The following is a 57671-nucleotide window of genomic DNA, read 5'->3' on the forward strand; positions in this document are numbered from 1 at the left end:
GAAACGCCGGCGCAGGCCGACATCCGGCGCGCGGTCGGCGGGGAGAACGATTCGCCCTCCCGTCAGCTGGCGCGGTTCGTGCGCTCGGTCGCGGAGAACGACGCGACCGGCATGACCGTGCGGGTCATCTACCGGCGTGACCGTTACCTCCGGGGCGGCGACCACATCCCGTTCCTGGAGCAGGGATATCCGGCCGCACGGTTCACCGAACCGCACGAGGACTACGCCCATCAGCACCAGGACGTCCGGGTGGAGAACGGCAAGCGGTTCGGCGATCTGCCCGAGTTCTGCGACTTCCCGTTCATCGCCAGGGTCGCGAGGGTGAACGCCGCGACGATGTGGTCGCTGGCGACCGCACCCGGCACCCCCGAAGACGTCCGGATCAGGACGAACCGGCTGACCAACGAGACGGATCTGGTGTGGCGGCGCGGAACAGACCCGGACCTCGCCGGCTACGAGGTCGTCTGGCGGGAGACGACGGCGGCCGATTGGGCGCATGCCGTCAGGGTCGGCGACACGACCGAGGCTAAGGTGGATCTGTCGAAGGACAATGTGTTCTTCGGTGTCCGCGCGGTCGGGAAGAACGGTCACCGCGGTCCGGTCGCGTTTCCGACGCCCTTGAGTTGACGACACCGAGCTGATGCCACGATGACGGTCACCCCCGGCGACCTCGACGCCGCGATCACGAGTGTGGTCGGCGAACTGCGCCAGGCGTCGGGCCGTGACTGGTCGGCGGCACCGGGCACCGGCGAGCTGACCGCCTGGCGCACGGCCGAGCATCTCGGCGACTGCCTCATCTCCTATGCGGGCCTGCTGATCGCACGGCCGTCGACACCGCGTTTCGTCTGCTTCGAATCCGTCGCCGACCAGGCCGCGTCTCCGTCGGAGATGCTGGAGTTCGTCACGGTCGCCAGCGGCATCCTGGGCGCCACGCTCCGCACGGTGGCCCCGGATGTCCGCGCGTATCACCCGAGCGGCCGCGCCGACCTCGAAGGTTTCGCCGGGATGGGCTGTGTCGAAGTCCTGGTCCACGGCGAGGACATGGCCAGGGGACTCCGAGTCACTCTCGATCCGCCGCGCGACGTCTGTTCGCGGGTGCTCGCGCGAATGTTCCCGGAGGTGGACGTCGCCGGTATCGATCCCTGGACGGCGTTGCTGTGGGCGACGGACCGGGCGGAGCTACCGGGACGGCCGTCGCGCGCCGGGTGGCAATGGCGCGGCGCACCTCTGGACGACTGACCGTGCCCCGCCTGGCCGCACCTCACCGGGGCCGAGTCGTACAGCGGGACGTTCAGCGGGCCTTGAAGGCCACCACAGCGGCCTGAGCCCCGTTCCGCCACGCCACGGCAGGCTCGTCGACCGGCCCGCCCTTCAAGGCTCGCAGGTGCCACTCGGCGGGAGGATGCCATTCCGCCGAAGGCGAATCGCCGAACAGCCGGGCCCGTTCCACCACCGCCGGGCCCAGCACCGGATCAGCCCTTGCCCGATCCCACCAGGCGCCCCAGGAGCCGTCGTCGCTCGCGGACGCCACGGCTTCCCCGTCTGGCATGTCGTCCACATTGGCAACGAATCCGCCTGCCCGCACCAGTCCGGCGAGTTCGGCGTACAACGCGGTCAACCGGTCCGGTGGCAGGTAGTGCAATGCCATGATCGCCAGAACGGCGTCATACCCGCTGTACGGCAGCGAGGCGGTCCAGCCCGGATCCCGCAGATCGGCCCGGACCACCTCCACCGAGGACGGCAGCGACGCACCGGCGATCGCCAGCATCACCGGGTCGAGATCGACCAGGGTGACCTCCGCCCCGGGTATCCGCGCGAGCAGGCGAGAACAGAGAGTGCCCGTGCCGCCACCCACGTCCAGCACCCGCGGCGACGGTGCGTCGCGTCGCGTCGCGATCAGGTCGATCATCCGCTCGATCGCCTGCTCACGTCCTGGCTGATATTTCGCCATGAGGCGATCCCAGCTGTCACTCCAGTCCCCAGTGGTCATATCGACAATGATAATCGATATCGTTCAGTGGGCGCTGTGTCACGGACCGTCTCCAGGCAGTGAGCGAGGTACGGCCGATCGGCGCAATTTGACGACTGAAGCGTTTGCCACCACGGAGGCCGGGAACTTTTCCGGTATGTCCAGATGGCGAACCACCAGTAGGAGCGACACCGCCGTGCGCGTCATCACCGGCATCGGCGCGCTGTTCGCTTTCATCGAGCTGCTGTACATGGTGATGGTGCTCGCGGGAGCCAACGCGGGCAACGGTTTCTACATCTTCATCCAGGCGCTGGCCAGGCCGCTGGCATTGTTCTGGCCGGGTCTCTTCCCGGTGAGTGACCCGAATCTCGCGGTCATCCTCGATTACGGCCTGGCCGCGGCGTTCTGGGTGGTCCTGGCGGGTGTGATCGCCCGTTTCGCGGCCCGCTGACCCCCTGCGGCGGCGATCGGCGTCCCGTTCGGCGACACTGGACGGATGAGCGACGGCAGATGGTTCGACCTGAACCCGCTTCCCGAGCTGTTCGGCCTGGCCGCCGCCGGGCGGGCGCTGTTGCCGAACGTGCCCGTGACCCCGGCCGCGATCCTGAAGACCGTGACCGAGCAGCTGGTCGGGCGGAGGCTGACGGCCAAGGTGGACGGGCACGACGTCGGTCTCACCCTGACGGGGCTCGACTACCAGGCCGACAGTCTCAGCCTGGCCGCCACCGGCCGGGTCGGCGATGTCCGGATCGTCGTCGAGGACGTCGACTGGCCGGAAACCCCGCTGGAACGCATCACCGTGCTGGCGTCGAACGTCCGCCTCCGCTCGCTCCCGTCCCCCGCCGCCATCCCCGAACAGGTGAAGATGGCGATCCGCGTATCCCCGGAAGTCCTCCAGGCCCGCGTGGCCGAGGTCCGGCCGGGCATCATCGTGACCCCCGGCGAGGACGGACATTTCCACATCCGCTGGGAAAAGCGGCCACGCTGGGGGCATCTCGCCCTGGAGTCCACTGTGGAGCACGACGCCGTCGTCCTCCGGCCGATGTCCGTCCACATCGGACGACGCCGATTCGGTCCGCCGTCCCGGCTCAAACCGATCGTGCTGCCGCTGCCCGAGCTCCCGCAAGGGATCCGGCTCACGGCGGTCGAAGCGCACGACGGTCACCTGGTCCTGCACGCGCTGGCCGAGGAGTGGCCGGAGAAGCTGTCCACCGTCCCGCTCGGCGACCTGCTGGGCTGGGTGACGACGGCGGTGACCACGTTGACCCTGCCGAGGCTAGTCGGACGGTGACCGGCGATGGCCCTCGCCGCGGCGACGAGGGCCATCATCGGGTCAGCTGTGCAACGCGCCCTGCGCGACGCGCACCGCGGGCGCGGCAGGCTTCGCGACAGCCGCGGCGGTTTCCGCCTCGGTCACGGCGGCCGACCGCACGAGACCGGCCGACTTACCGCACACCTTCTTCTTCTCTTCCGTGGTCATCTTCTTGCCGACGGTCCTGGTCTGGCCGACGACGCCGGGCGCCGGGCCCTCACCGCTGAAGTTCCAGACGTACCACTGGTGGTGGCCCCATCGGCGCTTGTCGTACCACATGTCGTACGAGCCGTAGCCCACCCGCATCACCGGAGAGCGGTCCAGGCCCGCCCAATAGCCCGGATTCACCTCGATCCGGGTCTCGACGCTCTCGCTGGTTTCCCAGCCCCACTCCTGGCCCCACGTGCGCTTGTAGGCGACCGTCCACTGGACGAGGAACTCGAAGCCCGCGCTCACGCTGAGCTCGTTCGACACCGTGTTCTTCCCGCTGCGGGTGTCGCGTTTCCCGATCACCTGGGTGATCTTGTTGGCACTGCAGTTGAAGACCGTGTCCACCCGGCCCCAGTCACCGTAGAAATCCTGGCCGCGCTGGTCGACGTGGGCGTTGCAGGTCTTGGTGGCGCGGCCGCAGTCCTTGAGCAGTTCGGCACGGGACGGCCCGCGCGAGTACACGACGGAGCTGCCGAGGTCGTTCATGTTCGACCCGTAGTTGCCACTGTCGTTGGCGTACCACTCCTGGCTGGCGCCCTGGTATTCGGCGTGCTCGTACATCGTGATGTAGCAGTTGTTGAAGGTTTTGAACGAGGAGATCCGGTCGTTCCAGGCACCGAGGAAGCCGACGGTCTGGTTGGTCCCCTCGACGCACGGCGATCCGGTGACCGCGACACTCGCGCCGCCGAAGTTCGCGTGTTCGTAGAGCACGCTGATCACCGTCGCGGACGCGCCGACCTCGCCTGCCGACGCCGCCGCGAGTGACTTCTCGGCACTGTCGAAACACCGGAACGCTCCGGTGGCCGTGTCGGCGACACAGTGTTCGTCGCGCTGTCCGGCGTTCGCCGGGACACCGCCGGCGAGACACATCACCACAGCGGCCAGGAAGGCCGCCCCGAGTCTGTACTTGTGCACGTCTGAACTCCCTGAGGAAGACGGAAAACCGACCACGACCGGATCGGCGTCACGAGTCCACCATCGGGAAACCGGCTTGCCCATGCAGAACGACCGGCAGACTGTTGTTCGCTTACCACTGACCGGGACGGCTAAACCGATTCGCCGCGCTCGCGCAGATATCGCGTGTGGTCGGCCTGCTGATGGACGTCGCCGGCGTAGAAGCGTTCCGCTATGCGGTGCGCTTCGGTCTCCAGCAGCTCCAGTTGCGCGAGGAGTTCGTCAGCCGGCCGTTTGGCGGCGAACCACCACGGCAGATTCAGGTAGGTCTCCACCGAAAGCGGCAGATCCGTGCGCGCCAACCGGGTGACGGCGTGCTGGACGTCCGGATTCGCCGCCCATCGCTCCGGCCGTGAAAGCAGGTCGTCGAGCACCTCGGCGATCCGCCGCACACCGTCCACAGAGGACCCGGGCATCCGTTGCGCCCGCTCGGTCACCTTGCCCACCAACGATTCGAGGTCCGCACGGAGCTGCCCGGCCTCGGCGACGGCGTCCGCCGAGACCAGCCGGACCCGCTCGGGCGGCGCGAGCAGGGCGAACACCGCGTACAGCCCCGCGACGACCAGCGGCCACAGTCCGCCGACGACGCCGGTCAGGTAGAGAGCCAGCCCGATCAGCCCGCCGACGCAGCCGGCGAGGTTCTTCGTGGAGCCGAGGTACCCGATCACTGGTACCCGCGGATTTCCTGGAACACCTTGGGGAGCACGTCGCCGCGTGCGTCGAACACGTTGCCACCGGTGCGTTTCGCGACCTCGCCGAGTTCGGCGGAGTCGCCTTCGCCGAAGATCACGGTGAACACCGGGATCTGCCGCATCGCTTCCGGCAACGACGGGAACCTCAGCTGGAAGTCCGAGAACTTGGAGCCGTTCGCGTTCTGCCCGTCGGTCATCAGCACGATGGAATTGAAGCGGTCGGGGTCGCGCGCGACCAAGGGGCCCATGATGTCGTACGCGCGCTGAAGGCTGTCGTAGATCGCCGTGCCGCCGTTCGCGTCGAGGCCCTCGGCGAAACGCTTGATCTTGTCCAAAGCGGGTTGTGGATCGCCTTCCGGGACGGTGAACGTCTCCGGACTGCCGGGCACGGTGTCGAACGGCAGCATCGTGACCTCTTCGCGGCTGCGGAACCGGCGGTACCGCCCGGTCAGCGAACCGTCGGCGCCGGTCAGCCCGATCAGCGCGGCGCGCAGCGACTCGATCCGGTCGCCCGACATGGAACCGGAGGTGTCGAGTACGTACAGCGTCCGCGACGGCCGCCGGATCTTGTCGAAGTAGGCGCCCAGCAACGCGTCGACCGCCTGCTGCGTAGCGGGGAACGGAAGCTCCACAAGGTCCTTCTGAGCGAACTGCTGCCCCAGCGGGACCCCGGGCACGACCGGGCGGCGTTGCGTGGTCTCCATGATCTTGCGCTGGGTGTCCGGCGTCCGCAGCCGCTCGGCGAGCTTGCGGTGCGCGTCCCGCGCGTCGGAGTTCGCGCTCTGCACCAACGTCAGCGGGTAGTCCGCGGTGACGACACCGTCGGAGGGATACACCAGCGTCAGCGGTTCGGGGAGTTTCCCGCTCGCGTTCATCGACAGCAGGACGGACTCGTAGTTGATCAGCCCGTCGACCTTCTTGCCGGGGTCCTGCCCGCTCGCCCGTCGCTGGTAGGCCTCGGAAAGCCAGCCGGACGAGCCCGCCGACATCGCCTGCGCGCTGAAGAACTCGGTCAGTTTCGGCGTGACGGAAGCGATCTGCTGCGCGTCGATCGCGTTGCCCGCCCCCGCGAGCGCCGACGCCACCCCGACGAGCGCCGAGAAACCGGAGTTCGACGCGGACGGGTCGGTCATGCCGTAGGTGAAGGCCTTCTTCCCGGCCTGCTCGGCGATCTCGCCCCAGCCCACCGGCCGCCCCGTCCAGCCGAGCCGTTGCGCGGCCGACGCGGACAGCCCGAGCACCACCGGCGAGCTCATGATCTTCACTTGCTCGCCCAGCCGTTTCGCGGCCTCCGGAACCGCCGCCGGATAGCGGTTCGACGAGAACCAGACGGCGTCGTATTGGCCGTCCACCTTGCCGTTCGCCAGCGACTCGGTGCCTTCCAGTGTCCCGGTGAACTGGAACTTGACCTTGACCCCACTGGCCGCCGCCTCCTGTTCCAGCAGCGGTTGCAGATCGGCCAGTTCGCTGCCCGCGAGTACCCGCAAGGTGCCCGCTTCGGCCTCCCCCAGGCCCGTCCCGCCTTCGCTCGAATCGCAGGAAACCAGTGACAGCGCGCAGATCGCCGCCACCGTGAGCATAGCCCAGCGTTTCACGATGCCCCCTCGGCCGCCGCCGTCTCGTGAGACCGGCGCAGATGGTCTTCGGCCCGCCGGATCTCCCCGGACAGCGCCTCCACGGTCGCCGCCATCGTCGAGACGGCCCCCGCCTTGAATTCGTCGATCGCGTCGATGCTCCGGTAGATCCGCTCGAACGACTCGCGGATCGTCGCCACCGCCACCGCCGGATCGCTGCCGGCGCGCTGGATCTCGGCGCTGCGCAGTTCCAGCATCTCCGCGTTGGCCCTGATCAGCCCGTCGGTCGTGGCCCGCACGGCCTGGACCTCGTCGAGGACGTCACGCTGCCCGGCGAGCGCCCCGCTCACCACGAGCGCGACCCGCAGCGCCGCGACCGTCGTCGACACCGCCCGTTCGATCCCGCGGATCAGCTCGTCGTTGTTGCGCCGCACCAGGTCCAGCGCCAGGTAGCCCTGCGCGCTGACGGCGAGCTGGGTCAGCAGGTCCTGATGCCGCTGCCGGATCGGATGCAGCGCGTCGGCCCGCAAGGCCTTGGCTCGCATGGGGTCGGTGAAGTCGAAGATGCCGGCCTGGCGGTCGACGGCCGTGTCGACGGCTTCGGCGAACGCGGCCGCTTCCGACAGCTTGCCGAGCGTCGCCCACAGCCGTTCTCGTTCACCCTTGAGCGCGGCGTTGTCCCGTCGCAGGACGTCTTGCCGCGCACGCAGGTCCAGGACGAGCGCGTTCACCGGCTCGTTGGCCGCGCGATAGCGGTCCAGCGCCTTCTTCGCGCTGCCCGCGACCGGGATCAGGCCCATCAGCTTGCGGCCGGTGATCGGCAGCTTCGCCGGGTCGATCTCCGCCACGGCCCGCCGGAGCCCGGCCAGGCTCACCGTCGCCTGGTGTTGCGGTGACCCGATTTCCGCGAGTGCCCGCGTCGACCGGTCCAGCAGCGCCCCGGCGACGGTCGCCGCCGCGCGCATGTCGGACTCGCCGACCGCGAGCAGTTCGTCCAGGACTCGCGTGAAGTCCGGCGACCGTACGTCGAGCGCTTCGAGCCGCCGGGCGAAATCTTCCGCGCGCTTCGTGACTTCAGCGTGCACCTCGGGCGCGAGGGTGACCAGGCCGGCCGCCCGCTCGGCCGGGATCGCCTCCACCGGTTCGGGTGGAGTGAGCGTGAAATCGTCCATCAGTACTGCTTCTTCACCGCGTCGAGCAACCGCTCCAGCGTTTCGTACGACGGCGGCTCGACGGCATCGACCAGATCCGCGGGCACCGGCGCCTTGGCCGCGGCGACGACGTCGGCGAACAGGCGCGGGTCCCCGGTGCGGAAACCGAAGGTGGCGGCGAGTTTCCCCAGTTCCGGGTCGGTCGCGAGCAGCCTGCCCACCTGGTCGCCGTTCGGTTTCAGCGGTACGAGCGTGTGCTTGGAGTACACCGTCGGCGCGGTGTAGAGCAGGCGCATGTCCGGCCGGATCGAACCGTCGGCGCGCACCAGCCTGTCGACGAACTGCGACTCGTAGATCAGCGCCATCGGCGTCTTGCCCATCCCCGCGGCGAGATAGTCCTCGAACGGGCCCTCGGTGCTGTTCTGCGTGTAACCCTGGTCGATGAACAGCTTCGACACCGCGGGCAGCACCTTCGCCTCGGCCTCCGGCGTGCTGACCACGTTGTTCCCGTTGGCGACGAAGGAAACGATCGACAGGTACATCGCCGCCGAGTTCGATTCGCGCGGGTCCGTGGTCGTGACCAGCACGTTCTTGCGAGCGGGGAACGCGGTGTTGCCGGGAAGCTGGTCCCAGCGCGTGCCCTTCTGCGCGAGTTCGAGGTACTTCGCGATGTCGAGCACCTGGTACTCGCCGGCTCCCTTGCGCACGATCCCGTTGGCGCTCAAGAGGTTCACGATCGGCTCGAAGGTCGCGACCGCCATCGGCGACTGGAACGGCGTGTGCACGCCGGTCACCTGATGGTCGCGCTGGATCCGCTGCGCGGCGGGCGACGAGGACGGGAACGCGAACTCGTACTTCCCGAGGTCCATGCTCGCGATCTGCCGCGAGCCGGCGGTGTCGACCTCGACCTTCAGCCCGTGCTTGGCGAACGCGTCCGCCACCCGCTTGTCGGAGAAGAAGGCGAGCTTCTCCGAACCGATGACCCCGCGCACCGTGGTCAGATCCGTGCCCTGCGCGGTGTTCTCGTCATCGCCCCGGCCCCAGACGATCACCACGGCCACGGCCAGCAGCAGCACCACGGCCAGGCCGATCGACAGACGGCGTTTCACCGGCCCACCCCCTCGTTCACGGGCTCGATCTTTCAGCCCGTTCGACTCTTTTGACGCGCGGGCGGACCATTTCGAAGTGAACGATCGATGAACGGAAGCCGTCGGTAGTTTCTGACGAAACGCTGGGAGATAAGGGAAATCAGATCACGGACTGCTCCGAGACCGGCAGGCATACGGTGAACCGCGTGTCACCCGGCGCCGAATCGACCCGGAGATCGCCCTGATGCCGTTCGACGACGATGCGCCAGGAGATGTCCAGGCCGAGCCCCGTCCCCTGCCCGACCGGTTTCGTGGTGAAGAACGGCTCGAAGATCCGCTGCCGTACCTCCGCGGGGATGCCGGGCCCGGTGTCGCCGATCTCGACGTGCACGTGATCGTCCACCCTGGACGTCCGCAGGGTCAGCGTGCCCTCGCCGCCCATGGCGCCGAGCGCGTTGTCGATGACGTTCGTCCACACCTGGTTCAGCTCGCCCGCGTACGCCGGGATCCTCGGGATCGTGTGGTCGTACTCCTTCACCACGCGGATCCCCGGCGCGATCTTGCCCGCGAGCATCACGAGGGTCGAGTCGAGGCCTTCGTGGACGTCGATCCACTGGTGCGGGGCGCGATCCATCTGGGAGTACTGCTTGGCCTTGCCGACCAGCACCGAGATCCGGGTGGTCGAATCCTCGATCTCGCCCATCAGCATCTCGGTCTCGAGCGCGTACGCGAGCCAGCGCACGGCGCCGTCGAGGAAGGTCTCGCCGACCGAGTCGAGCAGGCGATCCAGATCGGGCACGGTCAGGCCCGCGCGGACGTAGATGTCGGCGAGATCCCAGCCCTGGTCGATGCCGTGGTCGTCGAACCAGTCGCCGATCTCGTCCTCGCGGTCGGCCTGCTGCATCGCGGTCAGCTTCGGCGCCGACGCGACCTGTTTGACCAGCTGCTCCTGGATGTCGAGCAACTGCTCCAGCAGCGTCGGGTCGACGTTCTTCTTCGCCAGCATCGCGAGTTTGTGCCGCATCCCGGCGACCCGCTCCCGCAGCGACGCCGTCGCGCGGACGGCGGCGGCCGCCGGATTGTTGAGTTCGTGGGTCAACCCGGCGGACAGTTCGCCGAGCGCCAGCAGCCGCCGCCGCGAACCGATGACGGTGTCGCTGTTGCGCCAGCCGAGGTACATGCCCTCCAGCAGATGCGTCGCCATCGGGAACCAGCGGCGGAACTCGGTCGCGAACTCGGCCGCGGGCAGGGTCAGGAAGGTGAGGTCGCTGACCGCGTGCACCGAAGCGCCGTACGTGTGCTCGGTCTCCTGGTGCACGAAGAACTGCGTCGCACCGCAGTACGCGCCGCGCTGGTCGGACCGGATCGTCTCGACCTCGGTGCCCCCGACGAGCCGCGTCATCCGCAGCGCGCCCGACAGCAGGAGATAGAAGCAGGTGGCCGGTTCACCCTCGCGCATGACCGTGGTGCCGCCGGTGTACTGCTCCAGCACGGCGTGTTCGTCGATCCAGTCGAGCTGCTCCTCGCTGAGGTGCTCGAAGAGGAAGAGCCCGCGCAGTTCTTCCCTGGGCAGAACGCTCATTGCTCCTCCAAGTACCGGTGGACCAGGGTGACCGCCATGGCGCCTTCGCCGACGGCCGACGCGACGCGCTTCACCGACGCGGCCCGGACGTCGCCAGCCACGAAGACGCCCGGGATGGACGACTCCAGGTAGTGCGGGTCGCGGTCCAGCGGCCAGCCCGGCGGCGGGCCGCCATCGGTGAGCAGATCGGGCCCGGTGCGCACGAAACCGTGGTCGTCCCGCTGGATCTCCGTGCCGAGCCAGTCGGTGCGCGGCGCCGCGCCGATGAAGATGAACAGATGCCCGGTGGGCACGGTCTCGGTCGCGCCGCCGTTCTCGCACAGGGTCAGCCGTTCGAGGTGATCGTCGCCGTGCGCCTCGACCACGGTGGTCCGGGTGCGGACGTGGATGTTCTCGATCCCGGCGATCTGCTCGATCAGGTAATGCGACATCGACGCTTCGAGTGACTGGCCGCGGACGAGGATGGTGACGTCGGCGGCGTGTTTGGAGAAGAACACGGCCGCCTGCCCCGCCGAGTTCGCGCCGCCGACGATGTAGACGTGCTCGCCCTTGCACTCGGGCGCCTCGGTCGCGGCCGAGCCGTAGTACACGCCGCGGCCGGCGAGCTCGGCGACGCCGGGAGCCTCCAGCGCCCGGTAGGTGACGCCGCTGGCCAGCACCACGGAATGCGCGGAGATCTCGGTGCCGTCGCCGAACATGACCACGCGCGCGGAGCCGCGGGCCTCCAGGCCCACGACGTCGCGGGCGGTGAGCACTTCGGCGCCGAACTTGAGCGCCTGCCGCCGCGCGCGGTCGGTGAGCTGCGCGCCGGAAACGCCGTCCGGGAAGCCGAGGTAGTTCTCGATGCGGGAGCTGGTGCCCGCCTGCCCGCCGGTCGCCTTGCGCTCGACGATGACGGTGCGCAGCCCCTCCGACGCGCCGTACACGGCCGCCCCGAGCCCGGCGGGCCCGCCGCCGATCACGATCAGGTCGTAGAACTCCTGGGTGGGCCGGGTGGAGAGGCCGACGGCGTCGGCGAGTTCGGGCCCGGACGGCTGGCGCAGCACCGTGCCGTCCGGGGTGACCAGCACCGGGATGTCGTGCGGCGCCGCGTCCGCCGCCTCGAGGATCCGGCGGCCCTCGTCGTCGTCGACGGAGTACCAGCGGTACGGCACCGCGTTGCGCGCCAGGAAGTCGCGCAGGTGGAACGACGGCGAGGAGTACCGGTGACCGATGAGCTTGATCTCGTCGACCGGCCGCTCCCCCACCGCGCGCCACGTCTCCACCAGCGCGTCGACGACCGGATAGAGCTTCTCCTCCGGCGGGTCCCACGGCTTGAGGAGGTAGTGGTCGACGTCGACGACGTTGATCGCCTGGATCGCGGCGTCGGTGTCGGCGTAGGCGGTCAGCAGCGCGCGGCGCGCGTTCGGGAACAGGTCCATCGCCTTCTCGAGGAAGACGATGCCGTCCATCTGCGGCATCCGGTAGTCGGCGAGGATCGCGGCCACGGCGTCGCCGCGCAGCTTGATCTCGCGCAACGCGTCGAGGGCGTCGGCACCGGAATCGGCCCGGATGATCCGGTAGTCCTTTCCGTACCTTCGGCGCAGGTCACGGGCGACCGAGCGGGATACGGCGGGATCGTCGTCGACGGTCAACAGGATCGGCTGGCTCACCGGATCAGCCTATTACGTTGGGGGCGTGCTGACCGAAGCCGAAGAAGTGATCCACGCCCGTACCGCCGTCGCCTGCGAGGCGGCCACCGCGGCGGGGCTTCCCGGCCGGTTCGAGGCCTGGCGTGAAGACGGCCTGCTGGCGGTCCTTGTCACGGCGCCGGACCTGCGGTTCCTGCGCACGATCTCCGGGATCACCGAGGAGAACCTGCCGCGTGCGGTGCATCTGGCCGGGGCGTCGTGCTGGGACGGCGACCCGCCGACGCTGGTGCTGCCGCCGGGCCTGCTCCCCCGCGACACCGGTCTCGTGCCCGCCGGTGTCCGTCCGATCGCGACGCTTCCGCTCACCGAGCTCGCGGCGTCGGACGCGGGCGTCGACACCTCACCCGACCTGGACGTCTTCCTCCGCGTCCTGCTCGACGGATACGAAAGCGGAGCCGCCGTGACGGCGTTCATGGCCGCCGAGCACGCCGATCCGCGGATCCGGCGGTCGATGCTGGTCGAAGCCGGTGTGCCGATCTCCGCCGCGGCCCTGAGTTCGCACGGGCCCGGCGTCCTCCTCGGCGGCTCGGCCACCCCACGGGCGCACCGCGGCAAGGGAGCGCAGGCCCGGCTGCTCCTCCACGGCCTGGCCGAGGCCGCCCGTGAAGGGCACCGGTTCGCCGTCGCGACCGCGGTGGAAGGCTCGCCGAGCCTGTCGAATCTGCGCCGCGCCGGAGCCCGGGTTCACGCGCGGCAAGCCTTCAGGCTCGGGTGAGTTTCCGCAGCCGGAAGGCCAGGACGAGCAGCATCACGCCGTACAGGAGGGCGTAGATCCCGACCAGGAGGGCGATCCCGTACGCGCCGGCGATCGGGTTGAACACGATCACGATGCCCGCGATCAGGGAGAGCGCGCCCGCCGCGATGAGGAAGGCCTCGCCCTCGATCTGCTTGCGCAGCCGGATCGCCGCGACGATCTCGACGATGCCCGTGAAGATCGCCCAGAAGCCGACCAGGAGGGCCAGCACCAGCACCGTGATCCCCGGCCAGATCAGGACGAGGACACCGGCGATGATCCCGAACGCGCCGAGGACACCGTAGGCGGCGCGATGGGCGGCGTCACCCGGCCGGAAGGCCTGCATGATGCCGCCGATTCCGTCGAAGATGGCGTAGATGCCGTAGAGGATCGCGAGAGCCAGCACGGTCGTTCCCGGCCAGATCAGCGCGAGGATGCCGAACAGGATGGCGAAAACCCCGCGTACGGCGGCGAGCGGCCAGGCCAGGCGGGGTTCGACGACGGTGAGACCGACGAGAGGCATGCGCCGAGTATCGGAGCGTCCACGCGGGAGCGCGCGGCACGCCACCCGTTGGGGTGAGGCCGGTGCGCGCCGCGACCGCCATCACGGCGCGCACCGGGGTCATCAGGGATAGGCGACGAGGTTGGCCACGTTCGATCCCGAGTTGGCCGGCCCGCCGCGGTCGTTGATCACCCGGGCGATGGTCCCGTTCCCGCCGAGGGAGACGGCGACCATGCTGCGGAACCGGACGTTCGGGTTGTTCGGCACCTCGATCGCACGATCCGCCACCACACTCGGATTCACGTTGAAGTAGCAATAACTGCCGAGCCCATAGGCCTCGTGGTTCGTCACCGAGTTCGCCACCTTGTAGGCCGCGTAACCCCGCGTCGATCCGTTCATCCAAGCGGCCTGATTCGGTGGGTCGTAAGGCATTTCGTTCTGGTAGAAGTACGTCCGGCCGCGTTCGCCGTTCCAGATCGTCTGGTACTTCTGGTAATGCTCGACGAAAAGGCCGTACATCGTGACGTCGTCGCCGTTGACGATCAGGCCCGTGTCGGCGGTGTTGGTGGTCCACCCGACCCCGCTGCCGTGGTCGGCGCGCCAGATCCACAGGTGGTCGCCGATGACGTCGTCGCTGTTGACCACCAGGCTGTTCGTGGCCTTGCCGACGCCCGCCCCGCCGACGCGGAAGAACACGTCGTGCAGTGAAGTCGGGTTGGCCGCGTGGTCCTGCGCGGAGTTCGCCGGGCCGACCTCCATGAGTGTGTTCGAGTTCGTGGTGCCCGCGTCGATCAGCACGCCGGCGACTTTGACGCCGTCGACGTCCGCCACCGTCATCGCGGTGATGCCGTTGTCGGGGATCAGCGTCGCCAGGCCGAGGCCGAGCACGACGGTGTCCGGCCGGGTGACGCGCAGCGTCTCGTCGAGGTGGTAGACGCCCGGCGTGATCAGGAGATCCTTGCCCTCGGCGAGGGCGGCGTTGATCTGCGACGCCGTGGTGCCGGGCTTCGCGATGAAGAACCGGCTGATCGGCAGCGAAGCCCCTGGCTGACCGGCACCCCACGTGATCCCGGAGGCGTTGGTGCGCTTGGCAGGCACGAAGACCTGGTAGGCACCCGCGGCGTCGACGTAGAGGAACGGCTTCTCCCGCACGACCGGTGTCGTGTTCACGGTGGTGTACGGCGGATTGGGGAAGCTGGTCGGCGGTGCGCCGCCGACTCCGGCGAACACCATGTTCCAGTTGGAGCCGCTCCAGCTCCCGAACTGCGAGTTGCGCGAAATCCACTGCTGCTGCGAGCCGGACCGCACCTGACCGTCGACCTTCACGTCGGACATCCACCCGCCGCTGGACCAGCCGCCGTCGTCGAGCTGAAGATTGCCGCGGACGTGCATGCGGCGGTACGGCGCGGCCTGCGAAACGGCCCAGCGATCGGTGCCGCCCGCTGGATTGACGGACAGGTTTTCCGCGCCACGCCAGAAGTTCTGCGTCGCGTTGCCCTGGAACCAGTCGGCCTCCGCGTGCACCGCGCCGTTGATCGTCACGTTGTCGGGAGACAGGCCGAGCCCCAGCACCTGCGTGTAGAACCCGACGTTCACGTCGACGTTGTACGAGCCCGGCTTGAACAGCAGCGCCTTCCGGTTCGTGCCGAACTGGCTGGTCTCTTGCTGCGAGAACACACTGTTCACCTGGGACTGGATCGCCGACTGCGACATCCCCGGGTCGAAGACGAGCACGTTCGGCCCGAGATCGGGGTTCGCGGTGCCGGAGACCGGGGTGAGCCGGAAGGACTGGGCGCCAGTGCCGTTGCAGGAGTACTGCTGGAGCTGGGTGCTGTCCTGGGTCGAAAGACCGGGGATGTCCAGGCACTTCCCACTGTTGCGGCTCACGAAGTGATAGGCCCCGCCCGGCTCCTCGACCGGCAGCCACTGCTGGTTGTTCCCGCCGCCGTAGGCCCACAGGTGGATCAGCCCACCGTCGGCCGTCGACACTTCGGCGACGTCCCACACCTGCGCCGGGGCGTTGCGCGTGTTGACCCGGTAGTAGCCGCCCGAGGTGGGCTGGAACTGCCATTGCTGGGAAAAGGTCTGGTTGCAGGCGTACTGCTGGACGACCGTCCCGTTCGCCGTCCCGGCGGCGCGCGCGTCCACGCATTTCCCGCCGGAGGTCGACACGGTGTACCAGGTGTCGGGGACGATGGCCGCCTGCGCCGCCGGAGCCGCCACCAACAGCGCTCCGACCAGGGAAAACAGGGCTATCAGGGCTGCTCTGGCCCTCATCAGGATCTCCTCCGCGTCATTCGGGCAGGGCGAGCTGAGGCGGAGCCCAGTGGAGACGCGGCGTAGCGGGCGGGGACCTCGGCGTCACGATGGTCGAAAACGTAACCGCGGTCACACGCGGAGTCAATACACAGCTAAAAATAAGTCGCAAAGATGCAGGTCACCGGCGTTTGCCTGCCCAACGGCCGCATAGAGTGACCCCGCGTGAACCGCCTTCGCGGGCGGTGTAATGTATGGACACACGAGATGCGGAGAACAAATCCGCTCCGGGGCTATGGCGCAGCTGGTAGCGCACCTCACTGGCAGTGAGGGGGTCAGGGGTTCGAGTCCCCTTAGCTCCACAATACGAAACACCGCCCACCTGGCAGCTTGCCGAGGTAGGGCGGTTTTTTCGTTGCCCTAACTTCGAGAATCGGCGCGGCGAACTTCAGTTACTGTTCAGTAGGAGGAGCAAATCTCGAGCACGAGTCCCCAACCCCGCCAACTGGGTCACATAGTCTGCTCCAGCGATGTAACCCGACCCGGTCGTTCTCCTCAGTAAACCGCATCATGCGGCCCCACCTACGCCGATCCGCTCGCCAAGCTCGGACAGGCTGACCACTATCCGCGTGGCGATATCCGTGGAGTGACACAAGTCGGGAATCACGAAGTCTCGTCAGACCTGCTCGCTTCGCCCGCAGTGGCACCTTTGTGACGTGGTCGGCCTGATGGAAACGCTGATGCGTGACCCGACCGCCGGAGCAGAGAGTCTCGCCGACGCCGTGCGATTATGCGCCAACACTTGCCCGACCACACACTCGAGCGGCTTCTCCGGCTGTTCTCAGGCCGATTGCTCGGCAACGAGCGGATTCTCATCACAGAAGTTCTCCGTGTCGCGCACAGGGCAGACCCGCGGTGCCCTTATGGCGAGCGGCACTGGTCGATGCGTCGACAGCGATTGCCGACCGTATAGAGGCGGCTGACCACTTGCGCAACTTTTCCTCTGCCGACGACACGACAGTAGCTCTCGTCGAGGCAAGACGGCGCGAAGCAACCGAGATCGAAACGAACACGATTCAAAAGCTGATCGGCTGGGTCAAAGCGGGCACTGGCCTGATTACTCTGCAGCCCCTCACAGGTGGCCTTCGCGACGGCCGGGAGACTTGACGAAGCACAACCGATGTACGAGTCCTCCGGCGCTGTCCTTTGACCAGCCCATTGCAACTGAGCACACATCCCGGCGGATGCCGTCCAACGGCGAATCCCAGGCGGAGCACGCTGCCGAGAGCTGATGTCGCAACTGAACCTTTCGGTGGCGATGGCGGTCGTCGTAGGTTCTGACCGCCATCGCGACGTCGGAATTCTGGCGCGGTGGCTGTAGCTAGCCTGAGCGGATACCGGACGCCGATTCTCCGCTGGCCGGGCTAGTGGCCAGCGGCCCAATGAGGTGGTCGGCGGCCAGACCGCCCCACAGCCGGCGGACTGCCGCGTCACCCGGAAGCTGGGTCTGCAGTCCTTGAACAAGAGTGGACGCCTCGCGCCTGCTCTCTTCGCCGATCAAACCTCGTTCTCTGAGCAGGGAGGCGCAGGCAACGATCCGCGGTGCTAGATCAGGGCTGTTGTCAAGTACTAAGCACAGACCGGCGAGAACATCCGGTGGTGTATCGATCCTGGAGGTCGCGGCGACACACAATTCCAGTTGGGACATCGCCCACTCGTCATCCATGCCGTGAGCCAGCCCGCGTGGAGCCAACCATGAGCCGAACGCGGCAAGCACGATGGCACGCTCGTTTGAGGAGGCCACCCACTCATGTATCCACACCCACAGTCGGCGGAAACCATCCTGCAGGTGGTGGCCAGATCGCAACGAAGCAATGAGGTCGACGCCGCCGAGATGCCTAAGCCCAACGAGCAGCGCAGCGGGCGGAGCCGTGTCGAACAGGAAATGAGTGGCCGGGCCGGGCCTGTGACCGTCGGTCAGTTCGCGGATGATGACGCCGCCGATCAACCGGGCCAGATCCCGCCAGTCCCAGCGTGTGTCACGTCTGTCCTCGGTCAGGGCGCGCCGGTACAGAGGCTTGTATGCGACAACGAAGTCTGGCCGGATATGAGCGGAACCTGCCAGCAGGCCAGTGAAAAGGGCTTTCAAGTCGTATCCAGGCTGGTCGTGTTCGTGGTCGGCATCGATCACACGGTCGACGAGTTGTTGCGCGGCTGCTGGTCGGACGGCATGAATGACTGGCAGGGAAAGCCCCTGGAGGGCAAACGCATGTGCCCGATGTCGGCCACGGACGCGTATCGGCCGCGCCACCATGTTGATCAGCCGGTCCAAGCCTCGCCGAGAAACTGCGACCGTGTCGTGCGCGTGGACCACTGTAAGCGCGAGCAACACGGCCTGCCCAGCCGGCGTATGAGAGGCCTCATCGACTAGCTCATGTCCAAGCCAGTCAACGTCAAGGCTCTCGCGGTCCTCCGGCCAGTCGAAACGTCGCGAGACGAGGGCCCGAACGAGGCACCTCACCTGGGCTCGGTTGGGCAGGTGGTCGTTTGACAGCAGCTCACGCAGCGCACGGAACCACGCCTTCCCTGGTTGCACAGTGGGCTGCAGCGGGTGACCACTGTCGCGCCACGTCCGCATCATCTGGCGACTGCACAATGCGCTGACGCCCTCATCCCAGTCTTGGGCGAGCGCTTTGTCGGGCGACCGCACGAGTTCCTCGGCGCGCCGGACCGACAGTCGCATCGCTTCGGGCAGCTCGGGTGGCCGTGGCGCGAGGGGGAACTGGTGAAGCGCTGGTTGGTGCGCTGCCAGCAACTCATGTGGGCTGATATCCGCGAGGTATGCCGCGACGAGCGGGGTGTCGGGCATTGTGGCCGACGCAGGTTCGACCACAAGGGAAGTATCGTCAATACTGGCCGACAGGGCCGCTGTCGCGTCATCCTTACCGGCTTTGTCAAGCTTCTCGCGAACGAGGCGCCGCTCTTCGGCTGCGAGTCGCGGCCACTGATTGCCCAGGAGTTTACAGTATTCCACCCGGACGGTCGCAGATCGGATGAAGTCGCGATTGCGCAGAGCGGCGAGAACGTCACTGCGCGGAGCGTCTGGCAAGGCAAGGAGCATCAGGCGCACGCGCGTTTGCAGGCCCAATTCTGGATAGTCAGAAGTTAGTTCTTCGACGATCTCGGGCCAGGCACACGGCTCGCTCTCGACAATATCGGTCCCGAGGTCGACCAGAGCAGCGAGTACGTCGGCGACAACGGCTGACTCGGTGGTCGGCCGCGCTCCTTCCCACGGGTCTCGCGCAAGCAGATGTGATCCATCGGTGATTGGAGCAGACCCATCGAGTTCGCGGGTGTACCAGTCGAAGAACAGTTTCAACGCGGGATGTTCGCCAGCTGGGTCATCCAGCGGGTATTCGTGGTGGTCGACGGCGAGATCGTCAGCGAGTTTGCGGGATATCTGACCGACGCTGGCGGCAAGGATGGAAAACAGCGGTTTACGAGCGGAAGGAGGCGTGTAAAGCCGCAGGTGTCTGATCGCCGGATACAAGGATTCGTCATCGAGGATTCGAGGACGAATGAAGTCATCTGCCGGATCGAAATGGAGGGCCAGCAGGCGACTGAGCCGACCGTACGCGATCTCATTCTGCGCCTGCTCCCCGTCGGGTGTCGCGGCTGTCCGCAGCACCAGTTGGCCATACCAGGCCGGATAGCGGACGAGCCCGTGGCCGTCGAGCCGAGCGATGATGCGATGCATACCCTGGCCCAGCCAGGTTTCAGCAGCATCGCAGACCCGAGCTGCGTTGGCCTGATCGAGGCTGCATGCCGCTCGAACCACATCTTCGTGCACGCGGACATTCGTCGTGGCGTTACCGATACCGATCAGCAGACGAGCAAACCCCTGAGCATCTTTGATGCAGTGGGCAATCCTGGCCAGGTAGCGCGACGGCGGCCACGGCGTTTGATCAAAAAGGTCTGTCGGATCCGGTGGACCCTTGAACAGGTCCTGGCCGGCCAGGAGTGACCACCACGCAGGGTCTACCAGCTCATTGAAGAATAGTGCCATACAGACCACGTTCCTCGGAATGAGGCTGGCGAGTTGGCTCGCCGCATCCGTCGCCGGAGGAGAGGTACGCAGCTCGTAAATCTTGTCGAGGACTAGATGAAAGTTCTGTTCGTAGCATGCCAACAGCGCGATGGTCACCTGACATACATTATTTGCTTTCTCCACCAAGTCCGGCGTCATGCTTCGCGGGACGCCAAGACCGTGGCGATGCGCATACTTGTGCAGATTAAGGTTCGACCACATCGGCTGAATGACTGACGGCAGATCAAGGTAGCGCGCCAGAAGTCGTTGCTTGCCCTTGTCATTCAGTTGTTTCAGTTCGGATTGCGCGTCAGCCGCGGACTTTTCTTCCGATGCGGCAAGCAGACGGGCGATGGGCAACGTGATCTCAACCATCGCACTCAGCATTTCACGTGCGTTGTGAAAAGCGTCGCCGACCGGGGTTAGCCGCCGATCATGCTCTGCGATCGCTTGCAGCATCGCGACGTAGTGACGAGCTGCCGCCGGCGCGACCTGCTCCAGTCGCCGGCGCACCTGCTCCTGATCTTCACTGAGCACGTTCGTCACGTCGAACTCTTGCCGTTTCGGCGGCCATGCCGGCGGTGCGGCGGTCCCGATGCTGAGTACGCTCGCGAATAAGGCACCCGCGGTCGAGGTACTGGTGAGGAAACCCCCGAGATGGGAGCGCTCGACTTCATCCTCCCGCCACGGCTCACCGAGCGCAGGGGAGGTGGGCTGACATGGCCAGTCCTGCGTCCGCATGGCTACCCCTCTGCCAGATCCTAGCGCGCCTCTCACGCACGACTTGGAGATGCTACTGCTGCGCGTTGGCAATTGACGAGCCGATCAGCCGCTCTGGCCTCAGATTGATGATCGCCCGCCACAACGAAGAGCGCAGTCGCTCAATCGCCTGCGACCTGTAGACGCTACAACGCGCTGAGATATCGATGAGAAAACCGGTAAAGTGGGGCACGTCGGCGAATCCTCTTCGCACTATCGGACTGCCTGGCGCTGCAGTTGCCGGTCGCTTGGTCAGCCAACGCCGTCACCGGGGCCAACTGAGAGCGCGTCGGTGTCATACTTGACATCAGGCGCCCCGCCACCGACGCGATAACATTTCGCCCTGTCCGAACCACACCGAAGCCCGGCACACTCACACAATCAAGCCCCGCACACTCACGCAGCCAGAGCTTTGCGGCAGAGTCGCCCATGGCCGAACCGGTGCAACCGTCCGCCACCCGCACACATCGGCATGAGCGGACATCGATGCCAGACCGCTAGTCGAGCCACGGATCCCAAGTCCAACCCGGCGACGATGACTGGCACTGATGATCCGCAGACGGCATATGCTCGCGAGCATCGAACTAGACGAATACTTTCCTCGACACTTATACAGGCCTCTCGGACCACGAACCTGGAATCGTGTAAACGAATTCTTTTCCGCCCCTGTTGGCCGGAATGCTCTTTTCACGCTTGAGCGTGCCGCTCGACACAAGGCGTTTCAAACGATTATTGACATTCTGCAGTGTGACCCCAAGACGTTCAGACAGCTCCCCTGCGCGAAAACTTCGCAAAGCAAAAGCTTGGCGATACGTCTCGTCAAGATGCTCTGGCGCACCTATCAAACGAATTTCACCACCATCCACAGTGGCCGCCATCAACTCGCGTCGATCAAGGCAGACCTGCATCGTCTCGAGAGTCTCCTCGTTGAGCCCCTGCAACAGCACGGCCGATACCGCGACATCACCGGCCGCGACCGCGGCGTAAAACTTGCCGAGGAACTCGTCGGCGAAGCTGATGGTCATGGCATCGACGCCACCGAAGTCGATGACGACCTCGATGGCATCCGATCCAGCGGACGACTCGCACTCCAATGACTCCCGCGCCGCCTTGGCGGTACTCCGGGTGGCGAGGAAGGATCCATGCTTGCCCACCCGGTAAAGATGTTGCGAACCCATCACAAAGCCTCCCGGTTTCAATGAAACCATTGAAACACAAGCCGCGAGAACTAGTAAGGATGTACCCGCAAAGAAGCCCAGGTTCCCGCCACGTCGACATCGGCAGACACGCACGTCGGACGCCTCGAATCGCCACGGCCGACAACGCTGGCGAGACCTTTACCACTGCGGAGCTGAAGGCGAGCAAGACCGCCCTTCGGCACCGCCCGCCACAGGTCGTTCAGACCATGGCCTCGCTCCTCCCGAGTGCCAGTCACCCCCGGCTCGAGCGCCGTCTCGAGAGCAGCTACGTCGTCGACCAGGATGTCGTCGGCCACGTTGTGGCCGAGGTGCGCACGCACCCCGATTCCGGTATCGCAGACCGCGAACTCGATACCAGGCAGACCACTCGTCGCCCCGGTATAGACCTGCGCCGCAACGAAAGCGCCGACACCGCTCCACCCGTGACTGATCGCGTTGTCGATCAGCTCACCGACCCCCGCGAAGTATCTCCGGCCGAGATCGCCGTAGTGCCTCGTGAGCATCCGCCCCATTCGCTCACCCAGCCGATCGGCTCCGCCAGGAGTCAAATGCGTTACTTCGAGCAGACGATCCGGCAGGTCCATTCGCGGCCCGCCCGGGAGTTCGCCGACTACGTCCGTACCCGGGGGCAGGCTGCTGATGACATCCAGGCGCTCGAGGTATGACGCGACATTGTGATCACGCGGCGTAATCAGCCGCACCTTCTCCCCCCGCGATCCTGCTGCCCGAGCGAGCGACACGATCGCCGCGAGGTCCAGCGGCGACGCGAACGTGAGCCGCCGACTATCCAAGACCAATGAGCCGTTCTCCGGCTCGACTGGACAGAGACGGCGCAGCAGCGGCCGCCGGCCGACGAGCTCGATGCGCACGGCGCCGATTCTTCCAGATCCGACACGCCGCGTGAGGGGTGCCGCGCCGGTTCTCGGTTTCATCTGTTTCAATGAACCCGGTGCACATGATCGACGGGCCGCGTGCCCAACGAAGGAGGTACTCGGGCATGGCCGGGGAGAGGAACGTCGACCACCAGGTCCTGGCGGCATTCGCCGTCACACGGGTCAACATTTCGAGCGACGACGCCGCGCAGCGCCGAGCGCAGGTGAATCACCTGCGGTTCCGGCTCGAGACCCACATCGCCGCGGCCCCGGACTACGACCTGGTCAAGCTGCGCGCGTCGGGCAGCACCGCCAAGGGCACCGCCATCAGACGCCGGCGCGGCGAGGGGTCCGACGCCGACGTCGCCGCCTACCTGCGGACATCCGACACCGACATCGACGAGTCCAAGGTCCTGGACTGGCTCCTCGCCCGATGCATCGAGGTCTACGGCAAGACGAAGGTGGCCGACGACTTCGCGATCTCACGGCACGCCGTCGGCATCACGCTGCACGGTTCCAAGCTCAAGATCGATGTGGCGCCAGTGCTGTACCTCGGCGACGAGCAGGACAAGGGCCATCTCATCACGCGCCAAGGCGAGCGAGTGCTGACCTCGGTTACACAGCACCTTCAGTTCATCCGGTCCCGTAAGGGGACTGCCGGTCGTGGTTACGCCGAGCTGATCCGGCTACTCAAGGCGTGGATTCAGGAGGCTAAGCGCCTTGACCCGAACCTTCGCTGCAAGAGCTTTCTCCTCGAACTCATCGTCGCGCACCTGTGGGACGTCGGCTGGCACGGAGAACCCCTGCAGGTCGACGACTACCCGGCGGCGTTCGATCAGGTGCTCGCCTACATCGTGGCCACCGGACTGCAGAAGCCGGTCGTGTTCACCGACTACTACACCGCGGACGCGATCTCGGCCTCGTCCGAGGCCATCCAGGTCTGGGATCCGGTCAATCCGGGCAACAACGTCGCGTCGAGCTACACCGACATCAACCGCCGCCACCTCGTCGACCTCGCGGGCGAGGCGCTCGACGCGGTCTCCTGGGCCGCTACCTCCCCCACGCGCGGCGCGGCCAACGACGCCTGGCGCACCCTCTTCGGTCCTTCGTTCCCTGGAGCTTGACCATGAGCACCTCCTTGACCTTCACCTCCTCGTTCACGATCACCAACGCCCGGTACATCGGTGCAAAGATCGGTGCCGACCTGCGGCAGCTGCGCTCGTTGTACGGCAAGCCAGCCGACGTCGACAAGATCAACAAGTTCGCCGAAGAAGCCTCCTTGCTCCTGAAAGCCGGGTACCTCGGCATCGCGGACTACGGATTCCGGGACCAAGGCACCAACAATTGGAAGTTACGTCTCCGCTACCGAGCGACGGCTGGCCGACAACTGCTCGATGATCCACCTGGCCGGCTTCCGCGATCCGCGGATGTCGCGAAGCTGCCGTTCCACTCGTACATGTCGTACAGCGACACCTTCAACGCCCTGTCCATCGCCGACCAGGCAGCCTTCAAGGCCGGCCTGCCGGTCCAGCGGACCGCGGGAACCGAACCCGGCGTCGGACTCGGCAACTCCACGCCCGGCCACGGCTACAGCAGTAACGGCATCGGTGTGACCCGCGACATCTTCGTCACGCTCGCGACCTGACCCTCTCGGAGAACCACATTGAGCACGCAAGACGACCTCTTCCTGCCGGTGATCGAACTCCCCGATCCCCAGCATCAGGCTCGGTACGAGCACCTCATCGGCCTGGACGACACCAAGATCAGGTTGCGCAAGGAAGCCGCGCTCCTCGCCCAGCCTGATCAACTGCGGATTTGGGCCGACGAACACCACTCCGGGGCCGATGTAGCGGCCCTTCGCCTGCTCGCCGACCGAGCGCCGCTGTTCGTCTTCGCCGGCGACGTCGGCTCGGGCAAGTCGGCTTTGGCCGAGTCCTTCGGCAGCGACTTGGCCGAACACCTTGACCTTCCGGTCTTCCTGTACCGCCTGAAGCTCACGGCACGGGGCCGCGGTCTGGTCGGCGAGATGACGACGCTGATCGGGGAAGCGTTCAACTACGTGCGTCGACAGGCGGAGGCTTCGATCAGCTCATCCGGCGTCACCGCCGTGTCGGTCTTCGTCGTCGACGAGGCCGACGCGCTGGTGCAGTCACGGGAGGCGCAGCAGATGCACCATGAGGATCGCGCCGGGGTCGACGCCTTCCTCGCGGGCGTGGACGGCATCGCGGGGATCGGGCTGCCGATCATCGTGGTGCTCTGCACGAACCGCCCCGGCGCTATCGACCCGGCAGTGCTGCGCCGGGCGGCCGCGACCTTCCGATTCGGCAGACCCGATGACCAGCAGCGCCACGCGATCCTCACCGCCGCCCTCGATGGGCTCGGCATCCGGTCGGAGACGATCTCCAAGCTGGTCGAACTCACCGGTCAGTCCGGCGGACGGCCTGGGTTCACCGGCTCCGATCTCACCCAGCGGCTCGTTCCCGCTGCGGTCCTCGGCGCCTTTCCCGACCGCCCTGTCGCCGACGAGGACCTGCTCACGCTCGCCGCCGACCTCACCCCTAGCCCGGTCTTCACCGAGGAGACCTGACACCGCCCGCACGGGGCCCTCGCCCAAACCGCGGAAGGAGAAGAACCGATGGCGACCCTAGCCACACAGTTCAAAGCGGCGCTAAGCCGGATCGAGCCAAAAGTCGACGCAGAGAACGCCGCCGAGGCTCACAAGCTGGTGACCGCGGCCTTGAAGGCCGATGACAAGCTGAAGAAACTGGGAATTTCCACCTTCATCATCGGTTCCTACGGCCGAGACGTGTCGATCAAACGGGTCAAGGACGTCGACGTGTTCATGCGCCTGGAGAAAGCGACCGACTCATTACGGCCAAGCGAAATCCTCGATCACGTGAACGATGTTCTCGAGGATGTCTTTCCCGGTCAGGTGACACGCCAGCACCGCTCGGTCATGATCGAGTTTCCGGACTTCGACCTGTCGGTCGACGTCGTCATCGCCCGTCCGTGCGTCGACCACCCCACGGAGCACTGGCAGATCCCAGAGAAGATCGAAGAAGACGGGCGCGCCAGCTGGATCGAGACCAACCCGATCAAGATGAGCGAGCTCACGAACAAGGCGAACGACGACTTTCTCCTCTCCACAGATGGCGTGTACGTGCCTTTGGTCAAGCTGATCCGGCAGATTCGGCGCACCTGGGTCGACGAACAGCCGGGCGGATACTACTTCGAAGTCCTCGCCTACCACGCCTTCCAGGATCTCGAGCCGGACAAGAACACCGTCGCCGAGTACCTCTGCGTCATCCTGCGGGAAATCGCAGACCGGCTGCCGGACTACGTCACCGACGGCCCTGACGACCCGACGCTCGACGAGCACACCATCACGACCAAGGCGACGAAGGAACAGATCGAGGCCGCCGCTGAACGGATCGCCGAGGCCGCCCAGCTCGCGGAAGATGCGCTCGAGGATAAGGACATCTGCGCGAGTGCCTTGAAATGGCAAGAGCTGCTCGGCAAGACACAGCAGACCAAGGAACCCGAGTTCGTCTTCGCTCTTCCCGAGGCGTGCAACGCGGACGGTACAGAGAAGCCGAGGGGCGCTCTGGTCAAAGGTGCCCCGGCGGTGCCGGCAGGCCGCGACCGGTACGCATGAGCATGTTCTCTACTGACATCGACCGGTGGAGAGAAGACTTTCCCGCGCTCGGCTTCACCGATGACGGCGAACGGCTTCACGGCCCTGTGCTGTGGGCTGAGCCGGCCATGCCCGACCAGCCGCCGACGGTGTTCACGGCGCGAGTGGAGATCGTGCCGGGGGCGGCTTTTCCCTTCGCACCACCGATGGTGCGACTCTTGGACTCCGGCGGGCCGCTCGAGATCACCTTCCACATCAACGCGGACAACACACTGTGTCTCTGGGAGGACGACTGGTCAGTCGACGACGCGCCATGGTTGGACCCCCGGAAACTCCTGGACCGGATCGCCGACTGGCTGCAGAAGACCGCAGCCGGTTGGCCCGGCGACGACTCATGTGACCTGGAACGGTACCTGGACCAGGAAGACGATGGTCCCCGGATGGTGCTCTACAACGCGACGAGGCTGGTCCCGGATCAAGCCGCGCAGACTGAAGGAGGCCCTGAGATCATCTGTATAACCGACAGGGCCCGGCGAACCGGCAACATTGTCAACGGACGACGACGCAACCGTAAAGACCGCAGGCTCGCGTGGGTAGCCGATATCGGATCCGCCGTTCGGCCGATACGAAGCTGGGACGACCTCGCCGCATCGTTAGGCACCCACGCCGCGGATGTCAACCGTCTGATCAAGATGCGCGTGATCACCGTCATCCTACTCCGCTATACCCGAGGCGGAGCGGACGCCGCACTCGCGTTGCGGGTACACCCCGGCGATACCGGTATTCGGATCGCCGCTTGCGAAAGCGCGGATACAAGCACACCGACGCGTGCTATGCGCGCCGGTTCGGCGCGTACTGCGCTCGCTAACGTCCCCATCGCGATCGTCGGTTGCGGGGCGATCGGCTCGTTCACCGCCGAACTGCTGTTCCGGTCCGGGGCCCGCGTCCTGACTCTGATCGACGCCGAACGTCTGAAGCCGGGCAACGTCGTCCGGCACTTCGCCGACCTCCAGCACGTCGGGTGGCCAAAGCCGCACGCGGTCCGCGACCGCCTTTCCGCGATCGACCCTGACGTCACCGCCGTGACGGTCTCACACAATCGGCTGACCGTGCTGGAGGAGGCAACCGCTCTGGTGCTCCGGCACCGGATCGTCGTGGACGCAACCGGCAGTGGCCGAGCAAGCAGCTTGCTCGCGACCGCGGTCACGAGTCTCGACGCCGGATCGGACGGCACCGTTGTATCCGTGTGCGTCCAACGTGACGGTGACGTCCTGCGTGTCGACCGGATGCCCCTGCGTCCTGGAGAGAACCACATGTCGCCTCTTCCCACGGTCGAACACACCAGCCAGCTGCGTGAACGAGGCTGCGGTGCCCCGGTCTCGCCCACTCCCCCGGGAGCCGTCGTGGCGGCCGCCGAGCTGGCTCTCCGCGTCGTGATCGACGAAGTCACCGCCGAGCGCAAACTCCCCGCGACTGTCGCAGAAGTGCGCAAGCCCCAAGATCAACCACCCTTCGACGTCGTCGGCTGGATCACCTCCGACCACCCAGAACGAGCCGCGTCGTGAACGACTTGGACCAAGCACTACAGGTGGCCGCCGAGGTGACGTCGACGATCGCCGCAGCCGCCGCGGCCGCTCACCCTCGCGAGACCGGCGGTGTGTTGCTCGGATGGTGGCTAGACGAGCGAATCATGGTTCACCACGCCGTCGAGGTACCAGACCCGGATGCCACTCAGGGGTCCTGGGTCCGGGACTACGACACGGCGCAGGTCGCGCTCCAAGAGGCTCTCGGCGACCAGGGACATCCGTGGCTCGGATACGTCGGGGACTGGCACAGCCATCCCGCGAACTTCGGGACCAGCAGTCAGGACCTCACATCGATCCAGCGTGCGGCCAACCAGTACGACCATCCCTTAGTGCTCCTCGTCCACCGGACTGACGGCGTCGTCGAGGCCGTCATCACAGCATCCGCGAATCACCCGCTCATCCGCGGGCTGATCCCCGATTCACCCGAGAGGGGAACGACATGACCGCTTCTCGGCCGGCGGCCGGCGCACCGTCCAATTCGGGGGTTCGCCGGGGTGGCGACGGCTTCCAGGACCTCTTCGTCTGGGGCGCGGCGATGCGCGTGATCGGGCCGGATAGCCGATTCAACCAGGTGGAAGTCGAGATCACCGGAGCAGGCAATGTCGACGATGTCGTCCTGCGGAGCCGGACGGCCGGCGGCGATTCATACGGACAAGTCAAGTGGGCCACCAACCCAGCAGATCTCGTCGACGACGACTACCTCACGACTCCGCCACGGGGCGGCAAGAGCAAGTCCCTGCTGCAGAAGCTGTACAACAGCCATGTCACGCTCGGCCAGCATGGCGACGGGCATACGATGCAGCTGATCACGAACCGTGCCCTCGACGGCAGCCACCCTCTTCTGGGGCATGTCGATGGCCGCACCGACCTCCTTCTCCCCTACGCGTCCCAAGCGGCCGAGACATCCAAGGCGGGCAAGGCGGTCGACCATTGGGCAGAGCACGTCGGCTCAACTCGCGAAGAACTCCTCGACATGCTCGGGCACCTGCAATTCATTACCGGCCGCACGATCAGTGCAGAACGAGAACACGTGCGGACCTTGATGCTCGCCGCCGGACTGGACGGCAGCGATTCAGCACTCCAGCACGGCCTGACCACCGTTACCGGCTGGGTCGTCGGGGGCACCCGGGTGATCAGCGAACAGGACATTCACCAAGCTGTTGCCGGCCTGCGAAGAGAGGCACCGTCCGCACTGCTAGTCGTCCAAGCCATCGACATCGACCCACACGCCGACGAGGCGACCGTTGCCCTGAACTGGGTCGACATGTACGACGGAACCGAGCCTCGGGCACGTGTGATCCCGCGCGACACGGACAGCTGGAATGCCATGGATCGGGAACTGGCCGCAGCCGCAGCCACCCTCGAAAATGAGGGCTGGACATCCACAGTCGTCCGCGGCTCCATGCGGCAAGCGACGTTCTTCCGCGTGGGCACCGCCCTGCCCCAAGTGCGCCAGCACACGCTCCGCTATCTACAACGCGGCGAGATCTGGTCGACCGGCGCCGCCAAAGTCACGTTGGGCCAGCCCACCTTGAGGCGAACGCCGATCAAGCTCGGACAGGAGCTCGCGGTCGCTGTCGGCACCACCATTGACCCGACAGACGAAGTGGTCAACTGGCTACAGACGAACCGAGTCCCGATCGACCACCTGCTGACGGTCACACCAGCGGCAGGCCCCGACGACGCTTCCATCGAAAGCGCTAGGCACGCCGTGACGTACGCAGAAAAGGTACGCAACCTGGTTCGTGCAGAACTCGGTGATCAGCCGTTCGCCGAGGCAGTACACCTGTACCTGGCGGGCCCCGGAGGACTCGCACTCCTGCTCGGTCATCGCTGGAACCGAACCCGCACCACCGTGGTCTACGAACACCTCGGAGCCGGGCTCGGCTATACCCCGGCGTTCACTATTCCGGGCTGAGCACTCTGCCGAGGTCACCGCAGGACGTCACTTCAGCCGACCGGACAACGAGCGGCTCCGACTCATCCTCGAAGTTTCCTTGACCACCCTGTTCGCGAAGAACGCCGCGTAGCAATGCTCGTCCCGTTACCAACCCCCGATCTGTCCCAGCCTGCACAGAAGGTTACAGATGACTCAGATTGACGACCTGGACCCGATCTTCCTCAGCTACCGGCACTCAGACGGAGATGCTTTGGCAGAACGGGCCGCGTGGGTGCTTCGTACCCACGGCGTCCCCGTGTGGCATGACCAGACTCATTTATCACCGGGACGCTTTCAGCGGCGGTTGCAAGAAGCTCTCGATTCGGGACTGTCCGGAGCCGTACTTCTCGTCACCGAAGACATGGCACTTTCGAGTTTCGTTCGAGAGTTGGAACTACCGAACCTCCTTCGTTTGGAAGCGGACTCCGCGTTCACCTTCGCCATCGGGAACACCATCACCGACTCCGACGGCCGGCTGGACTACGGCGCCCCGGATCGCCTGCTCCCCCAGGAAATAGCGACGCTGAGCGACTTCGATCAGTTCGCGGTGTACGACCACGCAGGGCTCGCTCGCTTGGCCAGCGAGATGGCGGTCCGCCGTGTCCGCCGCGCCGCCGTCGATGATCGGCTACATCTGGACATCCAAACCCGGGTCCCTGCGCTGGGTACTCGGAAGGCACCGCTCGCGGTCCGGACGCGCCCGCCCATGCACGGTACCAGCGTGCCGCCTGTCGAGGCTTGGGAAGACTTCGCGCCGTTCCTCTGTGAGCTGCCCCGCATCGTCCAGTCGGCCGACGTTCAGCATCTTCACATCACCGGCGGCGCACACTTGAGCATGGCCTTCGCGCTCGGGGCCGCATTACCGACCACGACTGGGCTGACCGTCACGATCGCCGATCAAGACGGGACCGAGTGGACGGGAGCTGAAACCCAGACTGTTTCGCTCGTACAGAGCGCGATTCCCCTCGACGGTCGTCCCGATGGTCCCGTCGCCGTGTACCTCGATCTCGTACCCACATCTCCCAACAAAGGCTTCCGCCACTACGCCAAGAGCCACGACTACGCCCACGCAGTCGAGATCGCAGTGGCGAAACGCGAACCCATCCCCGCCGAGGCAGCCCCCGCACTCGTCACCGAGCTACGCCGGCGCATCGGCGAAATCGCAGGAAGCCGGCATGTACACCTGTTCATGCGCGTCCCTTTCCCTCTGGCCGTGATGCTCGGCCGCACCTGCAACACGCTGCGAGTCACCCTCTACGAATGGGAAAAGGAAGCCGAACCGCCAACGTACCTCGAGATGGCCACCGTGTCCGCAGGCCGCATTGGTGGGCCCGTCGTGTCATGGACCGACCGATCCCCCGCGCAGGCCACGGTAGGGAGCCCGTAACAGACCGAACGAAGCGACTGCGCCGAATCGAAGATGCTGATCACACCGAGCCGTCACCTTCACGAGCAGAACGATGCCGGCCACGAAGATCAGGACCACAGCGGTGATGGCCACATGCCGGAAGCCTCGCTTCGGTTGCGGCGTCATCAGTTCTCCGGGTCATTGGATTGATTCGCACGCAGTCGACGGGACCTGCCGGCGAGCCACAGCAGTGCACCGACCAGGACGAGTGCCGCCCCGCCGAAGAGCAGGAGAGGAAGTCCCCCGAGACCGGTGAAGGCGAGGCCCCTGCCTCCGCTGTTGGACGAGGTCGTGGTCGGCGGCGCGGATGAGGCGCCGAACGGAACCGTTCCCGAAGTAGTCGTAGCAGTGGTCGGAGTCGGGGCCGGGGCATCGATGGTCGGGGTCTGCAGAGTGTTCGCAGCCCGGACGTCGATGTGCTGGGTGACTTCGGCGGTGCGTCCTTCGGCATCGGTGACGACGAACCGCGCATCGACCGGGCCGGCGTTCGAATAGGTGTGACGAACCGCGCCGTCCTGGTTCGTTTCGTCGACCTTGCCGTCGTTGTCGAAGTCGAATCCGTACGTCGGGGTGGCGCCGGTATGCTGGAGGAGAGTCCGGACAGGACCGTCGGTGCGCCCGCCAGCACGGTGTCGGCGAGAGTCAAGCGGGCGACAGGCGCGGTTGCGGCGTCCTCGACGGTGCGAACGATCTTGCCGGTGACATCGTCTGAGGCGTCGATGGCTGCGGTGCTGCTGCCCGTGGCGTCCGAGATGGTCGTCAGCTGGCCGGTGAGTTCGGTGCTGGCGGATAGTCCGTAGACCTTGACGGGAGCGATCGCGGTCCCGGCAGCCGTGGTCACTCCTGCTCACCTGCCCAACGATAAGCCTCTCGCTATGCAGCTCAGGTCAGCTTCAAGAGTTCCAAACTTATCGTGGCGCCCCTCCGATCGGACGAAAGCCTGGTATGGGTGTAACGCCGAACCTGTTCTCGACGAGTCAGGAACCGATGAACGCACAGGAGTTCGGCGACGGCTTGGTTCCGCTCCAGACCATCGACGGCGTCTCCTACGCCGTAGCGCTGACCACCCACCCGTGGGACCTTCCGGCCGACGCGCTGGCGATCTCCGTGGGCGCCAGCTACGGCGGCGTCGGAGAGGCGATGCAGGAGGAGTTCCCCCGTGCCGCGTGGCGCCGGGTCGATCTGGGCTCGATCACCGCTGCCGAGCCCGCCGTGCTGGACCTGAGCGCGCACACCGGCGGTCGGCGACTGCGCCTCGCCGTCCTCGCCACGCCTCACGACAGGAGCAACGGCGACTACCCGACCGCTGACGCGATCACGACCGCGACGACCACGGCCATCACCACGGCCGCGAGCGCCGGAGCGTCCGCTGTCGCCCTCCCGCTGTTCGCCACCGGACGTCTCGGGCTGGACGCCTCCATCGCCGCCCGAGCGGTCATCCACGGCGCGCTGGCCGCGAAGTCAGACGTTCGCGAAGTCATCCTGTTCTCCGATTACTCCGTCAACGTCGACGCGATCCGCAAACAGTGGGCCGCCTACGTCCCTGGCTCCGCGGCCTTTCCCGAACCTGAGAGCACTGCGTCCGAGCCATCCCCTGTCCCCGGGTGCCGGTGTTCTCCGACGACGAGCTCGCTGGTGGTGTCGCCCGCGACCTGGTCGACCCGAACGAGAGCATCCCGCTGGCCGATGACCACCTCGGCGTAACCCCGTACGTCGCCATGCTGGCCCTGGTCATCGCCGCCAAGGACACGCCGCTGCCGTTGTCGATCGGCATCTTCGGCGAGTGGGGCTCCGGCAAGAGCTTTTTCATGGGCATGTTGCGCGGCCAGGTCAAAGCTTTGGAGGGCAAACCTGGAAACTGCGCGAAGATCGCCCAGGTCGGCTTCAACGCCTGGCATTACGCCGATGCGAACCTTTGGGCCAGCCTCGGCGACGAGATCTTCCGCCAGCTCGCCGAACCCGCCCGGCGCCCCGGCGAGCCGGACGCCGAGCACCAGGCCCGGCTACGGGAGGGTGCCTGGCTGCGCGAGCAGCTTGCCGCTGAGCTGGAGCAGCGCAAGGTGCTGACCGCGGTGACCGAGCGCGCCCAGGCCGAGGCCACCGCACTGAAACACCGGATCGGCGAAGCCGAGCACGACCGCAAGGTGCGAGCCGGCGACCTGCTACGCGCGCTGCGGAAGTCACGCGCCTTCCATGAGGAGTACGACGGGCTGTGGCGAGAGCTCGGTGTTCGGGACCTGGCCGATCAGAGTCGGCTGCTGGCCGACGAGATGCGCGGCGCGCACCGCGAAACCGAGGCGCTGGGCCGGATCGCGCGTTATCGGCGAGGCAAGGCCGCCCTGGTCACCGCCGCCATCGTGCTGCTGGCCGGCGTGGCACTCACGGCCCTCGTGCCAGACGTGAAGGCGTGGCTGGCCGGCGTCGGCGCAGTGTTCGCCGGTCTGGCCGCGACCGGGCTAACGCTGGTGGGTGCCGCTCGCGCTGGGCTGCGCCGGCTGCGGGTGCTCGCCGAGGACCTGCGCGAGGGGTTGGACGAAGGCGCGCAGCAGGAGCTGCTCGCGCTGCACAAGGCCGACGCTGACCAGCAGATCGCCGAACAACAGCTCGCCGAGGTCATCACCAGGATTGGGGAACTGGGCCGGCAGCTCACTGAGCTGACCCCGGGCCGGCAGCTCTACGCCTTTCTCGCCGAACGGTCGCACGGCGAGGACTACCGGGGCAACCTCGGCCTGATCTCCACCATCCGCAAGGACTTCGAGAAACTCGTCGCGCTGATGAGGACGCCAGTGGCCGACGGCGAGGAGAGCACTCCTCCGCTGGACCGGATCGTGCTGTACATCGACGACCTCGACCGGTGCAGCCCGCAACAGGTCGTCGACGTCCTCCAAGCGGTGCACCTGCTGCTCGCGTTCGACTTGTTCGTGGTGGTCGTCGGGGTCGACCCGCGGTGGTTGTTGCGGTCACTGAGCACGCACTACGACCGGTTGATCGAAGCCGACACCGTCGTGCGCGCGGACGGCTGGCATGTGACGCCCGAGGATTACCTGGAGAAGATTCTCAACATTCCGTTGGTACTACCGCGGATGCCACCGGGCAGCCTGCAGCGACTGCTGTGGTCGATGGCAGACGTCCCGGCTGCCACCGATACCAGTGAGCGACGGCCGACGACGGAGGTGCACGACGAGAAGACCGACGTCGTGACCCCATCCAGCGTTGCGGCGCAGGAGATCCCGGTCGAGCCAGGCTCGCAGATGGCCGTGCACCTGGATCCAGATCGGCCGGAGGAGATCCCGCGGCCGCTGACCGATCCGGAGATCGCCCTGCTGTCGAAGCTGGACCCGCTGGTCGACACCCCCAGGGACGCGAAGCGCTTGCTCAACCTCTACCGCATGCTCCGGGCGACCCGTGATCTCTCCGACGCCTCGACATTCCTCGAAGGCGAGTATGAGGCCGTGGTCGTGCTGCTGGGGACATGCACCGGGCACAGCCGCCTGCTCGGCCGCTTCGCCGACGCGCTGCTACGGGCGGCGCCGGAGACGCCCTGGGCCGACTTCGTCGAGCGGCTGCGTCCGATGGAGCGGGACGATTGCTGGGTGAGCGAGGCTGTGGGCCGGGTTCCCGTGGACGAGGCGGAGCAGTGGGAGCACCTCCACTCCAGCCTGGCCGAACTCACCACTGCGATGACGCTGCCCGACGTCCGTGTCTTCCAGTCGTGGGCGCCGCGGGTCCGCCGGTTCTCCTACGTACTCTCACCCGACGCCCGCTGAGGCTCAATTTCGTCGCAGCAAAGCTCGCTCGACGGCTTACCGGTCTGCGTCAACCGCCGCCGTGTAAGCCGCAGCTCCAGTTCGTCCACCGGCACCAACGGGCCGACAGGGCGGGCGAACTCCGCGACCGCCTCCGCGGTTCCTTCCCTGGAACCGTTCCACGATCACACACCGGTGCTCGAGGCTGCGGAGCAGGCGTCGTTCGGCTTCGGGTGCGACGTGGCTGGCGAAGATCGGCAGTCGGCGCGCTGGCACAGACATCGCCACGCTGATCCTGGAACTGGTCGGACGATGACGGACTACCACTACTCGTCGCGACCATCGCTACTCCAGGGTTAGCTGGGTGTCCTGGTTGAGACGCAACGAGCGCATCTCCTCAGCCAGATCGACGCGATTGATGATTCTGCGAGCACCGGTCGCGATCAACTTTGCGTTGCCTTGAGGAGTTCCCTCGGCGAAATCCATCACCAGCAATCGGCGTCCCGACTGCACGGCGACCTCGCCAGCTCGCAGCGTCCCGCCGGTTTCTCCGGCTTCCACCACGACGACAGCCTGGCTGAGCCCGATCACCACCTGGTTGCGCGTCATAGCGGCACCAGCTGTCCAATGTTGGCTGGGTGGGAATTGCGAGATCACCAGCAAGTGATCGAGCGCAGAAGACGGTAGCTCTCGGTACGCCGGTCGGAGCCTGAAGTTGAGGATCCCTTCCGCGAGCACGGCAATCGTGCTACCACCAGCCTCCAGACAGGCCAGGTGGCTTTCGGTGTCTATTCCCCTGGCGTAGCCAGAAACGACCGTGACGCCAAGCCGAGCCGCATCTTGACCACAAGCGCGAGCGGCACGAAGACCAGCGGAAGTAGCGTTTCGTGAGCCACACACGCCGACGGTCGGATTCTCTAGCATCTCGATGGGACCGCGATAGAACAGCGCGATGGGCGCGCCGGTGAACCGGCGCAAGCGGTCCGGGTAACGTTGATCGTCACAGAGCAGCGCCCGAATACCGCTCGATGTCAAAGTCTCGACTGTTGCGTCGGCTTCGATTCGTTGTTCATACGGTAGCTGCGCGATCAATGTGCGCAGCTGCTCCCGTCCGGATCGAAGCAATTGCTTGGCGCCTCGCCGCGGGCCACCTGCCGCTCGGGGGCCGAGCAGGGCTAGCAGCAGTTCTTCCTGGGCAACCTCGGCGCCGGATGAGTTCACCGATGGATTCTACCGAACTGTCACCGCGGTTCGTTCGACCCTGCCATGATGACCTTGCGATCGGCACTGTCACGGGAAGGAGCCTGTTGTTTGCCTGCCTCATCACACTCGGCTCGGTTTGTATCCGACTGGCGCGGCAATCGCTTGGCCGACTGGCACATGGACCAGAGCAGAGGGACCTTGTCCCTGCGTGGATCCGAGGAAATATGCGAGCAAGTCGTCGCTTGCTGGCCGCGCGCAAAACGGCACAACCTGCTGGAACGGCAGTCGTATTGGACCCATCGGATCCACATGGACTTCCCGGAGCCACCCGAATTACAGGATTTGTTACGCCTGCAGAGTGAGGTTCTCACCCTGCACGTCGCTAGTACCGTCGTTGTCAACACCGCCATCGCCCTGGACTTCTACAACAAACCCGATGCGGACGAGCTAAAATACACTGACACCGGTCAGCTTCTGCATTCGCTCAAGTATGGGCGGCACACGCCAGATGAGACGACACGGCTCGGCCGGAAGCTGTGTGCCGCGTTGTGCGACGTGGTCGACCGGCATCCATTGTTTCGAGATGCCACCCGTCTGCTTCCAGTTCCCGGCAGCACCCGGCGGCTCAGTGACCGAATCGGCTCGACCCTGCACCGTGACCTCGGCATTCCGCTCACGCATGTAACCCGGCGCAGCGTGGCGACCCGCCCAGCCAAGGACATGACATCGCGAGAACGTGCCGAGCGCATTAACGACTTCAGCATCGACGAAGGCCTGGCCGGCGAACGAGTGCTGATCGTGGACGACCTCTACCGCACCGGCCGAACCTTGGCCGAGGTCGCGCGCGTGGCGCACTCGGCGGGCGCGGATACGGTATACGGACTAGTGGCGGCCCGAACACTGGGCAGCAGGGACAAGCCACCGACCTTGTATCGCTGGCAGCCACGCTGAACAGCGGCACCACCGCGACGGCGATACCTGGACGACCGGAACTCCGAGAGTAGCGACGCATGGTCTACATCATCACCTTGGACGCGCGACAAGTAGAACAGTACGAACCTGAGTGGAAGATCACTGCTCGCTTCACGAAAGCGGTAGCCGCGCAGACGATGGCCGATCACTCCGGACCACAGCTGGCCATCATTCTCGCTCGTAGCCAGAACTCCCGACGTCACGACACTGGCGCGAAACCGGTTGAACAGCAACGGCATCTAGTGTGGATGGGCGTGGTTCACCGGGTCAACACAGTCGGACAAGCGGACAAGACCATCACTATCGACCCGCTGCGCCAATGCGATCGAGTCGTGCCACTCGATGGTGGAGATGGCCTTCTACGCTACGTTCGGCGGCCGCACCTGGACACGTTCGAACCAAACCAGCTGGAATCAGTGACCCATTGCGGCCCAAAGGCCTGGCAAGAGTTCGAACGTGTGCTGAGATCGCATCATCCGTCGCTCAGTCCGTTGCTCGACTGGCTGACAGCTCAGGTCAACGCGCCTGTATTGAGCGGTGATTCCCCGGCCGACCTCGCATGGTTGGAAGAGCACGATTCGGTCGGTACGGCCGTACGCATAGGCGGGTTCTCGCCGACGGCATTCGCCGGTTGGCAGCGCCCCCATTCGCCAGATGCCCCCTACCTCGCTGGGCTGATCCCGGAACCTGTCGAACACAGTCTCATCGACCATGACCTCCACGCTCCGGAAATCTTCGGAGAGCTGCGGGACAATCCCAACCTTCGCTCTGACATCCACGTCCTGGTGGCCCCAGATGGACGAAGACTCGAAATAGCGAATGTCAACGCCACCCCCGTCGAAGGCCGCCTCGGCACTGATCTCATCTACTATCACGAGTACACTGGCAGCTTTATCCTGGTTCAGTACAAACGTATCAGTCTCACCGCCAAATCCATTACCGTCGACGACCGCTTACGCCACCAGCTGGACAGACTGGAAGCCGTGGCAAGCCTGAGCCAGGTTCCGACGCGGCCACGCGACTGGCGCATGGGCGCCGACGCGTGCTTCCTGAAGCTGGCCAAGTGGCCAGCAAAGGGGCAGTTGTCTCAGGTGCTTGCCAACGGCATGTACCTCCCGTTGTCCTACGTTCGCCTGCTATTGGAGGATGACTGCACTCTCGGTCCTCGTGGCGGTCGCGTCCTGGGCTATGACACCGTCGAGCGCCATGTAACCGGGGCTCAGTTCGTCCAGCTCATCCAACATGGGCTGGCTGGAACCGTCGGTACGACCGTTGAGCAGCTGAAGCGATTCAGCATCCAGCGAGCCGAACAGGACCGGACCGGTGTCGTCCTAGCCGCTGAGCGTAGTTCGGAAACTGTGAGACAGCGGCAGCAGCGCGTCAATAGCCGCAGTCCGAAGAAACGAGCGCGAACACGTTCTCGCTGACGATCACCCTCGTTCGCGCCCCTCGACCGCTGAAACAGCGCCGATCGTCGCGCGACCTACCACCACTCCACTGAACACCGCAGGGGCGCAATACAACACTCATACCAATTTCCCTGGAGCAGATCTGGAGCACGACGTCGGTTACAACAGCACCCAACGACGTCGAACCGCACCGATCAGACCACAACCACTCCAGCCGACCAGCAGGTTCTCGATAACCGCAGGTCAGCGCGCCGTGCGCACCTGGCGGTGAGGGGGTCAGGGGTTCGAGTCCCCTTAGCTCCACAATACGAAACACCGCCCACCTGGCAGCTTGCCGAGGTAGGGCGGTTTTTCGTTTACACCTCACTTTGGGAATCGCCGTCACGAATTTCAGTCGGCGTCACCGTTCTGCCCGGACATCGGCGAAGCCCGTCGTGGCGAGTCGGACCGGCAGGCGATCAGGACCGAGGCGGGCGCCGATGGCCAGGATTCGAGGCGCCTCCTCTTGACCTCGTCGGCATGACGAGACGTTGGCAGGATGCGGACAGCAGCGCCGGAACCCGCATGCCGGAGGGCTAGCCTGCGCTCGTGGAGCGACAGGGGCAGCAGCAGTGGTTTCCGGATTTCCCGTCCCAGCCCGGTTACCCGGCGCCTTCGCCGAAACGGCGTCGCACGGGGATGATCGCCGGGATCACCGTCGGCGTGCTGGTGGTGATCGCCGGTCTGGTGGCCGGGCTGCTGGTGTTCCTGAACGGCAAGGACGACAGCGCTGCCTCATTTTGGCCTATCAGCGAGAGCAGCGCCTCCCGAACCCCGCCGGCGCCCGGCTGGAGGACGATGGAGCTCGGGCTGGGCGTGGTCGTCGAGGTGCCACCCACCTGGCAGCCGGTCGATGGAACCTTCATCCCGGACGTTCGAACCCGAGGCGCGCGGTACAAACCGGGCTACTGCGCAGCGAATCCGAAAGCCATCCTCGGCCAGCTGTACCTCGACCGGGCGCGTACCACCGATCCGATGGCGGCCGCAGCGGACGCGCTGATGTATCGGGGAACGCGGGCTTTCCGCGGCGGCGGTCAGGTGTATTCCGGCCCTGTCGGACGCCGCCCGGACGGCGGTGCGCAGGTGCAGGGCACGGTCACCCCGCACGCCAGGGACGACTGCGATCCGCCGTCGACCACCTACCGGGTGGTCGCCTTGCCCACCGCGCAGGGGACGCTGCTGGTCGTGGTGTGGGGTGACCTGCAGATGCCGGACTCACCTGCCGAAGAGGACCTCACCAGGATCGCGGACAGCGCGCGCCTCGGGTGACCGGGCTCCGGCTTTCCCTTGAAAAGAACGACTCGAAACGCTCACGCACATCCCGACGACCGTCCACAAGGGACACAAGGCGCGCTTTCGCGGCATGACAGGGCGTTTGGCGAGGAGTGGCCGCGCTCGGTGAAGGCGCCCTCTCGGCACGCAAACTCCCGGTGAGCGGCATGCGAGCGCGAAGCTCGATACCACCGGCATACTCTGATCGTGACCGATTTTCCGGCGGACGTGGAGACGCACTACCGGCGTCTGGCAGCACAACGGCAGTGGCCACCGGAGACCGAATCCGCGTTCCGGGCAAGCGTCGCGTGGTATCGGGAGCTGGACGAGGTCTCCGAACTTCGCCAGTACTACGAATACGTGGATCATGAAGGCCTGGTCGACGCAGGAGCCCGCTGGCTGTGGGAAGCGATCGTGGTCGACCACGAGACAGTGGCCGTCAAGCAGATCGAGCAGGATTCGTCCGGGGCCGTTCGCCGCTACTGGTGGCGGAATATCGAGGATGACGCCGGCGGACTCACCGATCAGGCACTCGACCTCACCGACCCCGGCCTCACGCCTGTTTCCCGGTCTACGTTCTCTGCGCTTTGGGACAGCAGCACCGACAAGTGAAGCTCCCGATCCAGCACGTGGAGCGCGGAAGGGATACGCCCGGCCAATTCGGGCAGGGTGTTGGTCCACTCGGCGTCGATCCTGGCGCCGGCGGGGTTGGCCACCTTGTTCACCGCCCCGTCCATGGTGACGAAGACCGAAGTGCGGTCCGCGGCGCCGCGGTCGGGGTCGGCAGCACGCGGGGCTGGTGTCACAGGTTGTCGCCCCGGAAGCGCATCCAGCGCTGCGAGGATTCCTGACGTGACCTCCGGCTCAGCCGAGCACCGTGCCCGAGTTCGCGGTGTTTCGGTTGCGCTTACGGGAGAACGCACCCAGGTCGATCTCCAGGCCGGTGCGCGGGGCCCGGAACCGGACGGGCGACGCGTCGTGGTCGGCGCCGTTCTCCACCTGGTCGATCAGCTCCGTCATCAGCTGCCCCACGACCGGCGCGTTCTTGAACTGGTTGCCGCTCGTTCCGATCGCGAGGTAGAAGCCCTCGAGTTCGGTGCGGTCGTAGATCGGCGTCCAATCGTCGGCGACGTCGTAGACGCCGACCACGCCGCGCGCCCGGTTGGGCACCGCCAGGCCGGGCAGTCGCCGCGCGGCCCGTGTCACCTGAGCCTCGAAGACCGCGGCCGTCGGGTGGATGTCGACGGCGTCCGGGTCGTCGGTCCACTGCAGCGGATCACACTCCGGTTCCGTTCCGCCGACGAGCAGGCCTTCTCCTCCTTCGCCGCGGAAATAGGTGCCCAGATCCATGTCCGCCACCACGGGCCCGCCGTAGCCCTCCGGGACCGGCACGTGCGCTACTTCCTGCCTCATCGGTCGCACCCCGACCGTGAAATCGGCACCCACGCCGGCCAGCCGATTCACCGCGCCCGACCACGGACCGGCCGCGTTGACCACGACGGCACAGGGAATCCGGGTGCCGTCCGACAGCCGCACCGACGTCACGCGCCCGCCTGCCTTCTCCACCGCCGTCACCGTGCTGCGGAAGCGGAACTCCGCCCCGCACGCCGAGGCCGCGGAGGCGAGGTTCACGGCGGCGAGGCCCGGGTCCGAGACGTAACCGGCGTCCGGGGTGTACACGCCACCGAGCGAGTGTTTCGCGTCCTCCCAGAATTCCTCGTCGTCGAGCCGCTTCGGCGGCCAATAGCGGCCGGCGTCGATACCTGGAACGCGCTCGGCCAACGTCGCGCTGTCCCATTCCTCGTAGGGAACACCGATCGCGTCGAACAACGGAAGCCACGACGTACGCGGGGCCGCCTCGACGTCCAGCATGACCAGCCCACTCTTGCGGAACGTCGCCAGGTCGCCGACATCGTGCCCGAGGTGGCCTGCCCAGTCGAGCCAGCCGAAATGCGCCTCCCATGCCGTCGCCACCCCGGCGGTGGTGGAGAAATTGAACCGGACGATCGCACTCGATGCCGACGTCGACCCCTGTCCGGCTCCCGGGGCACGGTCGAGCACGATCACCTGGTGCCCCGACCGGGCAAGCTCAAGGGCGATCGACGAACCGATCACCCCCGCCCCGATCACGACCACATCGGCGCTCGGGCGCTTACCGGGCACGGCAGGTCCTGAGATAGCTGAGGAACGAAGCCTGCAGCCCGGTCACGTGCGTTTCGCGCAGGACAGCGCTGGTGACGGCTCCGCCGAGTGAGCCGAGGCGGTGCAGGACGGTGGCCGTGTTCTTCGTGAGGTTCTGGTAGATGGGCAGGTCTCCGAGCAGCTCTTGCTCGTTGAGGGTCACGTGGAGCTTGGCAGCAGACTGGGTGTCGCCCAGCGCTTGGAGCTGGGCGAAGATCCGACTGTCTTCGCTGGCGACGCCGGGGCTGCCCGCTCCGATGCTTTCGAAGAGGGTGTTGCCGGTGAGCCAGGTGTAGAGGCTGAAAAGGCCGCCGTAGGAGTAGCCGAAAAGGCCGTGACCGCTCGTGGCCGTGTCGTAGTCGCGTTCGATCCGCGGGTGCAGATCCTCGGTGAGGAAGCTCAGGAACGCGTCGGCGTGGGTGTCGCGTAGTTCGGCGAGGTAGGCGTCGGATTCCTCGCGGGTCCTCGCGCCCGCCTGAACTCCCATCTCCACGGCATCGAGGAGTTCCTTGGCGATGGGTTCACCGGGGGGCACGAGGTCTCGGTTGCGCAGCCGATCCCAGTGCTGTGCTTCTTCGCCCGCGTAGCCGACGCTGACCTGGATGTAGGGCTGGATCCGCTGCATGGGGTCCGCCTGGGTGATGATGAGCGGAGCCGTCTGGCCCACGGCCCAGTTGCCGTCGAGCACATACACGGCAGGCGTTCGCGTCGTGGCGGGGTCGTAGCCCGGTGGAGTGGTGACCCAGACTCCGTAGTCGTGCCCTCCGCTGGAGCGCATCTCGAAATAGTCGGTGTCGGCGAGGCAGCCTTGCCACATGGTGCTCATCGGAGGTCCTTCACAACTCGGCCGGCCTTGAGAACGAGGACGGCATTGGCGGGATCAGCGAACAGCTCCGGGTCTTCGACCGGGTTGCCGTTCCACAGCACGAGGTCGGCCTGTGCGCCGGGGCGATGACCCCGGCTTGGCCGGACAGGCCGAGAATCTCGGCGTTGGTCTTGGTCGCCGCCACGAGGGCTTCCATCGGCGTCTCGAGTTCCGCGCGCAACCTGAGTTCTTCGCCTCGACGGTGCTGAGCCGGGCCGATGAGGTCGGAGCCCAGCCCGATCCGTACTCCGGCCTCCTTGGCGGCGGCGAGCGCCTCGGTCATCCGCTCGCGAACACCCAGTACACGATCGCGGGTCGATTCGCCGAGGCCGGCTCCGGCGGTGTCGTGCAGGAGTTGCTCGACGACGGCGAACGTGGGCACGAGGGCGACGTCGCGAGCGGCCATCAGGGTGGCCGTGGACTCGTCGATGTCGGTGCCGTGTTCGACACAGCGCGCCCCGGCCTCGACCGCGTTCCGGATGCCGTCGTTGTTGTGGGCGTGAACCGTCACGTAGGTGCCCCGTGCCGCGGCTTCCTGGACGGCGACGGCGATCTCCTCGACGGTGAACTGGGTGTCGGTCAGCCGGTCGTGAGCGCCGACCACTCCGCCGGTCACGCAGAGCTTCAGGAAGGAGGCTCCACGGCGAAAGGCTTCGCGCACGTTGGCTCGCAGCTCATCCGCGTTGCCCGACATCATCGACAGGGCGCACAGCCCCGGAAGGTGATGGCTGCTCCACAGCTCGGTCGGTTCCCACTCGGCCCCGTAGTAGCCGTGCCCGCCGATCTGGCACTGAACCGGTCCGCACGACAGCACACGCGGCCCCCGGACCTTGCCCTTCGCGATCGTGGTGACGAGACCGCCGTCGATCCCGCCGGTGTCCCGGACGGTGGTGAAGCCGGCATCGAGTGTCGCGCCTGCCGTGGCGAAGATGTCCGCCGCGATCTCCGCGGCACTGATCTGAAACGAGAACTGGGGCTGGATCGGACTCGACAAGCCCAGGTGAACGTGGGCGTCGATGAGGCCGGGCGTCATCGTGAGTCCCTCGGCATCGAGGCGCTCGCCGGCCTCGCTGGAGGCACCAAGGCGAGTGATACACCCGTCTTCGATGCCGACGTCAGCGTCGATCGGGTCGCGACCCGATCCGTCGACGACCGTCGCGCCGACCACCTGACACCGTCCCACGAGTCCGCCCTCCGCCGTTGCCGTCCGTCTTTTCCAATGGATAAACTACGGAGGTGAGCCTGTCAAACTCGGAACGCAAAGGCGACGCACGCGAGCGCCTCCTGGCCCGGCTTCTCGACGCCTTCGACGAGGACCTTCCCGCGCCGGAGGTGTCTCTCCGGGAAATCGCCGCCCGGGCCGGCACCAGCCACGCCCTCCTGCGATACCACTTCGGGTCACTTCCGGGCGTTTTGGCGGCCATGCTCAAGGCGCACCGATCCCGGGACAACAAGGCGCTTTTCGAGGCCACCCGGCAGGGCACCTTCGACGAACTGGTCATGGCGATCTGGCAGGCCTACACCCGACCGGAACAGCTGTCGCGTGTCCGCGGCTTCTTTCACGTCGTAGGACTGGCCGCCTACAGCCCGCAGGACTTCCGTGAGTTCATCGACTCGCTCGACGACCTGGCCGAGATCCTGGCCTCGCTCGCGGAACGCGAAGGGCTCGACGCCAAGGAAGCGCTGAACCTGGCCTTCGTCACCATCGCCGCGATTCGTGGCCTGCTCCTCCAGGAGATCCTGACTCCTGGAGTCGCCTCGGAGGACGCGGTCGCCTTGATCCTGCGCATGAGCAAGGACCGCACACAGCCAGGGTCTTGAGCAGGCAGTCGATCCCGGCGTCACCCGGCCAGGTTCAGCCGCCTCCCGGCTCGTCCAGCGGACCGCTCGCCGCGGTGAGGTGCAGAAGCATGTGCAGCTCCAGCGCCCGCTGCGGGGAACGCCAGCCCTCGCCGAGCAGGCTGTCGACCGCGGCCAGCCGCTGGTAGAGCGTGTTGACGTGGATCGCCAGCGCGGTGGCCGCCGGGCGGGGGCGGCAGCCATGGTCTAGGAACACACGCAAGGTCTCCGTCAGCGGCACACCACGGTGTCGTTCCTCGGCGAGCACCGGGCCCAGCAGGTGCTCGAACGCTTCCGCCAGATCGCGGCGACCGGCATGGTCGAGCAGGATCCGGTACAGCCCGAGTTGCCCGGCGGTCGCGGCTTCTCCTGTGCGCCCCAAGACTTCCAGGGCACGCAGCGTCTGCCGGGCCTCGTGGAAGCACCGCCGCAGCTCCGCCTGCCCGCGCGCGGGGCCGGCGATGCCCGCGGTCGGCGCGTCGTGCGGCCAGTCCCGGCGGATGCCGTCGGGTCCGGCCGTGGTCACGACAAGCAGCCGACCGCCGTGCTCGGCCGTGAGCGCGCCGGGCAAGTGCGGGAGCCGCGCCCGTCCGGAAGCCACCACGAGCACCGAGTACCGCGCCGACGGGTCCAGCCCGGCTTGCCGCACGGTTGGTCGCTCCGAGGTCGTGGTGAGCAGCTCGACCAGCAGCGCCGCGCGGGTGCTCCGCGACGCTTCGGCCGCTGCCTGCTCGGCGAGAAGCGCGAGTGCGAGTGCCGGGGCGGCACGGTCGAGGAGCAGCCGGTCATCGCGGACGGCCTCACCGTCGATCACCAGCGCGCCGAAGCGTCTCTCGCCGGCCACGACGGGCTGGGCCACGGCCGCACTGTCCGCGGTCCCGTCGTCCGGCGGTTCCGCCACGAAGCGGACCTGCCCGCGCGCCATCGAGCCGATCTCGGCCAGCAATCCCTCGACGCCGCCGCCGGTGAGCACCACGCGTGTCAGCCGCTGGTCCCAGCGCAGTGTTTGCTCCAGTTCGCCGGTGCGGCGTGCGAGCTGGTCGTTAGCGGCGTTGAGGCTGCTGATGGCGTCGGCGTTCTCGATGGCGATCGCCGCGTGCGCGGCCAGCGCGGACGCCAAGGTCACCTCGTGTTCGGTGAAGTCCCGTTTCTGGCGCTTGCCGACGAACAAGGCGCCGAGCACGCGGCCGCGCAAGCGCAACGGGACTCCGAGCAACCCGCGCATGCTTTCGGCGCGCGCTGCCGTGTCGGCGGTGTCGTCATGGCGGAAACGCCGCTCCGCCCGGTAGTCGGCCGTCCAGCGCGGCGCGGCGTGCTCGATCACCTCGCCGGCCAGCCCCACCGACAACGGGATCGCCACCCCGACCAGCTCTGGTGTGAGCGCACCGCTGGTGACCTTGAGCCGCAAATACCCGTCCTCGACGAGACCGAGGTAGGCCAGGTCCGCGCCGAGCAGCCGTCGTGCCTGGTCGACGATCTCCGGCAGTAGATCGTCGGGCGCGTGAAGGGTGGCCAGCCGGATCGCGATGTCGTTGAGCGCGGCCGACTCGGCCGCCCGCTGTGCCTGCTGCCGCAGCACCATCGCCAGCCGCAGCGCCTGGGCGGTCTCCCGATCGGCCGCCGCGGCGCCTCGCGACCGCGCCAGCTCGCCGCCGTGGCGCTGGAGTTCGTCCGGGGCGGCGTCGAGCAGCAGCAAGTCAAGCCATGACTTTCGCACCAGTGGACACTCCATCCATTCCCGACCGCCGACAGTAGCCGGTTCACACATTGAGTGGCGGGCGTGGACGCCGATAACGTCGCCGTCATGCGCGACGAAGCGTGGCGGCGTGAGCTGATCGAAAGCCTGGACCGGGGCCTGCCTGCCGGCCGGGTGATCACCGAACCCGATGTGATGTCCGGCTACGTCCACGACGAGGCCGAATGGGCACCGCACGGCACACCGGCGGCGGTGGTGCGGCCGCGTACGGCCGAGGAGGTGCGGCACGTCGTCCAGGTCTGCCTGCGGCTCGGCGCCCCGGTCGTCCCGCGGGGAGCAGGCACCGGACTGTCCGGCGGCGCGAACGCGGTCGAGCACAGCGTGGTCGTCTCGACCGAGGCGATGACCACGATCAAGGAGATCAACCGGCGGGAACGGCTGGCCGTCGTCGAGCCCGGCGTGGTCAACGACCACCTGCGCGCGGCCTGCGCCGAGCACGCGCTGTGGTATCCACCGGACCCCGCGAGCGTGCCGTGGTCGACCATCGGCGGCAACGTCGCCACCAACGCGGGCGGACTGTGCTGCGTCAAGTACGGCGTCACCCGCGACTACGTCCTTGGCCTGGAGTTCGTGACCGGGACCGGCGAGCTCGTCCGGGTAGGCCGGCGCACCGCCAAAGGCGTCGCCGGCTACGACCTCGCCGGGCTCATGGTCGGCTCCGAAGGCACGCTCGGCGTCATCACCGAGATCACCGTCCGGCTGCGCCCGGCCCGCCAACCCGAACACACCGTCGTGGGCTACTTCTCCTCGGTCGTCGCCGCCGGCTATGCCGTCGCGGCCGTCGCCGAAGCCGGGCTGGAGCCCTCCGCGCTGGAACTGATCGACCGGCACTGCCTGGCCGCCGTCGACGAGTGGAAGCGCATGGGCCTCTCGACCGAGGCCGACGCGGTGTTGCTGGGCCGCACCGACAGCGCCGGCCCGGCGGGCGAACGAGAAGCCGACGCGATGCTGGCCTGTTTCGAGAAGGCGGGTGCGACGTTCGCGGTGCGCTCGACCGACCAGCAGGAGGCCGACGCGTTGTTCGACGCGCGGCGCCTGGCCTACCCCGCGCTCGAACGGCTCGGGCCGGTGCTGACCGAAGACGTCTGCGTGCCCAAGGGCGCTGTCCCCGACATGCTCGCCCGGATCGAGGAAATCGCCGTCCGGCACGACACGCTGATCGCCAACATCGCGCATGCCGGCGACGGCAACCTCCACCCGCTACTGATCACCCGGCCCAGCGACGACGCCGCGAAGAAGCGGGCGCAGGCGGCGTTCGACGACATCATCGCGGCGGCGCTGGCGTTGGGCGGCACGGTGACCGGCGAGCACGGAGTCGGCCTGCTCAAACGGGAAGGGCTGGCCACCGAAGCCGGGCCTGCCGTGCTGGCGCTCGGCCGGGCGGTCAAGGCCGCGCTGGATCCGCACGGGATCTTCAACCCCGGCAAGGTGGTGGGCACCGAGCACGATGGGGCGTGACAACCGAGCCGATCGTCCACATCGGACAGTGTTCGGCCTGGCAAGGGATTCTCACGCTTGCCGGAAGGCGATCGCGGTGCCGAACGCGGCGGTGGCCGGCACGAAGACCTCTCCGGAAGACGCGCGCACCACTGGGATCTCGTTGTTCCGCAACAGGTTCTCCGCCGCGGCCAGATCGTGGACGGCGACCGTGCACGAAACCAGCGCGGGAAGCGCGGGCGTCTGCTCGCCGGGAAGCAGCGCGGCGAGACCGGAGGCGGGCACAAGGGTCAGCGTCGCCCCATCGAGATCGAAGACTCGGGCAGGCCCGTGCGCTCGGGGTGTCCGCCCCAGGTAACGCTCGTATCGTGCCCGCGCGGCGTCCAGATCGGCGTCGGCGGTGCAGAGAACGGCGTCGACGAGGCCGACCGCACCGTTGGGATGGCCTGCCGCCCGGGTGGCCTGGATCCGCGGGTCCAGGTCCGCGACGACGCCGATCCTGCCTTCCGCCGCCAGACCCGGCCGCGCTCCGTCGATCTCCAGATAGCGGACGGTCTCGACCTCGCCACCCGTCGGACGCCGCACCGTGTTCACCCCGCCGTGCCCTACACCTGCGGCGGTCAACCTCGTCGCGGTGGCGTCGACGTCGGACGAGGAGAACATCAGGATGTGCAAGCCCTCGAACCGTTCCAGGCATTCCGCCAGGTTGGCGCGGGTGGTGTCGATCCGCTCCACCAGCGTCGGCAGCACGTCCGGCGGGGCTTGCAGCGGGACTAGCCGGGCATCGGATGGGACGCGGCCGCCGGCGGTGACGACGGTGGCCAGTTCGAGGAAGTCGCCCGGGAAGTCGGCGTGGGTGTTGGCGGCGCCGAACGGCTCGGGCTCGCCCCCTTCCCGCGGCGGCATCGCGGGATAGCTGGGCGCGGGCGTGACGAAACCCAGACGCCGATAGAGGTCGAGCGCCGCGGGCAGGTCACGGACGACGTGGCCGACGTGGTGCAGGCGGGTGATCTCGGTGGCCATGGCGGCCACTGTAGAAGTAGCTCGACCAAGTGGTCAATCTATCTTGGCCGGGCGTACTGTCCCGTGGATGAGCGCGGATCACATCGACGGCCGACGCGCCCGCTATCAGCATCGACGGCCCGAACTGCTCGAGGCCGTGACCGGCTACGTCCTGTCGCACGGGCTGGCCGGCCTGGCGATGCGGCCGCTGGCCGTGGCGGTCGGGGTCAGCCACGGGACGTTGCTGCACCACTTCGGCTCGAAGGAGAATCTGGTCACCGAGGTCATCGACGTCTTGCGTCGACGGCTGGGTGACGCGGCGGGCCTGTCCGGCTCGCCTGCCCGCCTGACGAGCCTCGTTTCCTGGTGGCGGGACTCGACGACAACGGAACGTCTGCCTATCTACCGGCTGCTGTTCGAGGTGTTCGCTCAGGCCGCGCGGGACCCCGAGCGCTACGAGCGCTTCCTGCAGCAGGTCGTGCGGGATTCGTTGACGCTGATGGAAAGCCTGGTCATCGCGGACGGGTGTCCCCGAGACCAAGCGCCTCTGATGGCGACGATGATCGTGGCCCAGGCACGCGGCCTGCAGCTCGACCTGCTCGCCACCGGCGACCGGGAACGCGTCGACCGCACCTTCGCGTTGTTCGTCGACCTGATCGACCACCTCATGCGAAGCCGGCCCCACGAGCACGCGTCTTCCACGACGGCGCCCGCCCGCTGACGGGCTTGGTTGCGGCGGTGACGGGCCTGGAACATCCTTGTCGCGGGGAGGTGTCATGGCAGTCGCCGCACTCGGCGTGAGCACCGTCGTGTCCGTCGCCGCCGCGATCTGGTTCTTCGTCCGCGGCCGCCTGATCGTGGAATTCCCGCGGAGGCCGTGTATCAGTTGCTACGAACCGTTTCCGCGGTCCGAAAGCCCTTCTCGGACGATACGGCCGAGCGGCTGCGGGACTTGCTGGATTGTGTCGCCGTCGGCCTCACCGACGCTCAAGGCGGCCTGGTGAGCTGGGCGGGCGCGGCCGGCCATCATGACGTCGATCTCGCCGCCCCCATCAGGTCCGTCCTCAGCGACCGGCGAACGGCCGTCGTCACGCACGACGACCTTTCGGGATCCTCCTGCCGGTCGTGCGGAATGGGCGTCACGATGCTCGTCCCGCTGATCGTCGACGGCGAGCCCGACTGGGTCCTGATCGTGGCCGCCGAGAGCCGCGGACGGGTACCTCAAGGTCAAGTTCGGCCCGTTCTCGTTCGAGTACGGCGCCCATCCGAACGAAGCCGAGCCTGCCGTGGAGGGAGATTCGGGTCATGGCCCCGATCTCCACCCACGAGCGTGACGCTACTTGACCGTGACCGTGGCACTCGACCAGGACGTGCCGTCCGGGCTGGACGTGGTGACCGTGCGGGACTGGCCGGGCTTCAGGCCCTTGCTGTCCACCGAAACGTGCCCGCTACCGGTTCGCTTGCCAGGCACCGGCTTCGCCTGCTTCTCCTTGCGCTCCTTGGCTTTCCCGGACGAGTTCTGGTGCTTGCCGGACTTGAGCTTCTTCAGCTCGCTCTTGGCCTTGTCGAGCTCGCCCTTGGCCTTTTCGACCTTGTCCCCCGCCTCGTCGATGAGCTTCTTGGCCTTGTCCAAGGAACCGTTCACCTTCGAGACCGACTCGATGATCTTCTTCGAGCCGTCCCTCACGACGGGAGCGGGTTTCTCGACGACGACCACCCGGGGCGGGAGCTGCACGAGCCGTAGCTCACGGCTGTCCTTGGCGACCGGAGCCTTGACCACGAGAGTCCGTGTCTTCTGGCGTTGCACCTTCTTCACCGTCGTCGCGGCGGGCTTGAGCTTGGCCACCTTCTTGACCGTGACCGGTTTCGCGGCCGGAGCCGCGGGGATCGCGGCGTGCGGCGCGGCCTGCTGGACGAGCGGGTTGACCGGGGCGGCCGGCTGCTGCGGGGCGGCGGCCGGTTTCGGGGTGGTGGCCGCGGCGGGGGCGGCGGACGCGGTCGCTTCGTCCGTGCCGTCGAAGGCACCGAAGGTCCACGCGCCGACGGCGGCGGTCGTCAGGCCCGCGACGCCGAGCACGCCTACACGCTTGATGTTCATGGGATACCTCGATTTCCTGTTGCCTGCCGTGACGTTCACAGCGGGGTTTCGTCTTCGTGACGGCGTTCGTAGAACTCTTCGGCCAGGGAGCGGCCCATCAGGCCGCCGAAGATCCCGGCGGCCACGCCGACGGCGATGCCGACGGGGGTGGCGACGACCAGTCCGGTGGTCACCCCGAACACCAGTGACGCGGTCCCGCCGCCGAAGCCGGTGACCACGCTCTTGCTGATCGGCTTTTCGTCGTGCTCGAGGTAGTAGTCGTACTCGACTTGCCCGTCGTCTTCGGTGTCCGGAATGGACGGTCGCTGGTTCAGCCAAGCCTCTCGCGGGATCACCAGATACTGTGTTCGCGGGACGCGGGGGACGGAAAACTTCCGGAAGGCCGCCCACAGGGACAGTGCCGGTCGCTCGGCGAGGTTCGCGGTCATGGCGTTCAGTCCCGGTCGCCGCTCATGATCTTGACCGGCTTGTCGTGCTCCTTCGGTTTCTTGGCGCTCTCCCGGAGCTTCTTCAGATCGTCCTTGGCCTTTTTCAGGTCGTCCTTGGCCTTGTCCAGCACCTTGGTCGCACGCTCCACCGCTTCGTTCGCGGTGTCGACGGCTTTCGCCTTGTCCCGCACCTGTTCGCGGATCGTGCGCGGAGCCGTCTCGGCGGCCGCGGCGCGGACGACGAACTTCTTCTCCGGGAGAACGCTCGACAGTTTCGGCGCGGCCGTCTTCACCACACGCGGTTTGACGACCGCCGCCTTCTTCACCACCGGAACCTGGCGGGCCACCTTCTTGACCGGCTGCACGGTCTTCACCGTGCGCCGCACCGGGGCGGCCTGTTCGACGACAGGGGCCACGGTCACCTTGGCCGGCACGACAGGGGCCGTCACCGGCGGGGGTGGGGTCGCCTTTCGCGGCGCGGCCGGCTCGGCTCGCGGCCCGGGTTTGGGCTGGGGCACCGCCTGTTTCGACGGGGCCGGAACCTGGACCTGCTGCGGTTTGGCCGCCTGCGCGGCGTCCGGTACCGGTTTCTCGTCGGGCCGGTCGTCCACCATCGCGTTCGCGGTGGAGGCGCCGATGGCCGCGGTGGCGAGACCGGCGACGCCGTAGACGGCCGCCCGCCGGAGATTGTTCTTCCGCTTCATGATCCCACCTCGCTGATCCGTGGCGTCGCTGCTGAGAAGCAGCTTGGCGCGCGACGGTTCAGTCCCGGTACATCGGCGGTTCATCAGCACTCCCGTGATCGCGTTTCCCGCATTACTCTGCGGTCATGCGACCGGAGGACGGGGAAGCGCTCGGCAGCGGGTCGGCCGGTGTCGTCTTCGCCGTGCCGGCGGACGAGGGCGACGTCGCGGTCAAGGTGTTCCCCGGCAGGCTGTATCAGCGCACCCGCCTCCGGCTGGAACGCGAACTGGAGCGGCTTTCCGCGCTGACCGGTCAGATCCTGGTGCCCGAAGCCATCGAGGAGCTGCCGGACGGCCGGTGCGCGCTCCGCGGCGAACTCTGCACCCGGTCCTTGCTCGATCTGGTCGAGAGCACCGGCCCGCTGCCGGTCTCGGACACTCTCGTCCTCGGCTCCGCGATCGCGTCGACGCTCGCGGGGGCGCACGAAGCGGGGATCGTCCACGGCAGGCTCACCCCCGCCAACGTGCTGTTCCGCGCGTCGGGCGAGCCCGTGGTCAACGACTTCGAACGCACCCTGCGGCCGGTGTTCGTCCGCGATCCGGACCACGGGAGCGACTTCCTCGCCCCGGAAGGCGCCCACGGCGAAGGCGCGGACCTCTACGGGCTCGGCGCCGTGCTCCATTTCGCGCTGACCGGTCTGCCGCCCGGGCCGGACCGGCCGGAACTGCACCGGGTGGACGCGCCGATCGACCTCCTCGCCCTCATCGAGAACCTCCTCGCCGAAGACCCCGGTTCCCGTCCGGCCGACGCGGCCGTGGTCGAGGAGATCCTCGCCGCACTGCTTCCCGAACAGTCCACTTTGGACGACGAGCTGCCCGTCGTGGTCTCCGGGGACTCCAGGGATTCCCGCTGGTGACCATCGGCCCGGAACCGGCATCGGCTCCCGCACCCCGCAAGAGGTCCGCCTGGCCGGTGTTCACCATCGGTGCGGCGACCGTGCTCGCGGCCGTTGCCTGGTTACTCGTCCCTGGTTCGCCCGAACCGGCGCCGCGGGCTCAAGCACAGCCGAGTCCGGCGAAGACGAGCACCAGTCCGAAACCCGTACCGCGGGTGGAACTGGACGCACCGATCGACCACGGGTCGATGGTCGAGCTGACCTGGCGGGCACCGGAGGGGTTCGACTCGGCCGTCGTCGTCGCGGACGGCACCGGTGCGGCCAAGACCACGATCGTCCGGCGGCAGCGGACGATGAAGGTCCCCGTCGACCCTGGCCGGAAGTACTGCTTCCTGATCCAGATCACCGACGGCGGCGGGGTGCAGGAGAGCGCGCCGCGTCCCATCCGGGGCGCGATCTGCCGGAATTGAGCCGGAGCCCTGTTGTACCGTGGACGGGTCCGCGGTGGAGAGGGGATCCGGCCGTCCTATGAGCACCATCGTGCCCGGCCCCGGCGATACGGTGCTCAAGGTGTACCCGGGATCGCTGGACCGGGAGACCCGGACGGCGCTGGACCGGGAATGGGCCGCGCTCTCCGGTATCGCGTCGATCCTCCCGGTGGAGGAGATCGGCAAGCTCGCCGACGGCCGGACGGCGCTGCGAATGCCGCGCTGTGACCGGTCCCTCGCCACCTTGACGGAACCTCTGCCGGTCCAGGACGCGCTGCTGATCGGTGAAACGGTCGCGCGGGCACTCGCGGCCGCGCACCGGTCGGGCGTGGTGCACGGTTCGGTTTCGCCAGGAAACGTCCTGATCCGGCGCACCGGCGAGCCCGTCGTCGCCGACTTCGGCGTGGCGCTGCGGCGACGGTTTCCCCGTGACCCGCTCCACGGTCTCGAGTTCGCCGCACCGGAGACCGTGCGCGACCAGACCATGGACGAGCGGACCGATCGCTACGGCCTCGGCGCCGTCCTGTACCTCGCGCTGACCGGCGAGCCTCCACACAGGACGGTCGTCGGCGAACACCCCGGGACCCGGATCCACCGCGTGCTCACCGAGCCCGTCGCACCCATCACCCGGCCGGAGGTCCCGGACGAACTGGTGGCGCTCGTCGGCGAACTGCTCGCCAAGGACCCGGACAGCCGGCCGGAAGACCCGGAAACCCGGTTGAAGCACCTGCACCGGAAGCTCACGGCGGCCCACGCCGGCATCCCGCTCGACCTGCCCGCGGAACCGATCCTCGTGCTGGAGCCGTCCCGCCCGGAACGGCCACCGACGGAAACCGCGGCATCGAAGCGGAAGTACGTCATCGCGGCCGCGGTCCTCGCCGGGATCTGCGGCGCTGTCGCCGTACCGTGGCTTCTGTCCGGCCGCGGGGAGCCCCCTTCGGTGGCGCCGACGACGGCCGCTCCCCCATCGAGCGGGGTCGAGATCGACCTGGCCCCGCCCGTCGACCACGAAACGTACGTCGAGCTGTCGTGGACGTCGAGCGCCGAACTGGACTTCGCGATCATCCTCGCCGAGGAAGGCAGGGCGGAGCCTCAGGTGATCCTGACGCAGCGGACCAAAAAGCGGCGGGTCGAGGTCCGGCCGGGCCTGCGGTACTGCTTCCAGATCCAGGGCAGCAGCCCGCAGGGCACCTACGAGAGCGAATTCCGGCCGCTCCGCGGCGCCGTCTGCAAGACCTGAGCCGCAACATGCCTCCCTCCGGTGGTTTCGCGTGATCAGACGGACGGCACACGTGATCAGATGGACGACTCGCGTGCCGTCCGCCTGATCACGCGTGCCGTCCGAGTCAGGCGGCGCGCGGCGGGAACAGGACGCGGACGTTGACCGCCGCGCGCAGCCTCGCCGCCCAAGACCGCCGCCGGAGTCCTTTTCGGACGGTCCGCACCGCGGCCCACGCCTCGTGGGCGACGTCCGGAGCCGTCCCGGACCACAGCGCGGCGTCGACGGATCTCGCCAGCGAGTGCAGTCCCTCCACTGTGGACTGATCGCCGAAGACCCCAGCCGTGGCGGCCAGATCCCGCACGGTCATCCCGGCGGTCACCCGGAGACCGTGCGCCCGCAGGCGGTCCCTGGCCTCGGCCCAGGCACCGATCACCGCCGCCCGGCCCTCCTTGCGACGGCGCCGCCAGGCGCGGAACGCGGTCACCACGGGAACGCCCGTGCCCCAGAGCACCAGCAGGATCCCGAGCCCGATGCCGGCGATGATCGCCGGTGCCCGCCAGTCCCCCGCACCCGGGGCGGTGTCCTCTTCGGACTCTCCGGGCGGCAGCGGCGGGTTCTCCAGTTTCTGCACCGGTGGCAGCTGGGTCCGCACCTCCGCCACCGCGGCGGCGATCCCTTTCGCGGCCCCGGATCCACTCTGCTCGGCGGTGCCGGACGGGTCGAGCGGAACCCAGCCCACCTTGGCCACGGCGACCTCCGGCCACGCGATGACGTCGGCGTTGCGGACGACGTGCGCGCCGTCGGCTTCGGCCCGGTCCGGCGCGCGATAGCCGACGACGAGCCGGGCCGGGATTCCCTTCAGGCGGGCCAACACCACGTACGCGGCGGCGAACTGCTCGCTCGTACCCCGTTTGTCACCGTCGATCAGGAACCGGCGCAGCTGCGGCCAGCCGTGTCCGGTCGGCAGGTCGTCGCCCGTGGCGAGCCGGTAGTTTCCGGCGAGGTACCGCTCCAGCGCGACGGCGGTCTGGAACGACGGCCGCAGATCGGGCGGCAGCGCCCGGTCGGCGAGTTCGCCGATCTCCGGGGGAACCGTGCCGAGACCGCCGAGACCACCCGGGAGCGCGGGATCCGTTCCGGCGCCCATCAGGTCTTCCGGGCCGACCTGGGGCTCCCACCAGCCGAGGGTGTAGCGGGATCGCGGCGGCGTCTCCGTGGCGACAAGGGTTCCGCGTGTCTCGTCGACGAGCGCGTCGACACCGGTGACCGACGCGGGCGACGTCTGGCCGGGGAGCCACGGTCCGGACGGAGCCGTCATCTCGATCGTGGCCTGGCGCCTGGCGGCCGGGACCTCCTCGCCCGTCCGGGGCGGGATTTCCGCGCCCAGACGGCGGAAACCGCCACCGGGCAGCCAGTTCGAGCCGTCGAACTCGTCCAGCACGGCCAGTGGCCAGCGCCGGGACGCCGGGGTGTCCCCGGTGTAGCGGAACACCTGCGGTGACGGATTCTTGGTCCGGTACGCGATCTCGGACAGCGGGCTCGCGACGGACTCTTCGGCGAGCGGGACGGATTCGTCGTCCTTCAAGGAGTACGCGGGTCGCGCGAGCGGATCGGCCACGGCCAGCGCGAGCGCGCCGACGACGCCGAGCACCACGGCGGGCGCGACCAGTTTCAGCAGCCGGGGCAACGCGGTCCCCCCGCCGCTGACCAGCAAGAGTCCGGCGATGACCGCGTAACCGAGGCCCGTGGCCACCGCTGCGGCACCGGTCACCGCGACGTAAGCCTGGCTCAGCACCAGGACGAGCAGGCCCGGCACGAGGGCGATCAGTGGCCGCCGCAGCCGGTGCAGCAGTTCGATGCCCAGTACGGCGGCGATCAGCACGGCCAGCGGCACGAACGAGATCAGTTCCGGCTCCGGCCGGGCAGGCCAGGTCGTCCGCAGGGTCAGCTGCCAGCCGTCGACGGCTCCGGCGGCGAGCACCGTGAGCGTCTCCCCCGTCGGGATCCCCGCCACCGTCGTTTCCGGCAGCGCCGTCTCGATCACCGCGAGCAGGCCCGCCGTCAGGGCGATCACCGGCCGCCACGGCACGGCTTTCGGGAACCGCCTGCCGAGTTCGGTGACGCCGTACGTCACCAGGACCACCGCGCCGACCGGCAGGAGCAGCGCGGCCAAGCCGAAGACCGGCGCGAAGAGCAGTCCTCCGATCGCCGCCGCGGCGAGCACGGCGACGTCCGCGATCCGCGGGGTCACGACACCAGCTCGTTCCACCGGTTCACCGCCTCGGCCGCGTCCGCCGCACTGACCCTCCGCGCGCGGGGACACCCTCGACGCCGTGCACGCCGAGCCCGTCCATCCCGAGCCCGTGCGTGCCCACCCCGAGCACGTACACCGACGAGAAATGCGGCCGCACGACCGCGAGGCCGCGCAGGTCCGGCCCGGCCCTGCCGGTCACGACGACCAGGCAGCCACCACGGACACCCTTGCGGGACAACGAAACCGGGATCATCGGCCGATCGGCGGCCGGGTCCTGGCCGACCTCGCACAGCACGTCGAGCAGCCGCCTCGCCGCCTGCGCGCCGCCGTAGGTCGTCAGATCCTCGCCGGTCGAGGTGAGCAGGCGGCAGCGATGCCCGGCCATCGCCGCCGCGTTCACCAGTGACGCCGCCAGCTCGGCGGCCTCCTCGAATTCGTTCTCCGACAACACCTTCGCCCGGGTGTCGAGCAGCAGCGTGAACCGCGGATGGTCGGGATCGACGTAGTCCCTGACCATCAACTGCCCCGTCCTGGCCGTGGCCTTCCAGTGCAGGTGACGGACCTCGTCCCCGACGACGTACTCGCGCACGTCCCGCAGGTCCGCCGAACCGTGCAGCGAATCGTCGGTCGTCGGCCCGTCGTGGTGGTGGCGGGGATGCCCGGTCGCGAGCGCGCGCACGGGA

At 67.4% G+C, this 57671-nt stretch carries 50 protein-coding genes and 1 tRNA gene (2 of these 51 cut by a window edge); 27 read left to right on the top strand and 24 right to left on the bottom strand.

Annotated features, from left to right (window positions below; translation table 11 throughout):
• Together MJQ72_RS33135 and MJQ72_RS33140 are read left to right on the top strand one after the other, a co-directional pair.
• Positions 1–627 carry the final stretch of a M20/M25/M40 family metallo-hydrolase gene (locus MJQ72_RS33135; RefSeq protein WP_240594954.1) on the top strand. It extends 798 nt beyond the left edge of the window, so the window shows 627 of its 1425 coding nt (coding positions 799–1425); its start codon lies off the left edge, out of view; its stop codon occupies positions 625–627.
• Between the two features lie 21 nt (positions 628–648).
• The gene (locus MJQ72_RS33140) at positions 649–1239 is read left to right on the top strand and encodes a hypothetical protein (RefSeq protein ID WP_240594955.1); all 591 of its coding nucleotides are present in this window, start codon (positions 649–651) and stop codon (positions 1237–1239) included.
• 52 nt (positions 1240–1291) lie between these two features.
• Here MJQ72_RS33140 and MJQ72_RS33145 read toward each other — a convergent pair whose 3' ends face one another.
• A complete protein-coding gene (locus MJQ72_RS33145) occupies positions 1292–1990 on the bottom strand; it encodes a trans-aconitate 2-methyltransferase (protein ID WP_240594956.1) in 699 nt (232 codons plus the stop codon).
• 175 nt (positions 1991–2165) lie between these two features.
• On the opposite strand from MJQ72_RS33145, the gene MJQ72_RS33150 reads away from it, so the two are divergent.
• The gene (locus MJQ72_RS33150; protein WP_240601482.1) at positions 2166–2420 is read left to right on the top strand and encodes a hypothetical protein; all 255 of its coding nucleotides are present in this window, start codon (positions 2166–2168) and stop codon (positions 2418–2420) included.
• A 45-nt stretch (positions 2421–2465) separates the two neighbouring features.
• Entirely contained in the window at positions 2466–3260 is a 795-nt protein-coding gene (locus tag MJQ72_RS33155) for an LmeA family phospholipid-binding protein (protein ID WP_240594957.1), read from the top strand.
• 42 nt (positions 3261–3302) lie between these two features.
• Here MJQ72_RS33155 and MJQ72_RS33160 read toward each other — a convergent pair whose 3' ends face one another.
• The 7 genes from MJQ72_RS33160 to MJQ72_RS33190 form a co-directional block, all read right to left on the bottom strand.
• Positions 3303–4406, bottom strand: coding sequence for a beta/gamma crystallin family protein (locus MJQ72_RS33160; RefSeq protein ID WP_240594958.1), 1104 nt, complete (start codon positions 4404–4406; stop codon positions 3303–3305).
• Positions 4407–4537: 131 nt separating this feature from the next.
• Positions 4538–5113 carry a hypothetical protein gene (locus MJQ72_RS33165; protein WP_240594959.1) on the bottom strand — a complete coding sequence of 192 codons (576 nt, stop codon included), beginning with the start codon at positions 5111–5113 and terminating at the stop codon, positions 4538–4540.
• Positions 5110–6732, bottom strand: coding sequence for a VWA domain-containing protein (locus MJQ72_RS33170; RefSeq protein WP_240594960.1), 1623 nt, complete (start codon positions 6730–6732; stop codon positions 5110–5112). The genes MJQ72_RS33165 and MJQ72_RS33170 overlap by 4 nt, the downstream gene beginning before the upstream one ends.
• Positions 6729–7883, bottom strand: a complete 1155-nt coding sequence (locus MJQ72_RS33175; protein ID WP_240594961.1) for a toxic anion resistance protein — start codon at positions 7881–7883, stop codon at positions 6729–6731. Before MJQ72_RS33175 ends, MJQ72_RS33170 begins: the two co-directional genes overlap by 4 nt.
• On the bottom strand, positions 7883–8971 hold the full coding sequence (locus MJQ72_RS33180; RefSeq protein ID WP_240594962.1) for a hypothetical protein: 1089 nt from the start codon (positions 8969–8971) through the stop codon (positions 7883–7885). The genes MJQ72_RS33175 and MJQ72_RS33180 overlap by 1 nt, the downstream gene beginning before the upstream one ends.
• Positions 8972–9110: 139 nt before the next feature.
• Positions 9111–10532 (bottom strand): ATP-binding protein, encoded by a 1422-nt coding sequence (locus tag MJQ72_RS33185; RefSeq protein ID WP_240594963.1) that lies wholly within the window; start codon positions 10530–10532, stop codon positions 9111–9113.
• Entirely contained in the window at positions 10529–12184 is a 1656-nt protein-coding gene (locus MJQ72_RS33190; RefSeq protein ID WP_037346516.1) for an FAD-dependent oxidoreductase, read from the bottom strand. Before MJQ72_RS33190 ends, MJQ72_RS33185 begins: the two co-directional genes overlap by 4 nt.
• A 25-nt stretch (positions 12185–12209) precedes the next feature.
• Between MJQ72_RS33190 and MJQ72_RS33195 the strand changes: the two genes are divergently transcribed.
• Positions 12210–12938: a hypothetical protein gene (locus tag MJQ72_RS33195; protein ID WP_240594964.1), complete on the top strand. Its 729-nt coding sequence runs from the start codon at positions 12210–12212 to the stop codon at positions 12936–12938.
• Here the strand turns inward: MJQ72_RS33195 and MJQ72_RS33200 are convergent.
• Positions 12925–13479, bottom strand: coding sequence for an HdeD family acid-resistance protein (locus MJQ72_RS33200; protein WP_016331960.1), 555 nt, complete (start codon positions 13477–13479; stop codon positions 12925–12927). The genes MJQ72_RS33195 and MJQ72_RS33200 overlap by 14 nt on opposite strands.
• Before the next feature lie 102 nt (positions 13480–13581).
• Entirely contained in the window at positions 13582–15735 is a 2154-nt protein-coding gene (locus MJQ72_RS33205) for an RICIN domain-containing protein (RefSeq protein WP_240594965.1), read from the bottom strand.
• A 268-nt stretch (positions 15736–16003) separates the two neighbouring features.
• Between MJQ72_RS33205 and MJQ72_RS33210 the strand changes: the two genes are divergently transcribed.
• Positions 16004–16076, top strand: a tRNA-Ala gene (locus MJQ72_RS33210).
• A 1019-nt stretch (positions 16077–17095) separates the two neighbouring features.
• On the opposite strand, the gene MJQ72_RS33215 is transcribed toward MJQ72_RS33210, so the two are convergent.
• The 3 genes from MJQ72_RS33215 to MJQ72_RS33225 all read right to left on the bottom strand — a co-directional run bounded on the left by MJQ72_RS33215 (position 17096) and on the right by MJQ72_RS33225 (position 22628).
• On the bottom strand, positions 17096–20542 hold the full coding sequence (locus MJQ72_RS33215; RefSeq protein ID WP_240594966.1) for a hypothetical protein: 3447 nt from the start codon (positions 20540–20542) through the stop codon (positions 17096–17098).
• 626 nt (positions 20543–21168) lie between these two features.
• On the bottom strand, positions 21169–21768 hold the full coding sequence (locus MJQ72_RS33220; RefSeq protein ID WP_240594967.1) for an STAS-like domain-containing protein: 600 nt from the start codon (positions 21766–21768) through the stop codon (positions 21169–21171).
• 20 nt (positions 21769–21788) lie between these two features.
• The gene (locus MJQ72_RS33225) at positions 21789–22628 is read right to left on the bottom strand and encodes a hypothetical protein (protein ID WP_240594968.1); all 840 of its coding nucleotides are present in this window, start codon (positions 22626–22628) and stop codon (positions 21789–21791) included.
• Positions 22629–22756: 128 nt separating this feature from the next.
• Here MJQ72_RS33225 and MJQ72_RS33230 point away from each other — a divergent pair, with 128 nt between their 5' ends.
• The 11 genes from MJQ72_RS33230 (at position 22757) to MJQ72_RS33280 (ending at position 34965) form a co-directional block, all read left to right on the top strand.
• Entirely contained in the window at positions 22757–23755 is a 999-nt protein-coding gene (locus MJQ72_RS33230; RefSeq protein WP_240594969.1) for a CBASS oligonucleotide cyclase, read from the top strand.
• Positions 23756–23757: 2 nt separating this feature from the next.
• Positions 23758–24276, top strand: a complete 519-nt coding sequence (locus tag MJQ72_RS33235; protein WP_240594970.1) for a hypothetical protein — start codon at positions 23758–23760, stop codon at positions 24274–24276.
• 18 nt (positions 24277–24294) lie between these two features.
• On the top strand, positions 24295–25218 hold the full coding sequence (locus tag MJQ72_RS33240; RefSeq protein ID WP_240594971.1) for an ATP-binding protein: 924 nt from the start codon (positions 24295–24297) through the stop codon (positions 25216–25218).
• Positions 25219–25266: 48 nt separating this feature from the next.
• Positions 25267–26286, top strand: a complete 1020-nt coding sequence (locus MJQ72_RS33245; protein ID WP_240594972.1) for a nucleotidyltransferase — start codon at positions 25267–25269, stop codon at positions 26284–26286.
• A complete protein-coding gene (locus MJQ72_RS33250; RefSeq protein WP_240594973.1) occupies positions 26283–27830 on the top strand; it encodes a ThiF family adenylyltransferase in 1548 nt (515 codons plus the stop codon). Before MJQ72_RS33245 ends, MJQ72_RS33250 begins: the two co-directional genes overlap by 4 nt.
• Positions 27827–28294: a Mov34/MPN/PAD-1 family protein gene (locus MJQ72_RS33255; protein WP_240594974.1), complete on the top strand. Its 468-nt coding sequence runs from the start codon at positions 27827–27829 to the stop codon at positions 28292–28294. Before MJQ72_RS33250 ends, MJQ72_RS33255 begins: the two co-directional genes overlap by 4 nt.
• Complete coding sequence (locus MJQ72_RS33260; protein WP_240594975.1) at positions 28291–29769, top strand: SAVED domain-containing protein; 1479 nt, start codon at positions 28291–28293, stop codon at positions 29767–29769. The genes MJQ72_RS33255 and MJQ72_RS33260 overlap by 4 nt, the downstream gene beginning before the upstream one ends.
• A 169-nt stretch (positions 29770–29938) precedes the next feature.
• Positions 29939–31177 (top strand): SAVED domain-containing protein, encoded by a 1239-nt coding sequence (locus tag MJQ72_RS33265; protein WP_240594976.1) that lies wholly within the window; start codon positions 29939–29941, stop codon positions 31175–31177.
• A gap of 437 nt (positions 31178–31614) precedes the next feature.
• Positions 31615–31998, top strand: a complete 384-nt coding sequence (locus tag MJQ72_RS33270; RefSeq protein ID WP_240594977.1) for a hypothetical protein — start codon at positions 31615–31617, stop codon at positions 31996–31998.
• A gap of 187 nt (positions 31999–32185) precedes the next feature.
• Positions 32186–32902, top strand: a complete 717-nt coding sequence (locus tag MJQ72_RS33275) for a hypothetical protein (protein WP_240594978.1) — start codon at positions 32186–32188, stop codon at positions 32900–32902.
• On the top strand, positions 32803–34965 hold the full coding sequence (locus tag MJQ72_RS33280) for a P-loop NTPase fold protein (RefSeq protein ID WP_240594979.1): 2163 nt from the start codon (positions 32803–32805) through the stop codon (positions 34963–34965). Before MJQ72_RS33275 ends, MJQ72_RS33280 begins: the two co-directional genes overlap by 100 nt.
• Before the next feature lie 324 nt (positions 34966–35289).
• Here the strand turns inward: MJQ72_RS33280 and MJQ72_RS33285 are convergent, their stop codons facing one another.
• On the bottom strand, positions 35290–36165 hold the full coding sequence (locus MJQ72_RS33285; protein WP_240594980.1) for a DNA-processing protein DprA: 876 nt from the start codon (positions 36163–36165) through the stop codon (positions 35290–35292).
• A 291-nt stretch (positions 36166–36456) separates the two neighbouring features.
• Here MJQ72_RS33285 and MJQ72_RS33290 point away from each other — a divergent pair, with 291 nt between their 5' ends.
• From MJQ72_RS33290 to MJQ72_RS33305, 4 genes are all read left to right on the top strand, one after another.
• On the top strand, positions 36457–37098 hold the full coding sequence (locus MJQ72_RS33290; RefSeq protein WP_240594981.1) for a ComF family protein: 642 nt from the start codon (positions 36457–36459) through the stop codon (positions 37096–37098).
• A 59-nt stretch (positions 37099–37157) separates the two neighbouring features.
• On the top strand, positions 37158–38546 hold the full coding sequence (locus MJQ72_RS33295) for a hypothetical protein (RefSeq protein ID WP_240594982.1): 1389 nt from the start codon (positions 37158–37160) through the stop codon (positions 38544–38546).
• 570 nt (positions 38547–39116) lie between these two features.
• Positions 39117–39836 (top strand): hypothetical protein, encoded by a 720-nt coding sequence (locus MJQ72_RS33300; protein ID WP_240594983.1) that lies wholly within the window; start codon positions 39117–39119, stop codon positions 39834–39836.
• A 210-nt stretch (positions 39837–40046) separates the two neighbouring features.
• On the top strand, positions 40047–40451 hold the full coding sequence (locus MJQ72_RS33305; protein ID WP_240594984.1) for a hypothetical protein: 405 nt from the start codon (positions 40047–40049) through the stop codon (positions 40449–40451).
• A 252-nt stretch (positions 40452–40703) separates the two neighbouring features.
• Here MJQ72_RS33305 and MJQ72_RS33310 read toward each other — a convergent pair whose 3' ends face one another.
• Genes MJQ72_RS33310 through MJQ72_RS33320 form a run of 3 tightly spaced genes read right to left on the bottom strand, consistent with a single transcriptional unit; the run spans position 40704 to position 43918 of the window.
• Positions 40704–42002 carry an FAD-binding oxidoreductase gene (locus tag MJQ72_RS33310; protein WP_240594985.1) on the bottom strand — a complete coding sequence of 433 codons (1299 nt, stop codon included), beginning with the start codon at positions 42000–42002 and terminating at the stop codon, positions 40704–40706.
• The gene (locus MJQ72_RS33315; protein WP_240594986.1) at positions 41992–42846 is read right to left on the bottom strand and encodes an alpha/beta hydrolase; all 855 of its coding nucleotides are present in this window, start codon (positions 42844–42846) and stop codon (positions 41992–41994) included. The genes MJQ72_RS33310 and MJQ72_RS33315 overlap by 11 nt, the downstream gene beginning before the upstream one ends.
• A 10-nt stretch (positions 42847–42856) precedes the next feature.
• Complete coding sequence (locus MJQ72_RS33320) at positions 42857–43918, bottom strand: amidohydrolase family protein (RefSeq protein ID WP_240594987.1); 1062 nt, start codon at positions 43916–43918, stop codon at positions 42857–42859.
• Between the two features lie 203 nt (positions 43919–44121).
• Between MJQ72_RS33320 and MJQ72_RS33325 the strand changes: the two genes are divergently transcribed.
• Positions 44122–44706: a TetR/AcrR family transcriptional regulator gene (locus MJQ72_RS33325; RefSeq protein WP_240594988.1), complete on the top strand. Its 585-nt coding sequence runs from the start codon at positions 44122–44124 to the stop codon at positions 44704–44706.
• A gap of 34 nt (positions 44707–44740) precedes the next feature.
• Here the strand turns inward: MJQ72_RS33325 and MJQ72_RS33330 are convergent, their stop codons facing one another.
• Positions 44741–46441, bottom strand: coding sequence for a GAF domain-containing protein (locus tag MJQ72_RS33330; protein ID WP_240594989.1), 1701 nt, complete (start codon positions 46439–46441; stop codon positions 44741–44743).
• A gap of 87 nt (positions 46442–46528) precedes the next feature.
• Between MJQ72_RS33330 and MJQ72_RS33335 the strand changes: the two genes are divergently transcribed.
• Positions 46529–47938, top strand: coding sequence for an FAD-binding oxidoreductase (locus tag MJQ72_RS33335; protein WP_240594990.1), 1410 nt, complete (start codon positions 46529–46531; stop codon positions 47936–47938).
• A gap of 51 nt (positions 47939–47989) precedes the next feature.
• Here MJQ72_RS33335 and MJQ72_RS33340 read toward each other — a convergent pair whose 3' ends face one another.
• A complete protein-coding gene (locus MJQ72_RS33340; RefSeq protein ID WP_240594991.1) occupies positions 47990–48940 on the bottom strand; it encodes a VOC family protein in 951 nt (316 codons plus the stop codon).
• A gap of 67 nt (positions 48941–49007) precedes the next feature.
• On the opposite strand from MJQ72_RS33340, the gene MJQ72_RS33345 reads away from it, so the two are divergent.
• Positions 49008–49640 (top strand): TetR/AcrR family transcriptional regulator, encoded by a 633-nt coding sequence (locus MJQ72_RS33345; protein WP_240594992.1) that lies wholly within the window; start codon positions 49008–49010, stop codon positions 49638–49640.
• A gap of 615 nt (positions 49641–50255) precedes the next feature.
• On the opposite strand, the gene MJQ72_RS33350 is transcribed toward MJQ72_RS33345, so the two are convergent.
• The 3 genes from MJQ72_RS33350 to MJQ72_RS33360 are packed head-to-tail and all read right to left on the bottom strand — an operon-like array spanning position 50256 to position 52149.
• On the bottom strand, positions 50256–51017 hold the full coding sequence (locus MJQ72_RS33350; protein WP_240594993.1) for a hypothetical protein: 762 nt from the start codon (positions 51015–51017) through the stop codon (positions 50256–50258).
• Between the two features lie 35 nt (positions 51018–51052).
• Positions 51053–51445 (bottom strand): hypothetical protein, encoded by a 393-nt coding sequence (locus MJQ72_RS33355; RefSeq protein ID WP_240594994.1) that lies wholly within the window; start codon positions 51443–51445, stop codon positions 51053–51055.
• 5 nt (positions 51446–51450) lie between these two features.
• Complete coding sequence (locus MJQ72_RS33360) at positions 51451–52149, bottom strand: hypothetical protein (RefSeq protein ID WP_240594995.1); 699 nt, start codon at positions 52147–52149, stop codon at positions 51451–51453.
• 125 nt (positions 52150–52274) lie between these two features.
• Here MJQ72_RS33360 and MJQ72_RS33365 point away from each other — a divergent pair, with 125 nt between their 5' ends.
• The 3 genes from MJQ72_RS33365 to MJQ72_RS33375 are packed head-to-tail and all read left to right on the top strand — an operon-like array spanning position 52275 to position 54752.
• Positions 52275–53045: a protein kinase domain-containing protein gene (locus MJQ72_RS33365; RefSeq protein WP_240594996.1), complete on the top strand. Its 771-nt coding sequence runs from the start codon at positions 52275–52277 to the stop codon at positions 53043–53045.
• Positions 53042–53494, top strand: coding sequence for a hypothetical protein (locus MJQ72_RS33370; RefSeq protein ID WP_240594997.1), 453 nt, complete (start codon positions 53042–53044; stop codon positions 53492–53494). Before MJQ72_RS33365 ends, MJQ72_RS33370 begins: the two co-directional genes overlap by 4 nt.
• 58 nt (positions 53495–53552) lie before the next feature.
• Positions 53553–54752, top strand: coding sequence for a protein kinase domain-containing protein (locus tag MJQ72_RS33375; RefSeq protein WP_240594998.1), 1200 nt, complete (start codon positions 53553–53555; stop codon positions 54750–54752).
• Positions 54753–54858: 106 nt separating this feature from the next.
• Here MJQ72_RS33375 and MJQ72_RS33380 read toward each other — a convergent pair whose 3' ends face one another.
• On the bottom strand, positions 54859–57003 hold the full coding sequence (locus MJQ72_RS33380; RefSeq protein ID WP_240594999.1) for a transglutaminase domain-containing protein: 2145 nt from the start codon (positions 57001–57003) through the stop codon (positions 54859–54861).
• A gap of 4 nt (positions 57004–57007) precedes the next feature.
• Positions 57008–57671 carry the 3' portion of a DUF58 domain-containing protein gene (locus MJQ72_RS33385; protein ID WP_240595000.1) on the bottom strand. It continues 482 nt past the right edge of the window, so 664 of the gene's 1146 nt are visible here — the last part of the coding sequence; its start codon lies beyond the right edge, outside the window — the gene reads right to left on this strand; the stop codon is at positions 57008–57010.

Source organism: Amycolatopsis sp. EV170708-02-1 (genome assembly GCF_022479115.1).
Lineage (GTDB): Bacteria > Actinomycetota > Actinomycetes > Mycobacteriales > Pseudonocardiaceae > Amycolatopsis.

Coding starts and splice junctions, on each gene's coding strand:
- MJQ72_RS33140 (WP_240594955.1), top strand. CDS start 649: ATGACGGTCACCCCCGGCGACCTCGACGCCGCGATCACGAGTGTGGTC.
- MJQ72_RS33145 (WP_240594956.1), bottom strand. CDS start 1,990: ATGACCACTGGGGACTGGAGTGACAGCTGGGATCGCCTCATGGCGAAA.
- MJQ72_RS33155 (WP_240594957.1), top strand. CDS start 2,466: ATGAGCGACGGCAGATGGTTCGACCTGAACCCGCTTCCCGAGCTGTTC.
- MJQ72_RS33175 (WP_240594961.1), bottom strand. CDS start 7,883: ATGGACGATTTCACGCTCACTCCACCCGAACCGGTGGAGGCGATCCCG.
- MJQ72_RS33185 (WP_240594963.1), bottom strand. CDS start 10,532: ATGAGCGTTCTGCCCAGGGAAGAACTGCGCGGGCTCTTCCTCTTCGAG.
- MJQ72_RS33200 (WP_016331960.1), bottom strand. CDS start 13,479: ATGCCTCTCGTCGGTCTCACCGTCGTCGAACCCCGCCTGGCCTGGCCG.
- MJQ72_RS33205 (WP_240594965.1), bottom strand. CDS start 15,735: ATGAGGGCCAGAGCAGCCCTGATAGCCCTGTTTTCCCTGGTCGGAGCG.
- MJQ72_RS33215 (WP_240594966.1), bottom strand. CDS start 20,542: ATGCGGACGCAGGACTGGCCATGTCAGCCCACCTCCCCTGCGCTCGGT.
- MJQ72_RS33220 (WP_240594967.1), bottom strand. CDS start 21,768: ATGGTTTCATTGAAACCGGGAGGCTTTGTGATGGGTTCGCAACATCTT.
- MJQ72_RS33230 (WP_240594969.1), top strand. CDS start 22,757: ATGGCCGGGGAGAGGAACGTCGACCACCAGGTCCTGGCGGCATTCGCC.
- MJQ72_RS33235 (WP_240594970.1), top strand. CDS start 23,758: ATGAGCACCTCCTTGACCTTCACCTCCTCGTTCACGATCACCAACGCC.
- MJQ72_RS33245 (WP_240594972.1), top strand. CDS start 25,267: ATGGCGACCCTAGCCACACAGTTCAAAGCGGCGCTAAGCCGGATCGAG.
- MJQ72_RS33250 (WP_240594973.1), top strand. CDS start 26,283: ATGAGCATGTTCTCTACTGACATCGACCGGTGGAGAGAAGACTTTCCC.
- MJQ72_RS33260 (WP_240594975.1), top strand. CDS start 28,291: ATGACCGCTTCTCGGCCGGCGGCCGGCGCACCGTCCAATTCGGGGGTT.
- MJQ72_RS33265 (WP_240594976.1), top strand. CDS start 29,939: ATGACTCAGATTGACGACCTGGACCCGATCTTCCTCAGCTACCGGCAC.
- MJQ72_RS33275 (WP_240594978.1), top strand. CDS start 32,186: ATGAACGCACAGGAGTTCGGCGACGGCTTGGTTCCGCTCCAGACCATC.
- MJQ72_RS33290 (WP_240594981.1), top strand. CDS start 36,457: ATGGACTTCCCGGAGCCACCCGAATTACAGGATTTGTTACGCCTGCAG.
- MJQ72_RS33295 (WP_240594982.1), top strand. CDS start 37,158: ATGGTCTACATCATCACCTTGGACGCGCGACAAGTAGAACAGTACGAA.
- MJQ72_RS33315 (WP_240594986.1), bottom strand. CDS start 42,846: ATGAGCACCATGTGGCAAGGCTGCCTCGCCGACACCGACTATTTCGAG.
- MJQ72_RS33320 (WP_240594987.1), bottom strand. CDS start 43,918: ATGACGCCCGGCCTCATCGACGCCCACGTTCACCTGGGCTTGTCGAGT.
- MJQ72_RS33335 (WP_240594990.1), top strand. CDS start 46,529: ATGCGCGACGAAGCGTGGCGGCGTGAGCTGATCGAAAGCCTGGACCGG.
- MJQ72_RS33340 (WP_240594991.1), bottom strand. CDS start 48,940: ATGGCCACCGAGATCACCCGCCTGCACCACGTCGGCCACGTCGTCCGT.
- MJQ72_RS33345 (WP_240594992.1), top strand. CDS start 49,008: ATGAGCGCGGATCACATCGACGGCCGACGCGCCCGCTATCAGCATCGA.
- MJQ72_RS33350 (WP_240594993.1), bottom strand. CDS start 51,017: ATGAACATCAAGCGTGTAGGCGTGCTCGGCGTCGCGGGCCTGACGACC.
- MJQ72_RS33355 (WP_240594994.1), bottom strand. CDS start 51,445: ATGACCGCGAACCTCGCCGAGCGACCGGCACTGTCCCTGTGGGCGGCC.
- MJQ72_RS33360 (WP_240594995.1), bottom strand. CDS start 52,149: ATGAAGCGGAAGAACAATCTCCGGCGGGCGGCCGTCTACGGCGTCGCC.
- MJQ72_RS33365 (WP_240594996.1), top strand. CDS start 52,275: ATGCGACCGGAGGACGGGGAAGCGCTCGGCAGCGGGTCGGCCGGTGTC.
- MJQ72_RS33375 (WP_240594998.1), top strand. CDS start 53,553: ATGAGCACCATCGTGCCCGGCCCCGGCGATACGGTGCTCAAGGTGTAC.